The organism is Curvibacter sp. GW821-FHT09D12, from assembly GCF_059416245.1.
Map to the genome: position 1 here is coordinate 115,344 of NZ_JBWKOU010000002.1, position 57,192 is coordinate 172,535.

50 protein-coding genes (1 of these 50 cut by a window edge) are annotated in these 57,192 nt (G+C 64.9%); 24 read left to right on the forward strand and 26 right to left on the reverse strand.

Going from position 1 to position 57,192, the window contains the following annotated elements; genetic code table 11:
• Positions 1-21 precede the first annotated feature (21 nt).
• Both AC07PT_RS03085 and mltA read right to left on the reverse strand, forming a co-directional pair.
• The gene (locus AC07PT_RS03085; protein WP_494655738.1) at positions 22-1,929 is read right to left on the reverse strand and encodes a PhoX family protein; all 1,908 of its coding nucleotides are present in this window, start codon (positions 1,927-1,929) and stop codon (positions 22-24) included.
• Positions 1,930-2,055: 126 nt separating this feature from the next.
• Positions 2,056-3,297, reverse strand: a complete 1,242-nt coding sequence (gene mltA / locus AC07PT_RS03090; protein WP_494655739.1) for a murein transglycosylase A — start codon at positions 3,295-3,297, stop codon at positions 2,056-2,058.
• Here mltA and AC07PT_RS03095 point away from each other — a divergent pair.
• Both AC07PT_RS03095 and AC07PT_RS03100 read left to right on the forward strand, forming a co-directional pair.
• A complete protein-coding gene (locus AC07PT_RS03095; protein WP_492349906.1) occupies positions 3,230-3,370 on the forward strand; it encodes a hypothetical protein in 141 nt (46 codons plus the stop codon). The genes mltA and AC07PT_RS03095 overlap by 68 nt on opposite strands.
• A gap of 93 nt (positions 3,371-3,463) precedes the next feature.
• A complete protein-coding gene (locus AC07PT_RS03100) occupies positions 3,464-4,117 on the forward strand; it encodes a YiaD family glycine zipper/OmpA-like lipoprotein (protein WP_492349905.1) in 654 nt (217 codons plus the stop codon).
• 851 nt (positions 4,118-4,968) lie between these two features.
• On the opposite strand, the gene AC07PT_RS03105 is transcribed toward AC07PT_RS03100, so the two are convergent.
• The 4 genes from AC07PT_RS03105 to AC07PT_RS03120 are packed head-to-tail and all read right to left on the reverse strand — an operon-like array spanning position 4,969 to position 12,638.
• A complete protein-coding gene (locus AC07PT_RS03105; protein ID WP_027474691.1) occupies positions 4,969-5,598 on the reverse strand; it encodes a response regulator transcription factor in 630 nt (209 codons plus the stop codon).
• 52 nt (positions 5,599-5,650) lie between these two features.
• Positions 5,651-7,714, reverse strand: a complete 2,064-nt coding sequence (locus tag AC07PT_RS03110; protein ID WP_494655740.1) for a two-component system sensor histidine kinase NtrB — start codon at positions 7,712-7,714, stop codon at positions 5,651-5,653.
• Between the two features lie 32 nt (positions 7,715-7,746).
• Positions 7,747-8,562 carry a carbon-nitrogen hydrolase family protein gene (locus AC07PT_RS03115; RefSeq protein ID WP_494655741.1) on the reverse strand — a complete coding sequence of 272 codons (816 nt, stop codon included), beginning with the start codon at positions 8,560-8,562 and terminating at the stop codon, positions 7,747-7,749.
• On the reverse strand, positions 8,559-12,638 hold the full coding sequence (locus AC07PT_RS03120) for a YhdP family protein (RefSeq protein ID WP_494655742.1): 4,080 nt from the start codon (positions 12,636-12,638) through the stop codon (positions 8,559-8,561). Before AC07PT_RS03120 ends, AC07PT_RS03115 begins: the two co-directional genes overlap by 4 nt.
• A gap of 124 nt (positions 12,639-12,762) precedes the next feature.
• Here AC07PT_RS03120 and glnE point away from each other — a divergent pair, with 124 nt between their 5' ends.
• On the forward strand, positions 12,763-15,480 hold the full coding sequence (glnE, locus tag AC07PT_RS03125; RefSeq protein ID WP_494655743.1) for a bifunctional [glutamate--ammonia ligase]-adenylyl-L-tyrosine phosphorylase/[glutamate--ammonia-ligase] adenylyltransferase: 2,718 nt from the start codon (positions 12,763-12,765) through the stop codon (positions 15,478-15,480).
• A 36-nt stretch (positions 15,481-15,516) separates the two neighbouring features.
• On the opposite strand, the gene AC07PT_RS03130 is transcribed toward glnE, so the two are convergent.
• Positions 15,517-16,182, reverse strand: a complete 666-nt coding sequence (locus tag AC07PT_RS03130) for a DsbA family oxidoreductase (protein WP_494655744.1) — start codon at positions 16,180-16,182, stop codon at positions 15,517-15,519.
• A 78-nt stretch (positions 16,183-16,260) separates the two neighbouring features.
• Between AC07PT_RS03130 and AC07PT_RS03135 the strand changes: the two genes are divergently transcribed.
• The 5 genes from AC07PT_RS03135 (at position 16,261) to AC07PT_RS03155 (ending at position 23,890) form a co-directional block, all read left to right on the forward strand.
• Positions 16,261-16,848 carry an IMPACT family protein gene (locus AC07PT_RS03135; RefSeq protein WP_492348447.1) on the forward strand — a complete coding sequence of 196 codons (588 nt, stop codon included), beginning with the start codon at positions 16,261-16,263 and terminating at the stop codon, positions 16,846-16,848.
• 64 nt (positions 16,849-16,912) lie between these two features.
• A complete protein-coding gene (locus AC07PT_RS03140) occupies positions 16,913-18,400 on the forward strand; it encodes an efflux transporter outer membrane subunit (RefSeq protein ID WP_494655745.1) in 1,488 nt (495 codons plus the stop codon).
• Positions 18,401-18,408: 8 nt separating this feature from the next.
• Entirely contained in the window at positions 18,409-19,518 is a 1,110-nt protein-coding gene (locus AC07PT_RS03145) for an efflux RND transporter periplasmic adaptor subunit (RefSeq protein ID WP_494655746.1), read from the forward strand.
• Between the two features lie 10 nt (positions 19,519-19,528).
• A complete protein-coding gene (locus AC07PT_RS03150; RefSeq protein WP_494655747.1) occupies positions 19,529-22,615 on the forward strand; it encodes an efflux RND transporter permease subunit in 3,087 nt (1,028 codons plus the stop codon).
• A gap of 57 nt (positions 22,616-22,672) precedes the next feature.
• Positions 22,673-23,890: an HD-GYP domain-containing protein gene (locus AC07PT_RS03155; protein ID WP_494655748.1), complete on the forward strand. Its 1,218-nt coding sequence runs from the start codon at positions 22,673-22,675 to the stop codon at positions 23,888-23,890.
• Between the two features lie 52 nt (positions 23,891-23,942).
• Here AC07PT_RS03155 and AC07PT_RS03160 read toward each other — a convergent pair whose 3' ends face one another.
• Both AC07PT_RS03160 and AC07PT_RS03165 read right to left on the reverse strand, forming a co-directional pair.
• Positions 23,943-24,803: a ferritin family protein gene (locus tag AC07PT_RS03160; RefSeq protein ID WP_492348452.1), complete on the reverse strand. Its 861-nt coding sequence runs from the start codon at positions 24,801-24,803 to the stop codon at positions 23,943-23,945.
• A 50-nt stretch (positions 24,804-24,853) separates the two neighbouring features.
• Entirely contained in the window at positions 24,854-26,425 is a 1,572-nt protein-coding gene (locus AC07PT_RS03165; protein ID WP_494655749.1) for a cryptochrome/photolyase family protein, read from the reverse strand.
• A gap of 179 nt (positions 26,426-26,604) precedes the next feature.
• Here AC07PT_RS03165 and AC07PT_RS03170 point away from each other — a divergent pair, with 179 nt between their 5' ends.
• The 9 genes from AC07PT_RS03170 to AC07PT_RS03210 all read left to right on the forward strand — a co-directional run bounded on the left by AC07PT_RS03170 (position 26,605) and on the right by AC07PT_RS03210 (position 34,517).
• A complete protein-coding gene (locus AC07PT_RS03170; protein WP_494655750.1) occupies positions 26,605-27,210 on the forward strand; it encodes a glutathione peroxidase in 606 nt (201 codons plus the stop codon).
• 269 nt (positions 27,211-27,479) lie between these two features.
• Positions 27,480-28,784, forward strand: coding sequence for an NAD(P)/FAD-dependent oxidoreductase (locus tag AC07PT_RS03175; protein WP_494655751.1), 1,305 nt, complete (start codon positions 27,480-27,482; stop codon positions 28,782-28,784).
• A gap of 11 nt (positions 28,785-28,795) precedes the next feature.
• The gene (locus AC07PT_RS03180; protein WP_494655752.1) at positions 28,796-29,599 is read left to right on the forward strand and encodes a DUF1365 domain-containing protein; all 804 of its coding nucleotides are present in this window, start codon (positions 28,796-28,798) and stop codon (positions 29,597-29,599) included.
• Between the two features lie 19 nt (positions 29,600-29,618).
• Entirely contained in the window at positions 29,619-30,842 is a 1,224-nt protein-coding gene (locus AC07PT_RS03185) for a class I SAM-dependent methyltransferase (RefSeq protein ID WP_494655753.1), read from the forward strand.
• On the forward strand, positions 30,839-31,378 hold the full coding sequence (locus AC07PT_RS03190) for a chalcone isomerase family protein (protein WP_494655754.1): 540 nt from the start codon (positions 30,839-30,841) through the stop codon (positions 31,376-31,378). The genes AC07PT_RS03185 and AC07PT_RS03190 overlap by 4 nt, the downstream gene beginning before the upstream one ends.
• A 13-nt stretch (positions 31,379-31,391) precedes the next feature.
• A complete protein-coding gene (locus AC07PT_RS03195) occupies positions 31,392-32,735 on the forward strand; it encodes an MFS transporter (protein WP_494655755.1) in 1,344 nt (447 codons plus the stop codon).
• Positions 32,732-33,274 (forward strand): DUF3833 domain-containing protein, encoded by a 543-nt coding sequence (locus tag AC07PT_RS03200; protein WP_494655756.1) that lies wholly within the window; start codon positions 32,732-32,734, stop codon positions 33,272-33,274. The genes AC07PT_RS03195 and AC07PT_RS03200 overlap by 4 nt, the downstream gene beginning before the upstream one ends.
• A complete protein-coding gene (locus AC07PT_RS03205) occupies positions 33,271-34,053 on the forward strand; it encodes an SDR family NAD(P)-dependent oxidoreductase (RefSeq protein WP_492348461.1) in 783 nt (260 codons plus the stop codon). Before AC07PT_RS03200 ends, AC07PT_RS03205 begins: the two co-directional genes overlap by 4 nt.
• 2 nt (positions 34,054-34,055) lie before the next feature.
• Positions 34,056-34,517, forward strand: a complete 462-nt coding sequence (locus AC07PT_RS03210; protein WP_492348462.1) for a nuclear transport factor 2 family protein — start codon at positions 34,056-34,058, stop codon at positions 34,515-34,517.
• A gap of 83 nt (positions 34,518-34,600) precedes the next feature.
• On the opposite strand, the gene AC07PT_RS03215 is transcribed toward AC07PT_RS03210, so the two are convergent.
• Positions 34,601-35,215 (reverse strand): glutathione S-transferase N-terminal domain-containing protein, encoded by a 615-nt coding sequence (locus AC07PT_RS03215; RefSeq protein ID WP_019573903.1) that lies wholly within the window; start codon positions 35,213-35,215, stop codon positions 34,601-34,603.
• A gap of 91 nt (positions 35,216-35,306) precedes the next feature.
• Between AC07PT_RS03215 and purB the strand changes: the two genes are divergently transcribed.
• Positions 35,307-36,686: an adenylosuccinate lyase gene (gene purB / locus AC07PT_RS03220; RefSeq protein ID WP_492348464.1), complete on the forward strand. Its 1,380-nt coding sequence runs from the start codon at positions 35,307-35,309 to the stop codon at positions 36,684-36,686.
• 21 nt (positions 36,687-36,707) lie between these two features.
• On the opposite strand, the gene AC07PT_RS03225 is transcribed toward purB, so the two are convergent.
• The gene (locus AC07PT_RS03225) at positions 36,708-37,262 is read right to left on the reverse strand and encodes a hypothetical protein (protein WP_494655757.1); all 555 of its coding nucleotides are present in this window, start codon (positions 37,260-37,262) and stop codon (positions 36,708-36,710) included.
• A 140-nt stretch (positions 37,263-37,402) separates the two neighbouring features.
• On the opposite strand from AC07PT_RS03225, the gene AC07PT_RS03230 reads away from it, so the two are divergent.
• Positions 37,403-37,963: a YaeQ family protein gene (locus tag AC07PT_RS03230; RefSeq protein ID WP_494655758.1), complete on the forward strand. Its 561-nt coding sequence runs from the start codon at positions 37,403-37,405 to the stop codon at positions 37,961-37,963.
• A 1-nt stretch (position 37,964) separates the two neighbouring features.
• Here the strand turns inward: AC07PT_RS03230 and AC07PT_RS03235 are convergent, their stop codons facing one another.
• Entirely contained in the window at positions 37,965-38,468 is a 504-nt protein-coding gene (locus AC07PT_RS03235; RefSeq protein ID WP_494655759.1) for a DUF3717 domain-containing protein, read from the reverse strand.
• 409 nt (positions 38,469-38,877) lie between these two features.
• Here AC07PT_RS03235 and AC07PT_RS03240 point away from each other — a divergent pair, with 409 nt between their 5' ends.
• The 3 genes from AC07PT_RS03240 (at position 38,878) to AC07PT_RS03250 (ending at position 40,562) form a co-directional block, all read left to right on the forward strand.
• Positions 38,878-39,609, forward strand: coding sequence for a TerC family protein (locus tag AC07PT_RS03240; RefSeq protein ID WP_494655760.1), 732 nt, complete (start codon positions 38,878-38,880; stop codon positions 39,607-39,609).
• A 92-nt stretch (positions 39,610-39,701) separates the two neighbouring features.
• Positions 39,702-40,166 (forward strand): hypothetical protein, encoded by a 465-nt coding sequence (locus AC07PT_RS03245; RefSeq protein WP_492348469.1) that lies wholly within the window; start codon positions 39,702-39,704, stop codon positions 40,164-40,166.
• Between the two features lie 42 nt (positions 40,167-40,208).
• On the forward strand, positions 40,209-40,562 hold the full coding sequence (locus tag AC07PT_RS03250) for a phage holin family protein (RefSeq protein ID WP_492348470.1): 354 nt from the start codon (positions 40,209-40,211) through the stop codon (positions 40,560-40,562).
• Here AC07PT_RS03250 and AC07PT_RS03255 read toward each other — a convergent pair.
• Positions 40,530-42,065 carry a M48 family metalloprotease gene (locus AC07PT_RS03255; protein WP_494655761.1) on the reverse strand — a complete coding sequence of 512 codons (1,536 nt, stop codon included), beginning with the start codon at positions 42,063-42,065 and terminating at the stop codon, positions 40,530-40,532. The genes AC07PT_RS03250 and AC07PT_RS03255 overlap by 33 nt on opposite strands.
• Positions 42,066-42,095: 30 nt before the next feature.
• Positions 42,096-42,857: a TfpX/TfpZ family type IV pilin accessory protein gene (gene tfpZ, locus AC07PT_RS03260; RefSeq protein WP_494655762.1), complete on the reverse strand. Its 762-nt coding sequence runs from the start codon at positions 42,855-42,857 to the stop codon at positions 42,096-42,098.
• 65 nt (positions 42,858-42,922) lie between these two features.
• Here tfpZ and moaC point away from each other — a divergent pair, with 65 nt between their 5' ends.
• Complete coding sequence (moaC, locus tag AC07PT_RS03265; protein ID WP_494655763.1) at positions 42,923-43,429, forward strand: cyclic pyranopterin monophosphate synthase MoaC; 507 nt, start codon at positions 42,923-42,925, stop codon at positions 43,427-43,429.
• 29 nt (positions 43,430-43,458) lie between these two features.
• Positions 43,459-44,406: a glycosyltransferase family 2 protein gene (locus AC07PT_RS03270; RefSeq protein WP_494655764.1), complete on the forward strand. Its 948-nt coding sequence runs from the start codon at positions 43,459-43,461 to the stop codon at positions 44,404-44,406.
• A gap of 143 nt (positions 44,407-44,549) precedes the next feature.
• Here AC07PT_RS03270 and AC07PT_RS03275 read toward each other — a convergent pair whose 3' ends face one another.
• From AC07PT_RS03275 to AC07PT_RS03330, 12 genes are all read right to left on the reverse strand, one after another.
• Positions 44,550-45,542, reverse strand: a complete 993-nt coding sequence (locus AC07PT_RS03275; protein ID WP_494655765.1) for a glycosyltransferase family 2 protein — start codon at positions 45,540-45,542, stop codon at positions 44,550-44,552.
• Positions 45,539-46,387, reverse strand: a complete 849-nt coding sequence (locus AC07PT_RS03280) for a class I SAM-dependent methyltransferase (RefSeq protein WP_494655766.1) — start codon at positions 46,385-46,387, stop codon at positions 45,539-45,541. The genes AC07PT_RS03275 and AC07PT_RS03280 overlap by 4 nt, the downstream gene beginning before the upstream one ends.
• Complete coding sequence (locus AC07PT_RS03285; protein WP_494655767.1) at positions 46,336-47,859, reverse strand: lipopolysaccharide biosynthesis protein; 1,524 nt, start codon at positions 47,857-47,859, stop codon at positions 46,336-46,338. The genes AC07PT_RS03280 and AC07PT_RS03285 overlap by 52 nt, the downstream gene beginning before the upstream one ends.
• An 88-nt stretch (positions 47,860-47,947) precedes the next feature.
• Positions 47,948-49,135, reverse strand: a complete 1,188-nt coding sequence (locus AC07PT_RS03290) for a hypothetical protein (RefSeq protein ID WP_494655768.1) — start codon at positions 49,133-49,135, stop codon at positions 47,948-47,950.
• Positions 49,132-49,869: a hypothetical protein gene (locus AC07PT_RS03295; protein WP_494655769.1), complete on the reverse strand. Its 738-nt coding sequence runs from the start codon at positions 49,867-49,869 to the stop codon at positions 49,132-49,134. The genes AC07PT_RS03290 and AC07PT_RS03295 overlap by 4 nt, the downstream gene beginning before the upstream one ends.
• 70 nt (positions 49,870-49,939) lie before the next feature.
• Positions 49,940-51,115, reverse strand: a complete 1,176-nt coding sequence (locus tag AC07PT_RS03300; RefSeq protein WP_494655770.1) for a glycosyltransferase family 2 protein — start codon at positions 51,113-51,115, stop codon at positions 49,940-49,942.
• Between the two features lie 70 nt (positions 51,116-51,185).
• The gene (locus AC07PT_RS03305; RefSeq protein WP_494655771.1) at positions 51,186-51,689 is read right to left on the reverse strand and encodes a pilin; all 504 of its coding nucleotides are present in this window, start codon (positions 51,687-51,689) and stop codon (positions 51,186-51,188) included.
• 184 nt (positions 51,690-51,873) lie between these two features.
• Positions 51,874-52,665 carry an MBL fold metallo-hydrolase gene (locus AC07PT_RS03310; protein ID WP_492348481.1) on the reverse strand — a complete coding sequence of 264 codons (792 nt, stop codon included), beginning with the start codon at positions 52,663-52,665 and terminating at the stop codon, positions 51,874-51,876.
• Positions 52,666-52,677: 12 nt separating this feature from the next.
• Positions 52,678-54,966, reverse strand: a complete 2,289-nt coding sequence (locus tag AC07PT_RS03315; RefSeq protein ID WP_494655772.1) for a CHASE2 domain-containing protein — start codon at positions 54,964-54,966, stop codon at positions 52,678-52,680.
• Positions 54,967-54,986: 20 nt separating this feature from the next.
• Entirely contained in the window at positions 54,987-55,658 is a 672-nt protein-coding gene (locus tag AC07PT_RS03320) for an FHA domain-containing protein (protein WP_492348483.1), read from the reverse strand.
• 68 nt (positions 55,659-55,726) lie between these two features.
• Positions 55,727-56,512, reverse strand: coding sequence for a Stp1/IreP family PP2C-type Ser/Thr phosphatase (locus AC07PT_RS03325; RefSeq protein ID WP_494655773.1), 786 nt, complete (start codon positions 56,510-56,512; stop codon positions 55,727-55,729).
• Positions 56,513-56,955: 443 nt separating this feature from the next.
• On the reverse strand, positions 56,956-57,192 hold the end of the coding sequence (locus AC07PT_RS03330) for a TerC family protein (RefSeq protein ID WP_492348485.1). The gene runs 453 nt beyond the window's last position; the window shows 237 of its 690 coding nt (coding positions 454-690); its start codon lies beyond the right edge, outside the window; its stop codon occupies positions 56,956-56,958.

The window sequence follows — 57,192 nt, forward strand, 5'->3', positions numbered from 1 at the left end:
AATGCCGGCCGATTAAACCGATCAGGCCTGAGGCGTGAGCCCCGTCAAGTAGCCGACCGAGGCGCCGAAGCGGTCCTTGAAGTTGGCGCGCACCAACGGGTCCAGCGTATCCCTGACCTTGTCATGCAAGGGCTTCTCCCAGTCGCCCGGGTGCTGGAAGTTGCTCATGACGTAGGTCCAGCCGTTGATCTCGTCCACCGCGTGCAGGCCGGTCGATTCGGCGCCCGAGGGGCAGGACAGGAGGCGCGTGAGCTGTTTCGTGTCCACGTGGTAGGCCCACAGGAAGTTGTTCACGTGCATGCCGCTGTCCTCACCGATGAACAGGGTGCGCAGCTTCTCGGAGAACTTGATGTTGTCGGGGTTGGCAATGTGGTCGGCATGGGCCAGGTTGCCCAGCGCGTCGGGGGTCTTCAGATCCACCCCGACCAGGGCGGCCGGGGGTTCCATGTGGGTGGACACCCAGTCGCTGTTGATCGCCTGGCCGCTGCTGTCCTTCTGACCTCCCTGCAGGATGTGCTCGTAGACGGCGCCGGCCTTGGGGCCTTGCACGCGGATGCCACCCGAGCCATCCAGCATGCTGGCCTGGACGTAGGACATGGCTGAATAGGCGCGCTTGTCCTTCGCATTGACCGTGGTGCCCTCCATCTTGGTGAAGCCCAGGCTGCCGCCGACCAGGGCGGCATAGCGGTGGGTTTCGAGGAAGGCGGCGGCCTTTTCCATGCCAGGCTTGAGCTTGACCCAGTTGAACTTGCCGTTGAAGGGGATGCGGGTGTAGCTGGCGTCAGCCGGGTCGCTGGTCTTGACATCCATGATGTCGCCGGGGCGGATGCCGCCGTCCACCAGGGCACGGATCTCGGCGCTGCTCGCATGGCCCAGACGGATCCAGCCGATGTCACCCGCCCCCGGGCCCACGCCCGAGGTCTGCTTCCAGGTGGCCACATACAGCGTGCCCGAGGAGAGGTCACGCGGACGATCGGCCACGAACATGAACAGGCCACCGTTGGTGGCGTCGTCCCCCATCAGCGCCGTGCGCTCGTCGGGCATCACCTGCACCAGCTCGTGCGAGAGGCGGCCCATGCAGTAATGCTTGGCGATGCGCCCCGTGCCATCGGGCAGCACCGTCACCTCGGGCAGGTGGCCATAGTGGTAAGGGTTGGCCTTGGCTGGGTCGCCATACAGGTTCTGGCTGAAGGCCTTGAACTGGGCGTTGCTGGCCACGGCGAAGGCATCGGGTTCGTACTCTTCGCTGGACAGGTGCGTGTTCCAGGGCGACAGGCTGGCGCCGCAGGTGATCCACAGGCCCTGCACGCCCGAGGTGTCCACATTGTGGTACTTGACCACGCTGAGGGCGCCGGTGGCGGGGTTCTGATCCAGTGTGATCACGGCGATCGGCGAGGGCAATTGCCCGTAGGTGGCGGCACCGGCCTGGTTGCGCGTGGCGTATTCGAACTGAACCACGGCAAACACCGTGTTGCCCTTGACCCCCGCCACCTGGGCCTTGGGCAGGGTCAGCAGCGAGGAACCATCGGGGCAATCGGAATAGAAATGACGTTCGCGCCCAGGCACCGAGCGGTCCAGGATGGGCTGGTTGCGGATGTCGTAGTACCCCCCCGCCAGCACCTGGCCGCCTTGCCCGTCGGGCAGCATTTCGCCGGTCATGAAGAAGGGCTGGTAAGCCAGGGCCTGGGTACGCTGACTGCCGTCGGCCAGGGTCACGCTCAGGGCCGACTGCACGGTCGTCGTGGCCATGGCCTGCGGGTGGGCCAGCGTGGGCGCGGCCATGCCTTCAAAACGCACCGAACGGAAGGCGGCCGGGCGGGCCGCCGGGGTGCTGGCACAGCCTACCAGACCGCCCAGGGGAAACAGGGGCGCGGCGGCCAGGGCGCGCAGCAATTGGCGGCGTGAGGCGGTGTTTGAATCTGCGGACATGGGACGATCTTTCCAGTTGAGGTGGGCGAGACTGCAGGCCAGGACAGGACAAGCCCGGCCAAGCCGGGCAGACTAGGCCGCCGTCATGACAGCTTCATGACCCCTCCGGAAAGACCGGGCCGGCGCTCAGCGCGGCCACAGCGCCCACAGGCGCAGCGGCTGCTTGAGGCGGCCGGCCAGTTCGCCGGCATCGGCCCCCCAACCGGCAAAGTAGTCGGCCCGCACCGCACCGATGATGGCGCTGCCCGTGTCCTGCGCCAGCACCAGGCGCTGCAGCTGGGCGGTGGGCCCGCTGGAGGCCAGCCACAGTGGCGTGCCGTAGGGGATGTTCTGCCGATCCACCGCAATCGAGCGGCCCGGCGTCAGCTCCACGCCCTGGGCGCCGCGCGGGCCCTGGCTGGCGTCGCTGCTCGACAAGGCCTCCTCACGGAAGAACACGTAGCGCGGATTGCTCCAGAGCAGCTCGTTGGTGCGCTGCGGGTTCTGCGCCAACCACTGGCGGATGCCGGGCCAGGTGGCGTCGCGGGTCTGGCCCTGGTCGAGCAGCCAGCGCCCCACGCTCTTGTAGGGCTGGTCGTTGGTGCCGGCAAAGGCCAGGCGCACCAGGCGCTGCGAGCCATCGGGCTCGGTGATGCGCAAACGGCCTGAGCCCTGGATGTGCAGCACCAGGGCCTCCACCGGGTCGGCGATCCAGGCAATCTCGCGTCCGCGCAAGGCCGCCTGGGCCTCGGGCAAGGTGTCGATCTCCTGACGGGTGTACCAGGGGCGGCGCTGGTTGAGGGTGGCAGGGGCGCGGTACAGCGCCACGTTGTAGCCATTGCCAGGCAGGCGACTGGCCGGGATCACAGGCTCGTAATAGCTGGTCAGCAGGCCCTCGGCCTGGCCCTCCAGGCTCTCCACCCGGTAGGGTTGCAGGCGGCGCACCAGCCAGCCCAGTTGCTCCTCGGGCGTCGCGATGCTGAGCTGGCGCACTTCGCCGCACAGCGGGGCAAACACGGGGCCGGGGCGCTCGCAGCTCTTGATCCAGGCGTTCCAGGCCTCGAACAACGGGTCTTGCCCCAGGCCGGGCAGCTCGGCCCAGCGCACCGGCACCCAGCGGCTGTTGCCCTGCACACGCGGCGGGGGCAAGGGGCGGCTTTCGTCCTCGCTCAGCGTCCAGCCGGGCAGGGGCGCTGCGGGCTCACCAGCCGGGGCCGGGGAGGTGGCCGGGGCCGTCGGGCTGCTGGGGGGCGGGCTCGCGCACGAGGCCAGCATTCCTACAATGACGGCCGTCACCGCCTTCCACAGGAGTCTTTTCATCATGGGTCTGATTTTGCTTGAAGCCCTGCTGGCCTTGCTGGTGCTGGTGGCGATTGTCTGGTGGACCATGTTTTCGGGTCGCCGCGGAGGTGAACCGTCGCGCACCGAGGACGCAGAAGCCGAAAAACCACACAAAAAATAGCACTTTGGGCCGGGCACTACGCGGCAATTGCGCTTACAACGCGGGTTCACCGTCTGTTCAATGACGGTCTGTTGATCAAGGAGAGAACCCATCATGCGCAAGCACACCCCATCCTCATTCATTCTGATCCCCGTGCTGGCCGCTGCTCTGCTGAGCGGCTGCGCCGACATGAGCGAAAACCAGCGCCGCACCGGCACAGGCGCCGGCATCGGCGCCCTGGCCGGCGCGGTCCTGAGCTCGGCCACCGGGGGCAACGCCGGCACCGGGGCCGTGGTGGGCGCCGGCATCGGCGCCCTGGGCACCTACATCTGGTCGCGCCACATGGACGAGCAAAAGCGCGCCATGGAGCAGGCCACGCAAGGCACGGGCGTGACGGTGGTGCAGACCGCCGACAACCAGCTCAAGCTCGACATCCCGAGCGACATCTCGTTCGACACCGGCAGCGCGGTGGTCAAGCCCAACCTGCGCCCCATCCTCGACCGCTTTGCTGAAGGCCTGCGCAACAACCCGCGCGCCGAAGTGCGCATCGTGGGCCACACCGACAGCACCGGCAGCGATGCCGTCAACAACCCCTTGTCGCAGGACCGTGCCGCCAGCACGCGCGACTACCTGGTGGCCCGCGGCGTGCCTTTCGACCGCTTCATGGTCGAGGGCCGGGGTTCGCACCAGCCGGTGGCCAGCAATGACACCGCGGATGGGCGGGCGCGGAATCGGAGGGTGGAGATTTTTGTGGGTGAGAAGGGGTAAATTTTCATCCTTCGGATTGAGGCGGGCTGCATCTGGATGATGTGCCTTGTCCACTGGGTTGTGGTCTTGTTGCGCCGCTGCGCTCTGTTCCATCTGCTGCTTGTTTCAGGGCGGAGGCCGGGATTGCGCCCCGGCGGGCGCCTCACTTTCTTTGTCTCGCCAAAGAAAGTAAGCAAAGAAAGGCGACCCGACGTGCACGCCCTGCTGCGCAGGGTCCGCTGCGCTGCTCAACTTGGGCGGGGTCTCGCTAAACTCGCTGCGCTCAAACAGACGCGAGCCCTTTTTCCGCCCAAGTCTGCGCTGCTCGCCGTGCCCGACGGGAGGTGGGGGTCGGGAACCAACGGCTGCTGCTGCGCAGCGGCGCCATGTTGTTTCACTCGGAGGGCGCGGCTGCTTCGCAGCGCGGTGAGGCGTCAGAGCTCTGCCCAACAGATCAAACAGATAAACACCAGCGCCGCTGGATGCACAGAAACCAATGAGTTCGGCGTGACGTTCGCAAGCCCGCCCGTACCCGCCCCCGCTTGCCCCGTGGGGCAGGGCCGAGCAGCGCAGTGCCAGGGGGATCAGGCCCCGCGTCTGTTTGAGCGCAGCGAGTTTAGCGGGGACCCCCCTGGCGCGAGCAGCGCAGGGAACCACGAAGTGGCCCTGACTTCGGGTCGCCTTTCTTTTGGGTACTTTGCTTTGGCGAAGCAAAGAAAAGTGCCTCGGCCGCCGGGACGAAACCCCGGCCTCCGCCCTCAAACAAAGAGCAGAAGCCACAGAGCGCAGCGGCAAGACAAAGCCTTCAATCAATGAACAAGGCAAACCATCCATTGCCACCCAAGGCAGACAAGCTCAGTGGCGAAGCCACATCACCCCAAACTCCTCAACAAATTAGCCAACTCAACAGCCGACTTGACATTCATCTTGTCAAACACCCGCGACCGGTGCACCTCCACCGTCCGCACACTGATGTCGAGCTGATCCGCAATCAACTTGTTAGGCAAGCCCTCCACCACCAGCCGCATCACATCGCGCTCCCGCTCGGTCAGCTCCGTCAGCCGCACCTGCAAGCCCCGGTGCTGCCGGTGTTGCGCCAGCACCTCGGCCGAGCGCTGCAGGGCCTGCTCGATGCGGTCGACCAGGGCATTGTCAGAAAACGGCTTTTCGCAGAAGTCGAAAGCCCCGCGCTTGACCGCATCGACCGCTGTCGGCACATCAGCATGGCCGGTCAGGAAGATCACCGGCATGGCCGCCTGCAGGCCGCGCTCGATCAGTTGGTCGAACAGCGCCAGCCCGCTCATGCCGGGCATGCGCACATCGAGCAGCAGACAGCAAGGGTGGCTGGGGGCCGGGCGCGAGCGCAGGGCGGCGTCAAACTGCTCGGCGCTTTCGAACACCTCGCTGAGCAGATGGCGCGAGCGCAGCAGCCAGGCCAGCGCGTCGCGCACTCCGGCGTCGTCATCCACAATGAAAACGGTGGCGTCGGGCGAGGGTTCCATGAGGATCGGTTCCGTCGGATCAGAAAAAGAAAACAGGGTGGCCGGCCGGCGCTCAGGCCGTGCTCACGGTCGCATTCAAAGCCGCGGCCGTGGGGCCTTTTTTCACCGGCAGGGTGAAGCTGAAGATGGTACCCCTTGGCGCCTGGGCGTCGAAGCCCAGGTAACCCCCATGCTGCTCGACCACAGTGCGGCACAGGCTCAGGCCCAGGCCCATGCCCTCGGCCTTGGTGGTGAAGAAAGGGGTGAAGAGTTGCTCGCCCACCTCTTTCGGGATGCCCGGCCCATGGTCGATGACACGCCACTCCAGCCAGCCGCTGGATTCGTTGGAGGCGGCCTTGCGGGCCTCGATGCGCAGCACCCGCTGGGCCAGCTCGCAAGGCTCCATGGCCTGCATGCCGTTGCGCGCCAGGTTCAGCAGCACCTGCTCGACCATGGTGCGGTCGCACAGCACGTCGGGCAGGCCCGGCTCAATGTCGGTGATCACGCGCACCCCGAGTTTGCGCGCCTGCAGCGTGACCAGGGGCATGATGGCTTCGAGCAGGGCCCGGGCGGCCACCGGCTCGCGGGCCTGGTCACGGCGGCGCACAAAATCGTGCACGCTCTTGATCACCCGGCCGGCACGTTCGGCCTGCTCGGCAATGCGGCGCAGGGCCATGTCCAGGTCAGGCGGGGCACTGGCCCCCTGGTGGCGCAGCAGGTTCATCGAGCCGGTGGCATAACTGGAGATGGCGGCCAGGGGCTGGTTGAGCTCGTGGCTGAGCAGCGAGGCCATCTCGCCCACCGTGGCCAGGCGGGCGGTGGCCTGCAGGCGTTCTTGCGAGGCACGCGACAGCTCTTCGATGCGGCGCTGTTCGCTGATGTCGAGAAAGGCACTCATCCAGCCGGTCTGCAAGCCCTGGGCGTTGATCAGGGGCGCCTCGATCACCAGCACCGGAAAGCGCGTGCCGTCCTTGCGCATGAAGACCGACTCGAAGCCCTCGCGCGGCGGCACATTGCCGGCCAGCCGGATGGCCTGACGCTGTTCGTACTCGGTGACCCGGTCGGGGGGCCAATAAGGTGCCGGCACACCGTGGCCCAACAGTTCCTCAGCGCTGAAACCGACCATCTGGCAGAAGGCCGGATTCACATAGGTGATGTGGCCTTGCAGATCACGCGCACGCAAGCCCGTGACCAGGGAGTCTTCCATGGCCTTGCGGAAGGCCAGGGCATCGGCCAGGTCGCGCTCGGCGGCCAGGCGCCGGCGCGTGTCCTTGGCCAGCAGCACCAGCACCGACACCAGGGCAATCGCCATGGCCGTGACCAGGGCCGTCATCACGTTGGGAAACAGGCTGGGCGCGCTGTGCCAGCTGTCCAGGCGCAGCACCAGGGTGTTGCCCGGCAGGTCCAGCAGTTGCTGGGCGGTGAACATGCGCACCCCGCGCCGTGCCGACCCGTGCAGGGCCAGGCGCGTGCCGTCGGCCTCGGTGAAGGAGATCTCCTGGCTGCGCGCCAGTTGGCGCCCCACCAGGTTGGCCAGCACTTCCTGCAGGGCGTAGGTGGTCACCGCGTAGCCCGCGACCCGCCCCGAGGTGATCAGGGGCAGGCACATCTCGATCACTTCCAGGCCCAGACCGTCGTTGCTGGGCACGAAATACGAGCTGGAATAGGCCGGCCCATTGAAGCGCCGCGCATTGGCACAGGCCAGCGACACGTCGGTCTGCGCCCGCTCGCGTCCACCCTGGCCGTCCACGGCACCGCGGCCGAACAAGTTGCCGCGGTAGGGCGTGTCCACGTGGGCCAAGGGGCGCAGACCCGCGTCGCGCCACTCGATGCGCATGACTTCGCGGTGCTGGCGCAGCATCTCGGCGGCATCGATGGCCCAGGAGTTGGGGGTGGGGTTGCTGGACTGCAGCGCCTGCAGGCTTTGCACATTGCGCGTCAGCCCCCCGCGGATGTCGCTCAAGGCGTCCGAGGTGTCGCGCTCCAGGCGGCTTTGCACCTGGCTGGCCTCATAGCGCCCGGCCAGGTACACCATGATGCCCAGCATCACCAGCACCAGGGCAGCCAGCAACAGCCACAACGTCCAGCGTCGCCAGCCCAGGGGCAGCAGGCGCGCCTGCCAACCGCGGGACCGCAAGGGCCCGGGGGGCGGAGCGAATTCGTCCGCGCTCACAGCACGCGGTGGCCCAGCGCGGGCAATTGCTGTCGCCAGGTGGTCAGTTGCTCGCGATCCAGCTCGCCCAACACCACGCCCTCGCCCTGGGCCTGACAGGCCATCACCTGGCCCCAGGGGTTGACCAGCATCGAATGACCCCAGGTGCAGCGACCGTTTTCGTGTTCGCCCCCCTGGGCCGGCGCCAGCACATAGGCCAGGTTCTCGACGGCCCGGGCGCGCAGCAGCAGCTCCCAGTGCGCCTCGCCGGTGGTCGCGGTGAACGCACTGGGCACCAGCAGCAGATCGGCGCCCTGCGCCGCGTAAGTGCGGTACAGCTCGGGAAAGCGCAGGTCATAGCAGACCGACAGGCCGATGCGCCAGCGCTGGCCATCGCGCGAGGGCAGGTCGAAGCACACGGGCTCGGTGCCGGCCTCGAGTACGCGCGATTCGTCGTAGCGTTCACGCCCGTTGTCGAAGCAGAACAGGTGGATCTTGTCGTAGCGGGCCACGGGCTCGCCCGCGGGCGACCAGACCAGGCTGCTGTTGCGCACGCGCTCGGGCTGGCCGGTGGACAGCGGCAGGGTGCCACCCACGATCCACAGGCCCAGGGTGCGTGCCTGCCGGGCCAGAAAGTCCTGGATCGGGCCATGGCCGGGGGCCTCCTGCACGGCCAGCTTGTCGGTGTCGCGCCGGCCGAGCAGGCAAAAATACTCGGGCAACACGGCCAACTCGGCCCCGGCCTCGGCGGCCTGGGCCAGCAACAGGCCGGCCCGCTCCAGATTGGCCTGGACCGTGGTGGCGGACACCATCTGAAGGGCGGCGACTTTCATGGTTTGACTCCTGCGGGTGCCGGAACATTGACGGGGAGATTGTCGCGCGGGCCGCGGCTCTGGCGCACGATGCGCGGGTCGGTCCAGGTGCCATCGATGTGGAACTCTTGGGTGGCCGCTTCCATCAAGGGCTTGCGCAGGAACAACTGGGCCAGAAACGTGCCCAGGCCAATCGCCGGGTTGATGGCGGTGGCCACCAGCGAGGCCGTGCCGGCATTCACCTCGGGCACCACCACCACCTTGAGGTCTTGCGTCTCGCGGGCCAGGTCGGCCTTGCCCTCCATCAGCACCGCGGCATTCACGCCCTTCATCTGCAGGTTGTTGGTACTGGCAATGCCTTGCTCGATGTGGGCGTCGCCGCGCACCAGGTCAAAGGCAAAGCCCTGGCTGAACACATCCCGGAAATCCAGCGTCAGACGCCTCGGCAGGGCCTGCAGGCTGAGCACGCCCAGCAGCTTGGCCAGGCCCGGGTCGGCCTTCAGAAACTGGCCACCTTCAACCTGGATGCTGAGTTGCCCCGCCATGCTGGGGTAGTCGAGCGTGAGGGGTGAGCCCATCCAGGCCACCTGCCCCTCCAGCGGGCCATGACCCTGGCGCACCACACCGGGCATGCCCAGGCGGGTGAGCAACTGACCGGCATCGCGAATGTCAAAACGGAAGTTCATCACCGTGCGGCGGCGCTCGGACAGCAGGCGCGGCCCGACGGTGGGCAGGGGCAGGCTGGCCCAGTTGCCGGTGGCCGTGAGCGTGGCCTCAGGGGTGAGGATGTTGAACTTGTTCAGGCGCCACTCGCGCTGGGCGCCCTCACCGCCTCGGTTCACGGCTTCGATCTCGACGCGGCCCAGGCGCTTGCCGCGCAATTCGAAGTCGTCCACCACGATGTCAAGGGCCGGGATGCTGGTGGGTTGCTCGTCCAGCAGGGCCTCGACCTCGCTCTGATTGCTTTGCGCCAGCTTGAGTCGCGACAGGCGAGCGAACAGCCGCCCCGCACCGGCGCTGCCCGGTGGCCGGTACTCCAGATAGCCATTGAGCTCGGTGGCGTCGAGGTTGGCACGCCACACCGAGCCCTCGCGCGAGCCCCCGACCACCACCTGGTGCAGGTTGCGGCCGTCAAACACCAGGGTGTCGGCGCGCACGGCCAGCGCATTCGGCAGGTAACTTTGGGCGCTGGCCTCGCTGCCCGAAGACGCCACCCCGGTGGACCGGGCCGGGCCACCGGCGCGGGTGAGCGCATGCTCCCAGGCATCCAGATCCACCAGGGGCAGGTGCACGCTGGCCATCACGCCGCTGTCGGGCAGGGGGGCCGATTCGCCCGGCCCCAGCCCGACCGCGATGCTACCCTGCAGCACACGGGCCTGGGGGCCGGCGATGTCGCGCACGTAATGGATCTGCACCTGGCGCCCCAGTTCAACCATCAACTGGTCGCGCAGCGGGCCCTGGAGTTGTGCCTCGCGCAGCAGGCTGTTGTCGAAGCGCAGCGGCATCACGGCATCGGCCGCCTTGCCCAGGGGCGCAGGCAGGTTCAAGGTCAGGCCCTGCAGGCTGCTTTGCACCTGGATCTCGGGCTGGCCACGGCGCATGCCCAGCACCAGGGAATACGGGGCACTGCCCGTGGCCTGGGCTGCCAGTCCGGCCACAAAGCCCAGCTCACCGGCCTGGCGCAGGCCTTCGGCGCTGAACGTGCCGTTGGCCCGCAACTGCAGCACGGGGTCGGGCGGCTGGGTGCCGACCGGCGGCGGGCGCATACCGCCCTCCAGCCGCACATCGCCGCCCAAGGCCCGGGCCTGCACCCCATTGAGCTGGAAGCCGGTGTCGGAGAACGCCACGCTGCCCCGCACCCGCGACAACTGGGGGGCCTGCGGCACCACCCGCAAATCGTTGCCGCCCGTGAACGTGACGCTGCCCTGCACCTTGCTGCGCTCGATCTGGGCAATTGGCAGCGCGAGCTTGAGTTTGACCTCGGCTGGCCCGGTGGCCACGGCCTGGGCCAGGGCCTGGTTGGTGATGCGGCTCAGCGGCGAGCTGTTGACGATGCCCAGGGCATCGGCCAACGGCCCGCGCACGGTGGCGTCCACACCGACCACGGTGTGCATCAGGTCGGGGATGTCGGCCTCCACACGCACCACCTGCAGATCGGGCAGGCCGGCGAACTGGGCGGTGGCGCCCTTCACGTGCATGCTCTGGCGATCGAAGATCAGCTCGCCATTGAGGTGGGCCAGGGCCGGCCAGGGCGCGGCGCCCGCCGGCATCAGGCTTTTGGGCACATAGGCCAGGCCGGCCTCGCGCACCTGGGCGCTGATGCGAAACTCGCCCAGGCGCGGGTTGGCAAAGGGCAGATCGCGCAGATCGCCCTTGACGCGGAACTGCGCCCGTCCGATGCGGCCGGCCGTCACGGCCTCGCGCACGTAGTCGCGCACATCCTTGGGCAGGGCGCGCGGCAGGTAGCGGTAAACCCGTGTGGCATCAGCCTCGCTGAGGCTGGCCGTGAGGTCCAGCACGCCCGGGGAGCGGCCTCGACCCGGCACCTTGCCCGGCTCGGCGCTGCGCCACTGAAACCGCCCTTCACCCCGCAGATCGGCATTGGCAAAGCGCAGATCGGCCACCTGGAGCGCCAGTTGCTCACCCTGCTGCTGCCACTGCAACTGGGCCTGCAACTGGTCCACCGACAGCAGGGGCTCGTCAAACACCGTGGGCAGCTCGACCTGGCCATTGGCCATCCTGACCGAGGCCTTGCCGCCGCCCTGGTTGAGGTCGAAGTCCAGGTCCAGGCCGGACACCCCAGGCAGCGAATCGTGCGCGGCCAGCGCCAGGCTGCTGGCCCGACCCTTCAGGCTGTAGCGCTCGGGGGCATCGACCGGCCCCTGCCATTGGGCCTGCACCGACTCGACCAGCCCCCGCGGCGCCTGACCCTTGAGCAGGCGGTGCGCGGCCTCCCCCAGGGGCAGGCGGTTGGCGATCTGGCTCAGGGCGGCCAGGTCCAGCCGGTCGGCCCGAAGTTCGCCCTTGGCGCCGTGGCGCGGATCGGGCTGGGTGTAGCTGACAAACGCATTGCCGCCCGGCCAGCGCAAACCGTCGGCGGTCAGAAACTGCAGCCCAGTCGTCGAGGCATCAAAACCGCCCGCCAGTCGGTGCCCCCCCAGCCGCCCTTGCACCGACTTGAGGGCCAGGGGCTCCAGGTCGGGGGCAAACTGCACGTTCACATCAGACAAGGCCACATCGGCCACCGCGCCGGTGAACTGCCCCTTGGCCACATCCGCCCACAGACGCAGGGCGCCCTGACCGCTGGCCACTTCAAAACCCAGGTCGATCTGGCGGCGCAAGCGGGCGACATCGACCCGATCGAAGCTGCCGTACAACTGGCCGTTCCAGTCGCGCCAGTGCCCGCGATGCACGCTCAACAAGGGCTGGCGAAACTGCCCCATCAGGGTGAAACGCCCGCCCCAATCGGGCGGGGGCGTGCCGTCCAGCCGCATCAGGTGGCGGCGCGGGCTGTTGCGCAGCACCACGTTGACGTCGGACAGGCTCAAGGTTTCGGCTCCGCGCAGCTCGTCGCTCCAGTGCACGATGCCCGAGGCCACCACCAGCTCGGCCTGGGAAAAGACCCAGTCGCTGATGCGGTCATCGCCCGGGCTGGCCGGGTCGATCTCCAGGCCGGCGACGCGCAGCCGACCCTCACGGGTGCGGCGGATTTCCAGTTCGGGGCGTTCGATGTAGAGCTGCTGAAAACCCAGGTTCCACAGCGAGCGCGGCGAGAGTGCCGCCACCACCCGCGGCAGGATCAGCGCCTCGCGCCCTTCGCGGTCGGACAGCACCACGTCCTCCAGCTCGAAGGTGGGGATCAGGCCTTCACTGCGGGCGCTGATGTGACCGATGCGCACGGGAAGCCCCATGGCCCGGCTGGCCTGCCGCTCCAGTGCGGGGCGGAACTCTGCGATTCGGGGCACAATCCAGCCGTGCAGCGCCCCCCAGGACGCTGCCAGGATGAGCCAGAAGGCCAGCAACGCCCACAGGGCCCAGCGCGTCAAGGCTGAAAACAGCTTCAGCCCTCGCGAAGGAATGGGGATCGGGTCGTTCATGGCGCTTGTTGAATGTGGCAGGAATTATGACCCGCAGCGGAAACACGGTTTTTTGCGTACCCCGTGAAGTTTTGTTAATGAATGGGATGCCCGTCGGGCATTCCCCCGTCTGATCCGAGGGCCCATGAGCACACAGCCACTCTCCACCCAGTCCCGCCTGGTGCAGCGCCTGCACCGGCGCTACGCCGATCTGCTGCCCCTGCTGCCCCCGGGGCCCCCCACCCATGCCACCCTGCGCGAAGCGCTGCAGGCTCTGCGCCAGCGCTCGCTGGACACCGGCGCCGCCTTGCGGGTGTTGCGCCAGCTGGTGATGGAACGCCTGGTGGTGCTCGATTGCGACCGGCAGGCCAATCTGGCCACCATCACCCGTGGCATCACCGAGCTGGCCGAACTGGCCCTGGATGTGGCCTGCACCGAGGTGCAGGCCGAACTTGACAGCCGGCACGGCGCCCCCCTGGGCCCGGACGGCCAACGCGCCGAACTGTGGGTGATCGGCATGGGCAAGCTGGGTGCGCGTGAGCTCAATGTGTCCAGCGACATCGACCTGATCTATATCTACGACCACGACGGTGAGACCGCAGGCCTGCCCGATGGGCGCGGCCGACTGTCCAACCACGAGTATTTCGGCCGGGCGGTGAAGATGATCTTCGCCCTGGTCGGCGACACCACCGAGCACGGTTTCGTGTTCCGCGTCGACCTGGCGCTGCGCCCCAACGGCAACTCAGGCCCGGCGGCGGTGTCGCTGTCGGCGCTTGAGGAATACTTTCAGGTGCAGGGCCGCGAGTGGGAGCGCTTTGCCTGGCTCAAGAGCCGGGTCATCGCCCCGCGCAGCGCCCTGAGCGGCAGCGGCGTGCAAGCCCTGCGCGGCGTGGTGCTGCCCTTTGTGTTCCGGCGTTACCTGGACTACAGCGTGTTCGAGGCGCTGCGCACCCTGCACCGCCAGATCCGCGAGCATGCAGCGCGGCGCAGCGCCGGCCACCCGGCGCGCGCCAACGACGTCAAGCTGTCGCGCGGTGGCATCCGCGAGATCGAGTTCACCGTGCAATTGCTGCAGGTGGTGCGCGGCGGCCAGTACCCCGAGCTGCGCTGCCGCCCCACCCTGGAAGCCTTGCAGCGCCTGGCCCATGCGGGCCTGATGCCCGCCGAAACCGCCAACGCCCTGGCCCGCGCCTATACCTTCCTGCGCCGGGTCGAGCACCGCATCCAGTTCCTCGACGACCAGCAGACCCACCTGCTGCCCACCCAGGACGAAGACCTGAACTGGATCGCGCACAGCCTGGGCTTTGCCGACTGCTGCCCCTTCCTGCACGAACTGGACGCCCACCGCGAGCTGGTGGCGCAAGAGTTCGACACCCTGCTGGGCCAGAGCGAAGAACGCAAGAGCTGCCGCGGCGGCAGTTGCGGCGCCAAGACCGGCGCCGTGCCGGCCGACATTGAAGGCCTGCTCGACAAACTGCCACCCGCCCTGCGCGAACGGGTGCAGGAGTGGCAAAACCACCCGCGCGTGCAGGCATTGCGCGAGGACGCCCGGGCGCGCCTGATCCGCCTGGTCCAGCGCAGCGCGGTGTGGGTGCGCGAAGACCGCGTGACCGAAGCCGCAGCGGTTCAGCTGATCAACTGGCTGGAGCCCCTGCTGCGGCGCGAAAGCTACCTGGCCATGCTGCTGGAGCGCCCGGCCGTGCACGAACGCCTGATGCACCTGCTGGGGGCGGCCCGCTGGCCGGCGCGCTACCTGCTGCAACACCCTGGCGTGATCGACGAACTGGCCAGCGACGCGATGCTGTCCGAACGCTTCTCGGCGGCCGACCTCAAGGACGAACTGGCGCGCCGCGTGGGCTCGCTGCGTTCGACCGGCGAAGACGACGACGAAACCCTGCTCAACCTGCTGCGCCGCGCCCACCACGCCGAGGTGTTCCGCACCCTGGCGCGCGATGTGGAGGGCCGGCTCAGCGTCGAACAGGTGGCCGACGACCTGAGCTCGCTGGCCGACACCTTGCTGCAGATCACCGTGCGCTGGTGCTGGGAGCGGCTGAAAAACCGCCACCGCACCGACGCCGACCTGCCGCAGTTCGCCATCATTGGCTACGGCAAGCTGGGCGGCAAAGAGCTGGGCTATGGCAGCGACCTGGACATCGTGTTCGTCTACGAAGACGAGGACGAGCGCGCCTCCGAGGTGTACTCGGCCTTTGTGCGCAAGCTGATCAACTGGCTGACCGTCAAGACCGCCGAAGGCGATCTGTTCGAGATCGACACCGCCTTGCGCCCCAACGGCAACTCGGGCCTGCTGGTGACCAGCTTCCAGGCCTACGCCAACTACCAGCAGCAGCGCGGCAGCAACACCGCCTGGACCTGGGAACACCAGGCCATGACGCGGGCCCGCTTCGTGCTGGGCAGCCCGGGCCTGCAGGCCCGCTTCGACGCGGTGCGCGAGGCCGTGATCACCGCGCCACGCGATGCGGCCGCCCTGCGCGACGAGATCGTGAGCATGCGCGACCGCGTGCGCGGCGCCCACAAGGTGCGCAGCGGCCGCTTTGACGTCAAATACAGCCAGGGCGGCATGGTCGATGCCGAGTTCGCGGTGCAGTACCTGGTGCTGGCCCAATCGGCCAGCCACCCCGGGCTGCGCGACAACGTGGGCAACATCGCCCTGCTGCAGCGTGCCGAGGCCTGCGGCCTGCTGCCCGCCGGGGTGGGCGAGCGGGCGGCTGCGGCCTACCGCGAACTGCGCCGCATCCAGCACAAGGCCCGGCTCAACGAAGAACCCACCCAGGTCGAACCGGAGCAGGTGGCGGCCGAGCGCGACGCCATCATGGCGCTGAGTGCGGCGGTGCTGGGCGGCTGAAGCCGCCCGGGCGCCCATGTGGGCGCTGGCGCGGGCTCAGGCCTCGGCAGCGATCTGGCGCAGCGCCTGCACAAACACCGCCGGCGGCTGGCCGCCTTGAATCAGGTGGCGGTCGTTCACGATCACCGCCGGCACCGAATGGATGCCAGCACCTTGGTAAAGCTGCTCCTGCGCCCGCACCTCGGCGGCAAACTCATCGCTGTCCAGAATGGCCCGGGCCCGGGCCGCGTCCAGGCCCACGCCGGCGGCCAGCTGGATCAGCAGTTCGGCATCGGACGGGTTCTGCCCGTGACTGAAATAGGCTTCGAACAAGGCTTTCTTGAGCGCCAGCTGACGCCCCGGGCCCTCGCCCTCAGCCCAGTGCAGCAGGCGGTGCGCATCGAAGGTGTTGTAGATGCGGGCCCGTGCGGCCATGTCAAAACGAAAGCCCACCGATTCGCCGCGCTGCCGGATCGCTTCGCGGTTGGCGGCGCTCTGCTCGGCGGTGGCGCCGTACTTCTGGGCCAGGTGCTCGGTGATGTCCTGCCCATCAGGCCCCATCTGGGGGTTGAGCTCGAAAGGCTGGAAATGCAGTTCGGCTTGCACGCTGCCCTGCAGTTCGTCCAGGGCCTGCTGCAGACCGTTGAGGCCAATGGCGCACCAGGGGCAGGACACGTCGGAGACGAAATCGATCTTCAAGGTGGCAGGGGCGGTGGTGTTCATGGCGCAGCTCGGGTTCAGGATGATGGGCGCATCGTAGGGGATTCGCCCGGCCTTTGCCTGGGTTAAGCTTTTGCCCCCATGCCTCAGACCCTCAGTGCCCCCGCCCACAGCGAACTGCTGATCAAGAAAAGCCGCTTCATCGGCTGCGTCCAGCCGATGAGCGACCGGGCCGCCGCCCAGGCCGTGGTGCAGCAATTGCGCCAGCAACACCCAGGCGCAGCCCATGTGTGCTGGGCCTTGCTGGCGGGCGGCCAGTCGGCGGCGGTGGACGATGGCGAGCCCGGCGGCACCGCGGGCCGACCGATGCTGGACGTGCTGCGCCACCAGGACCTGGAGGGCGTGCTGGCCACCGTGGTGCGTTACTACGGCGGCGTCAAGCTCGGGGCTGGTGGCCTGGTGCGCGCCTACACGGATGCGGTAGCCCAGGCCCTGCTGCAGGCGCCGAAAGTGACGCTGCAGAAGATGCGGGCACTGGCCTGCAGCGTGCCCTATGCGCTCGAAGGCACGGTGCGGCGTGAGCTGGAGCAGGCGGGCGCCACACTGGGCGAGGTGCAGCACGGCAGCGTGGTGACCCTGCATTTCAGCCTGCCCGAGACGGCCAGTGCCGCCCTGGTGGCGCGCCTCAACGAGCTGGGCCAGGGCCGTCTGGCCTGGGTCTCGGACTGAATCCACAGCCGGGTCGCAACGGCCCACCCGCCAGAGCGCGCGCACTGTGCTCAAATCCGCCGCCATGACACCCGCTTTCGTTCTGATCGGGCGCGCCCTGCTGGTCGTGTTGCCCCTGGCCCTGGCGGCCTGTGCCGCGCCCCTGGCCATGCCCCCGCTACCGACCAGCGCCCCCGAGCGTTGGACCGCCCCCTTGCCACACGGCGGCCAGCCCCAGGCGGTGGCCGACTGGTGGCGGCAATGGAACGACCCCGTGCTGCCAGGCCTGATCGAACAGGCCCAGGCCCTGAGCCCGGGCCTGGCCAGCGCCCAGGCACGGCTGGTCGAGGCGCGCACTCAGCGCGTCGAGGCGGCTGCCAAGCTGCAACCGCTGCTCAGCGGCAATGCCAGCGTGAGCCGCGGCTACGCCACCGCGCTGGGCAGCGTGGCCACCATCGCCTCCGCCGGCCCGCAACTGAGCTGGGAGGCCGATCTGTTCGGCATGAACCGGGCGGCCCTGGCCGCCAGCGAGGCCCGGCTGCAAGGCGCCCGGGCCCAATGGCACGAGGCGCGCGTGAGCGTGGCAGCCGAGGTGGCCAGCCAGTACGCCCAATGGCGCCAATGCGGGGCCCAGGCCCGGCTGGCTGCCGCCGATGCCCGCTCACGCGAGGCGAGTGCCCGATGGATGGAACAGGCCCAACGGGCAGGCCTGCAGGCGCCCGCGGCCCTGGCCCTGGCCGAGGCCAGCGCCGCCGAAGGCCGGCAACGCTGGCGCCAGCAGCAGACCCTGTGCGAGGTGCAGGTGCGCGCCCTGGTGGCGCTGACCGGCCAGACGCCCGGCTTTTTCGACACCCTGCAAGACAGCGAGCCCCCCGCCCCGCCCGACACGCTGTTCAGCCTGGGCAGCCTGCCGGCCCGCGTACTGGAGCAACGCCCCGACGTGGTCCAGGCCACCCGCCAGTTGGCCGCCAACTGGGCCGAGGTGCAACAGGCCGATGCCGCGGGCTACCCGCAGCTGAGCCTGCAAGGATCGGTGAGCGCGCTGCGCCTGGACGCCCGGGGCAGCACCCAGCACCTGTCGACCTGGTCGCTGGGGCCGCTGAGCCTGAGCTTTCCGATCACCGACGGCGGGCGCCTGAAGGCCGAGCGGCAAGCCGCCCAGGCCCGCTACACCGAAGCCGTGGCCCTGTACCAGGCCCGGGTGCGCCAGGCCGTGCGCGAGGTGGAGGAAGCCCTGCTGAACCTGGCCTCGGCCCAGCAGCGTCGACACGACGCACAACTGGCCAGCCAAGGCTACGACAGCGTGTTGCAACACACCCAGACGCGCCAGCGCGCCGGCCTGGCCAGCCTGGCCGAAGTGGAAGAAGCCCGGCGCAGCGCCCTGGCCGCCCAGACCAGCCTGAGCACCCTGGCCTTGGAACGACAGCTGGCCTGGATCAACCTGTACCGTGCCGCCGGCGGCGGCTGGGACGGCAACACAAGCCTGCCCGCCCCCTCACCCGACACCCCACCCGACATCACCGAAGAAGCCGCCGCCCCCGCGGGCCCGGCCCGCCCCGGCCCCGCCCTGTGAGACCCGACATGAACCGCCAACGACTCGCCGCCCACGCGCTGGCCTGCCTGCCCTGCCTGCTGGGGCTGATCGCCCCTGGAGCCCAGGGCGCCGAGCCCGCCACGGCCCGCCCCGCCTTGACCGTGAGCACCACCCGCCCCAGCCAGGTGACCCTGCCGCTGCAGTTGCAAGCCAACGGCAACGTGGCCGCCTGGCAGGAAGCCCTCGTCAGCCTGGAGACACAGGGGCTGCGCCTGACCCAGGTGCTGGTCAATGTGGGCGATACGGTACGCGCCGGCCAGGTGCTGGCGCGGCTGGCCGACGAGACGGTGCAGGCCGATCTGGCCCAGGCCCGCGCCGCACTGCTGGAGGCCGAAGCCAACGCCGACGAAGCCGTGGCCAATGCCAACCGCACACGACAGGTGCAGCCCGGCGGGGCCCTGAGTGAACAGCAGATCAGCCAGGCCCTGAGCACCGAGCGGGCCGCCCAGGCCCGCGTGCTGGCCGCCCGGGCCAGCGTGCAGGCCCAGGAACTGCGGCTGCGCCAGACCCAGGTGCTGGCCCCTGACAGCGGCGTGATCTCGGCCCGCAGTGCCACTGTGGGGGCGGTGCCCGCCAGCGGCACCGAGCTGTTCCGCCTGATCCGGCAGAACCGGCTGGAGTGGCGCGCCGAGGTGACCGCCGCCGAGCTGCCACGCCTGCGCCGTGGCACCCGAGTGCGCTTGGGCCTGCCCAGCGGGGCCCAGGTGCTGGGCGAGCTGCGCCAATTGGCCCCCACCATCGACCCGCAGACGCGCAACGCCCTGGTCTATGTGGACCTGAAGCCCCACCCCGAACTGCGTCCGGGGCTGTTTGCCCGCGGTGAGTTCGAGCTGGGCCAGAGCCCGGCCCTGACTCTGCCGCAGCAGGCGCTGGTGGTGCGCGACGGCTTCAGCTATGTGTTCGAGCTGGATGCCCAGCAGACCGTGCAGCAGCGCAAGGTCGAGACCGGGCGGCGCCAGGGTGAACAGGTGGAGCTGCTGCGTGGCCTGGCCCCCGGGGCCACGGTGGTGCTGCAGGGCGCCGGCTTTCTGAACCAGGGTGACCGGGTGCGGGTGAGCAACCCGCCGGCCCCCGGCACCACCGCCCCTCAGCGCTGAGGAAGCCGGTATGAATGTCTCCGCCTGGTCCATCCGTAACCCGATCCCGGCCCTGATGCTGTTCGTGCTGCTCACCTTCGGTGGGCTGGTGGCGTTCCAAAGCATGAAGGTGCAGAACTTTCCCGACATCGACCTGCCCACGGTGTCGGTGTCGGTGTCGCTGCCTGGGGCCGCGCCCGCCCAACTGGAAAACGACGTAGCGCGCAAGATCGAAAACAGCTTGGCCACGCTGCAGGGGCTCAAGCACCTCTACACCAAGGTGCAGGACGGCGGGGTCACCCTGACGGCCGAATTCCGCCTGGAAAAGCCAGTGCAGGAGGCGGTGGACGATGTGCGCTCGGCCGTCTCGCGCGTGCGGGCCGACCTGCCCGCCGATGTGCGCGACCCCATCGTCACCAAGATGGACCTGGCGGCCCAGCCCATCCTGGCCTACAGCGTGCGCAGCGCGGCGCTGGACGACGAGGCCCTGTCCTGGTTCGTGGACAACACCGTGGCGCGGCGCCTGCTGACGGTGCGCGGTGTGGGCGCGGTGAACCGGGTCGGGGGGGCCGAGCGGCAGATCCAGGTGACGTTGGACCCCCTGAAGCTGCAGGCCCTGGGGGTGACGGCGGCCGAGGTGTCGCGTCAGCTGCGCCAGGTGCAGGTGGAGAGCGCCGGTGGGCGCACCGACCTGGGCGGCGGCGAGCAGCCCGTGCGCACCCTGGCCACCGTGCAGGATGCCGCCGGGGTGGCCGCGCTGGCCCTGCCGCTGGGCGACGGCCGCCCGCTGCGCCTGAGCCAGTTGGCCCGGGTCAGCGACACCGTGGCCGAGCCCCGGGCCGCGGCCCTGCTGAATGGCCAGCCGGTGGTGGGCTTCGAGGTGGCACGCAGCCGCGGGGCCAGCGAGGTCGAGGTGGGGGCCGCGGTGCGCCAGGCCCTGGCCGCGCTGCGCGCCGAGCGGCCCGATGTCGAGATCACCGAGGCCTTCGACTTTGTGGCGCCGGTGCAGGACGAGTACGACGGCTCGATGCACCTGCTGTACGAGGGCGCCCTGCTGGCGGTGGTGGTGGTGTGGCTGTTCCTGCGCGATGCCCGCGCCACCCTGGTGTCGGCGGTGGCACTGCCGCTGTCGGTGATTCCGGCCTTCATCGGCATGGCCTGGCTGGGCTTTTCGATCAACGTGATCACCCTGCTGGCGCTGTCGCTGGTGGTGGGCATCCTGGTGGACGACGCCATCGTCGAGGTGGAGAACATCGTGCGCCACCTGCGCATGGGCAAGAGCCCCTACCAGGCGGCCATGGAGGCGGCCGACGAGATCGGCCTGGCCGTGGTGGCCACCACCTTCACCCTGGTGGCGGTGTTCCTGCCCACGGCGTTCATGAGCGGCATCGCCGGGCGCTTCTTCAAGCAGTTCGGCTGGACCGCCGCGCTGGCGGTGCTGGCCTCGCTGCTGGTGGCACGGGTGCTCACGCCCATGATGGCAGCCTACCTGCTGCGGCCCCAGCCCGAGGCCGAGCCCGACCCGCGCTGGATGCGCCTGTACCTGCGCTGGGCCGCCTGGTGCCTGCGCCACCGCTGGGCCACGCTGGGTTTCACGCTGGCCTTTTTTGTGGGTTCGCTGGCGCTGATCCCGCTGCTGCCCACCGGCTTCATCCCGCCCGACGACAACTCGCAGACCCAGGTGTACCTGGAGCTGCCCCCGGGCAGCACGCTGGCCCAGACCCGGGCCGCGGCCGAAGAGGCCCGCCAGCGGGTGAGCGCCGTCTCCGAGGTGAAAAGCATCTACACCACGATCGGCGGTGGCAGCGCCGGTGGCGACCCCTTTGCGCCCCAGGGCGCCTCGGAGGTGCGCCGCGCCACCCTGACCCTGCAACTGGCCGAACGGGGTCAGCGCCCGCCCAAGCCGGTGCTGGAAAACCGCTTGCGCGCCGCGCTGGAGCCGCTGGCCGGCGTGCGCAGCAAGGTGGGCCTGGGCGGTTCGGGCGAGAAGTACATCCTGGTGCTGACGGGCGATGACCCGGCCGCCCTGCAGCAAGCCGCCCTGGCGGTGGAGAAAGACCTGCGCACCATTCCCGGCCTGGGCAGCGTGGCCTCCAGTGCCAGCCTGGTGCGGCCCGAGATCGCGGTGCGGCCCGACTTTGCCCGCGCCGCCGACCTGGGCGTGACCAGCACGGCCATCGCCGACACCCTGCGCATCGCCACCGTGGGCGACTACGAGTTGGGCCTGGCCAAACTCAACCTGGCCCAGCGCCAGGTGCCGATCGTGGTGCAACTGGAGCCCGCCGCCCGCCAGGACCTGGCGCTGCTGGGACGGCTGAGCGTGCCCGGCACCCGGGGCCCGGTGCTGCTGGACCAGGTGGCCACGCTGAGCGCCTCGGGCGGGCCCGCGGTGATCGACCGCTACGACCGCTCGCGCAATGTGAACTTCGAGATCGAACTCTCTGGCCTGCCCCTGGGCGACGTGGCCAAAGCCGTGCAGGCCCTGCCCGCCATGCGCCAACTGCCGCCCGGGGTGCACGTGGTGGAGGTCGGCGACGCCGAGGTGATGGGCGAGTTGTTTGCCAGTTTCGGCCTGGCCATGCTGACCGGGGTGTTGTGCATCTACATCGTGCTGGTGCTGCTGTTCAAGCACCTGCTGCACCCGGTGACGATCCTGGCGGCCCTGCCGCTGTCGCTGGGCGGCGCTTTTGTCGGGCTGCTGATGGCTCAAAAGAGCTTTTCGATGCCTTCGCTGATCGGTCTGATCATGCTGATGGGCATTGCCACCAAAAACTCGATCCTGCTGGTCGAATACGCCATCCTGGCGCGCCGCGAACACGGCATGAGCCGCCGCGAGGCCTTGCTGGACGCCTGCCACAAACGGGCCCGGCCCATCATCATGACCACCCTGGCCATGGGCGCGGGCATGCTGCCGATCGCCCTGGGCATGGGCGCGGCCGATGCCTCGTTCCGCTCGCCCATGGCGGTGGCCGTGATCGGCGGCTTGATCACCTCCACCCTGCTGAGCCTGTTGGTGATTCCGGCGGTCTTCACCGCCCTGGATGACCTGGCACAGGGGCGCCCCTGGCGACGCCGATTGCAGCCCCCCAACCCCGCGATCAATCAAAAAGAAGCGTAAACACCCGGTCACGAGGCCGCTCATTTGTTACGAATACATACATAATTGATGACGCCTATGAAGCTCGTCAAGCTCGACCTCGAAACCATTCCGCTGGGTCATCCACTGCCTTTCATCCTGCGCAGTGCCACCGGCGTTCTGCTCGCCCAGAAGGGCTATGTGGTGCAGTCCAAGGATGAATTGCAGCAGATGGCCTTGCGCGGCATGAGCCTGTGCGTGGACACCGACGAGTCGGGCGAGAGCCACCGGGCCTACGTGGGCAAGCTGCACTCGATGGTGCGAGAGGGCAAGACCCTGGGCACCATCGCATCGACCCAGTTCGTGACCGACGGCAAGGGGCCGGACACCACCGCCCCGACCATCACGGACCCGACGGCGCGCCCGAACTGGCACGACATCCAGACCCGGGCCAGCAATGTGCTGCGTCAGCCCGAGAGCACCAGCTTCATGACGCGGCTGTTCCAGCTGCACGCCGACCTGACCCTGTTGACCCAGCGCCAGACCGATGCCACCTTGTTTGCGCTGATGCACCTGTCGGCCGGGGAAACCCGGCTCTACAGTGCCACCCACGCCATGCTGGTGTCGGTGGTGTGCATGCTGGCCGCCCGCACGGTCTTGCAGTGGTCCGAGGATCGGGTGAACAGCCTGGGCCTGTCCGCGCTGACCATGAACATCAGCATGACCGAACTGCAGGACCAATTGGCCCAGCAAAGCCTGCCTTTGAGTTCAGCCCAGGTCGAGGCCATCGACGGCCATTCGCAAAAGTCGGTGGACATGCTCATGAAGCTGGGCATTCAAGACCCGGACTGGCTGGAGGCGGTGCGGCACCACCACGATCGCAGCCCCGGCCCCCTGACGGGCCGCCCACCCGCCCAGCAGATGGCGCGGCTGATCCAGCGGGCCGACATCTTCGGCGCCCGCATGGCCCCGCGCGCCACCCGCTTTCCGCTGCCCAGCACGGCTGCCATGCAGGGCAGCTATTTCGACGAAGACAAGAAAGTGGACGAGGCCGGTGCCGCGCTGGTCAAGGCGGTGGGCATGTATGCCCCGGGCTCGTACGTGAAGCTGGCCTCGGGTGAAGTGGCCGTGGTGACACGGCGCGGTGCCACGCCCAGCACACCGCGGGTCAGCGTGGTGATCAGTCGGCAGGGCATGGCGATGGCCGAACCCCCACCGCGTGACACGGCCCGGCCCGACTTCAAGATCACGGCCGGGCTGCCCGCGCGCGAGGTGAAGGTCAAGCTGCCGCTGGAACGCCTGCTGACCCTGGTCTGAAAGCTGAAAAACAAAACGGCCCCGAGGGGCCGTTTTTCGCAGGGGACAGGGCTCAGGCCGGCTGGGCGCCAGCCGCGGGGCTGACCAGGGTGGCCGAGACCTCCTTGCGGTAGCGGTTGAGTTCCTGCACGGTCTTGAAGCTGCGGTCCAGCAGCAGGCTCATGTTGTGCAGGATGCGATCGACCACCTTGGTTTCCCACACGGCATCGAAGTTGATCTGACTGTCGAGCCAGGTTTCCAGCCACTCGGGGTTGGGCAGGCGGCTCTGGATGGTGTCACGTGGGAACAGCTGCTTGTTGACGTGCAGGTTGGTGGGGTGCAGCGCCTGGGCGGTGCGGCGGGCGCTGGCCATCAGCACCCCCACCTTGGCGAAGGCGGCCTTGGCTTCGTTGCCGAAGTTGTTGATGGCGCGCTTCATGTAGCGCAGGTAAGCGCCACCGTGGCGGGCTTCGTCCTGGCTGAGGGTGGTGTAGATCTGCTTGATCACCGGCTCGGTGTGCCATTCGGCCGCGCGGCGGTACCAGTGGTTGAGGCGGATCTCGCCGCAGAAGTGCAGCATCAGGGTTTCCAGGGCGGGGGCCGGATCGAACTCGAAGCGGATCTCGTGCAGCTCTTGCTCGGTGGGCACCAGGTCGGGCCGGAAGCGACGCAGGTATTCCATCAGGACCAGCGAGTGCTTTTGCTCTTCAAAGAACCAGATCGACATGAAGGCCGAAAAGTCGCTGTCACCCCGGTTGTCGCGCAGGAACATCTCGGTGGCCGGCAGCGCAGCCCACTCGGTGATGGCGTTCATCTTGATGGTCTGGGCCTGCTCATCCGACAGCTGCGAAGCGTCGAATTGGTCCCAGGGGATGTCCTTGTCCATGTCCCAGCGGACGGATTCGAGTTGTTTGAAAAGTTCGGGGTAAAGCATGCTGTCTTTCGTGAATCGCTCGGATTTTAAGGGAGGGGCCTCAAAAACCTTCACAAATCATCGAGGTGATCAAGGACATGATTGGCCTTTTCAGTTATGGCAATGCGCTCGGCAGGCGGTAGCCGGGCCAGGCTGCGCGCCATCAGCGCCATGCGGGGATGGGCCTTGAAATCCGCTTCATGGCGCAGCAAAAACCGCCAATAGAGCACGGTGACCGGACAGGCGGTATCGCCCGTGCGCAGTGCCGGGTCATACGGGCAGTTGCCACAGTAGTTGCTCATGCGCTGGATGTATTGCCCGCTGGCGATGTAGGGTTTGCTGGTGAAGCGCCCGCCGCAGGCGTTCAGCGCCATGCCCAAGGTGTTGGGCAGTTCCACCCACTCGACCGCATCGACGTACATGGCCAGGTACCAGTCGCCGACCTGGCGCGGCTCGATCTCGGCCAGCAGCGCGAACTGGCCGGTGACCATCAGGCGCTGGATGTGGTGCGCATAACCGTGGGCCAAGGTCTGCTGCACCACCTCGCGCATGCAGGCCATGCGGGTGTCACCGCTCCAGTACCAGGCCGGCAGGCCACGCTGGTGGCCCCAGTGGTTGGACTGGGCGAGTTGCGGCATGTCGAGCCAGTAAACCCCGCGGATGAACTCGCGCCAGCCCAGCACCTGACGCACAAAGCCTTCGACACTGGCCAAGGGCAGGTGATGCTCCCGCCAGGCGGCCTCGGCCGCCGCCAGCACCTCGCGCGGGTCCAGCAGGTGCAGATTCAAAGCCACCGACAGCAGCGAGTGCCAGCCCCACGGCGTGGCGGTCCACAAGGCGTCCTGATGAGGCCCGAAATGAGCCAGCCGCACCGAGACAAAACGCTCCAGCGCCTCCAGCGCCTGTTCGCGCGTGACCGGCCAGCCAAAGTGGGCCAGCGAGCCGGGGTGATCGGGAAAGTGCTTTTCGACCAGCGCGATCACCTGCACGGTGATGCGATCGGGCTCAAAAAACTCGGGCTCGGGAATGGCGCCCGGGCCGCTGGCCGGGTAGCCACGGCGGTTCTCGACATCGAAGTTCCATTGCCCGCCCACCGGGTCGCGCCCGTTCATGAGCACCCGGTGACGCCGGCGCATGTCGCGGTAGAAGAGCTCCTGGCGCAGCTCTTTCTTGCCCAGCGCCCAGCGGGCGAACTCGGCGCGCGAGCACATGAAATGAGGGTCAGGCAGCACCTCGAGCGCCAGCTGGGCGGCATGGGCCACCCTGCGCACGTCTTCCAGGGTGCGCCATTCTCCGGGCTCGCACAGGCGCAGTGTCTCGGGCCGCAGGGCCTGCAAAACCCGCAGGGCGCGACCGTCGAGGTCAGGCGTTTCGGGCTGCTCGTCCAGGCGCACATAGGTGTAGGCCCAACCGCGGCGATGCACCTCGTTGCAGAAGTGACGCATGGCCGACAGGAACAGCGCAATGCGTGCCTTGTGGCTCCAGACCACCGAGGCCTCCCCCGGCGCCTCGACCATCAGAACATGGTCGCAGGCAGGGTCGAAATCACGCAGGGCCGGGTGGCCGAACCAGAGCTGATCGCCCAACACCCAGACCACCCGTCGCGGGTGGGTCCAGGCGGGGCCGGAGCGGTCATGGGTCATGGTCATCTGGAACAAAAACAGGGGACAGCACGGATCCGGGAAAAACCCGACTGGCAAAATGGTGTCAAGAATACTGTTTAGTATCGGTCAAATACACTTCAGTACAAATTCAAAACCCTTCGGAATCGGTCACAGACGATTGTGTCCTGATCGCCACCGATTCCGGCCCAGGAGGCCCCATGAAAAAACTGTTTTCCAAGCTGCTGCCAGGGCTGGCCCTGGGCCTGATCTCGGTGCTCGCGATGCCGGCAGCCCGGGCGGCGACGGCGGCACCAGCCGCCCCGAACCCCGGTGCCGCGTCCAGTTGCCCGGCCACCTTGCAACACACCTTTGCCCGCCTGCAAGACGAAAAGCCCCAGTCGCTGTGCCAGTACGCCGGCAAGGTGGTGCTGGTGGTGAACACCGCCAGTTACTGCAGCTTCACCGGGCAGTACAAGGGCCTGGAGGCGCTGTACGCACGTTACAAGGACCAGGGGCTGGTGGTGCTGGGCTTTCCGTCGAATGACTTTGCCCAGGAAACCGGCGACAACAAGCAGATCGCCGACTTCTGCGAAAACACCTTCGGGGTGAAATTCCCCATGTTTGCCAAAAGCAGCGTGACCGGGGCCGACGCATCGCCCTTCTTCAAGCAACTGGCCGAGTTGTCAGGCCAGAAGCCACGCTGGAACTTCTACAAATACCTGCTGGGGCGCGATGGCCGCGTGGTGGCCAGCTACTCCAGCATGAGCGGCCCCGATGACAAGGCTTTGATCAAGGCCTTGCAGCACGAGTTGCAGGCGCACTGAGACCCGGAGGAAAACATGTCTTGTCTTTACGGGAATTTACGTTTTCAGCCCTGGAACTTTTCTGGGAAGTCCCCACTCTATCGGGCACTGAGAACTTCTGGTTCAAAGTTGCTTTTGTTGTTGCGAAGCCTTCCGGCGCTGTATAGGCCGGTCGAAATCCTGGAACGCTTCTCCTCCTCCCTCCCTCCCTCCTTCGTTCCGGGGCGCTTCGCAACACTTTTCTTCCCTCTGGCCCTTCTGGGCTCAGCCCGCCGCCACGGAGGCCAGCCATGAAGGTCGCCGTGATCGGATCCGGCATCTCCGGCCTGGCGGCGGCTCATGCCTTGCGCGACCAGGCCACTGTCACCCTGTTCGAGGCAGGCGCCTACTTTGGCGGCCACACCCACACGGTCGACATCACCCTGCCCACGGCACGCGGCCCGGTCACCCATGGGGTGGACACCGGCTTTCTGGTCTTCAACGAACGCACCTACCCCCAACTGATCCGGCTGCTGGCCGAGTTGGGCGTGGCCACGTCGCCCTCGGACATGTCGTTCTCGGTGAAAGCACCGGGGGCCCTGGACGGCCACGACCTGGAGTGGAGCGGCTCCAGCCTGGCCACGGTGTTTGCCCAGCGCAGCAATCTGCTGCGCCCGCGCTTTCTGGGCATGCTGGCCGATCTGCTGCGCTTCAATGCGCTGTGCACGCGCATCGCCCGCGCCAACGAAGAAAGCGCCCTGATGCAGCCGCTGGCCGACTTTCTGCGCCAGCACCGTTTCGGCGACGCCTTCCGTGACTGGTACTTCCTGCCCATGCTGGGCTGCATCTGGAGCTGTCCGACCGACCAGATGCTGAAGTTTCCGGTGGCCACCATGATCCGTTTCTGCCACAACCATGGCCTGATCCAGGTCAGCCAGCGGCCCCAGTGGCACACCGTGACCGGCGGCGCCCGCCACTATGTGGACAAAATCCTCGCCGGCCTGGACGACAAACGGCTCAACACGCCGGTGCATCGCATCGAACGCGACGCCGCCGGCGTGCGAGTGACCAGCGACCAGGGAGCCGAACGCTTCGATCGACTGGTGCTTGCCACCCATCCCAACCAGGCCCTGGGCTTGCTTGCCGATGCCAGCACGCTGGAGCGCGAGGTGCTGGGCGCCATCCGCTACCAGGCCAACCGGGCCGTGCTGCACACCGATGCCAGCGTGCTGCCCCAACGGCGCCAGGCCTGGGCCGCCTGGAATTACGAACGCGCGGCCGACAGCGCCCAGGAATCCACCCGCGTCTGCCTGCACTACCTGATCAACCGACTGCAGCCGCTGCCCTTTGAACAACCGGTGCTGGTGTCGCTCAATCCGGTGAAAGCGATTGCCCCGGCCCAGGTGCTGGGCGAGTACGACTACGAACACCCGGTGTTCGACCTGGCCGCCATTGCGGCCCAGCAGCAGGTGCCCCACCTGCAAGGCCGCCAGCACACCTGGTTCTGCGGCGCCTGGACAGGCTACGGCTTCCATGAAGATGGCCTGAAATCCGGCCTGCAGGCGGCGGCCATGCTGCAGCCCACCCTGGCGGCATCGCAGGCCCGGGCCGCATGAGGCCGCAACGCATGGCGCCCCCCAGCCCCGCGGCGGAACAGACCCAGCCCCTGCTGGGCTTTGGCCAGGTGCGTCACACCCGCCTGCGGCCCCATCGCCACGCCTTTGCCTACCCCACCTTCTTTGTGCTGCTGCCGATGCGTGAACTGGCGGGCTGCGACGGCCCCTTGGGCATCAACCGGCGCGCCGCCCTGAGCTTTCACGATGTCGACCACGGCGATGGCCGCCCGGCCAGCCAGGGGGGTGCCCTGGCCTGGCTGGAGCAGGTGCTGCAAGCCGAGGGCATCCTCGACGCCACCGGCCCCGTGTGGCTGCACTGCTACCCGCGCGTGCTGGGCTACACCTTCAAGCCCGTGAGCTTCTGGTACTGCCACCGCGCCGATGGCACGCTGCGCGCCATCGTGGTCGAGGTGAACAACACCTTCGGCGAGCGCCATTGCTACCTGCTGGATCCTCCTGCCAGCGGGCCCTTCTGGGGCGCCGAGCTGAGCGCTCGCAAGGTGTTCCATGTGTCGCCCTTCTGCGCCGTGCAGGGCAGCTACCGCTTTCGCTTCATGCGCACACAGCGCGACGGCCTGGATCGCACCGTGGTGCGCATCGACCACGATGACGCCCAGGGCCCGCTGCTGCAGACCAGTGTCAGCGGAACGCTGGAACCGATCACGCCCGCCAGTGTGCGCCGCGCGCTGTGGGGCCACCCTTTGATGACGCTGGCCCTGATGGCCCGCATCCACCTGCAGGCGCTCAGGCTGTGGCTCAAGCGCGTGCCCTTTCACCGCAAGCCCGAAGCGCCCACCGCCTTCGTCAGCCGTTGACCTGCCCACCCCGAACGCCATGAACAGCAGCACCGCCCCCACCTCGTTCACCCTGCCGCAGGGCACGCCCGCCGCCGCGCGCACCGCGCTCAGGCTGCTGCAGCGACTGCAGCACGGCTCGCTGACCGTGCAATTGCCCGATGGGGCTTTGCACCATTTCGGCGACGGCCACGGCCCCGCGGCGGCCATGACGCTGCGCAACTGGCAAGTGTGCCGGGCGGCCCTGAAATCGGGTGACATCGGCTTTGCCGAGAGCTACATCGCCGGTGACTGGACCACGCCCAACCTGACCGAATTGCTGAAGGTGTTCCTGGCCAACCGCCAGCACGTGGAAGACGTGATCTATGGCAGTTGGGCTGGGCGCCTGCTGTACCGCATCAAGCACCTGCTCAACCGCAACACGCGGCACAACAGCCAGAAAAACATCCACGCCCACTACGACCTGGGCAACGCCTTTTACGAGCTCTGGCTGGACGACACGATGAACTACTCGTCGGCCTGGTTCGAGGCCGGGCCAGACCAGGACATGCGCAGCGCCCAGCACGCCAAGGTGCGCCGGGCGCTGCGCATGGCCCGGGTGCAGCCGGGCGACCGGGTGCTGGAGATCGGCTGCGGCTGGGGCGCCCTGGCCGAGATGAGCACCACCGAGTTCCAGGCCCGGCTGACCGGCGTGACCCTGTCCACCGAGCAACTGGACTTTGCCCGGCAGCGCATGCAGGCGCTGGGCGTGCCAGACCGGGCCGACCTGCGCCTGCAGGACTACCGCGACATCGACGACGGCCCCTACGATGCGGTGTGCTCGATCGAGATGGTCGAGGCCGTGGGGCGCGAGTACTGGCCCACCTATTTCTCGGCCATCCAGCGCCTGCTCAAGCCGGGTGGGCGGGCCTGCATCCAGAGCATCGTGATCGATGACGCCTTGTTCGAGCGCTACATCGGCTCGACCGACTTCATCCAGCAATACATCTTTCCGGGCGGCTGCCTGCCCTGCCCACGCGAGTTTCGCCAGGCCGCCGAAGCCGCCGGCCTGCAGGTCGAGGACAGCTTCGCCTTCGGCCAGGATTACGCCGAAACCCTGCGCCGCTGGCGCGAACGCTTTCTGGCCCAGCGCAGCCAGATCCAGCAACTGGGTTTTGACGAACGCTTCATGCACATCTGGGAGTTCTACCTGGCCTATTGCGAGGCCGGCTTCTCGATGGGCAGCATCGACCTGGTGCAGTACACCCTGGTGAAGCCCGCATGAAACGCCGCCAGAACCTGCTCTGGTGGGCCGCGCTGGCGGCCAGCGCAGGCCATGCCGCCGCGAGCCCCCAGCACCCACCCTTGCCCGGCGCCGTGCCCGCCGGCGAGGCCACGATGCGCTTTCTGGGCTGGTCGGTCTACCAGGCCCGTCTGTGGGTGAGCCCGGGCTTTAGCGCCGAGCAGTACGCCAGCCTGCCGCTGGCGCTTGAGCTGCTCTACCTGCGCGACTTCAGCGCCGAGGCCATCGCCAGGCGCTCGCTCAGCGAGATGCGCCGCATCGAGCCCATCAGCGATGAGCAGGGCGCCCGCTGGCAGGCCCAGTTGCAGGCCCTGCTGCCCGATGTGAAGAACGGCGACCGGCTGTTGGGCCTGCACCAGCCCGACGCCGGAGCCCGCTTCTTGTACAACAACCGCCCCCTGGGCGCGCTGGAAGACGCCCGCTTCTCGCGGCTGTTCTTCGGCATCTGGCTCTCCGCATCGACCTCGGAGCCCTCGCTGCGGCAAGCCTTGCTGGCACCCGTGACCGGCGCCCGCTGAAGGGATTTGCCTCATGGCCGACCTTGCCCCACCCTCGCCTGTGACCGGCGTGCAGCCCGCCCTGACGCCGCCCCAAGGCCTGGCCTATGGCCTGATGGGCCTGCCCCTGGCCTTTGTGGCCCTGCCCCTGTACGTGGTGCTGCCGCACCATTACGCCAGCACGCTGGGCACCCCGCTGGCGGCCCTGGGGGGCGTGCTGCTGGGCGCCCGCCTGCTGGACGCGCTGGTCGACCCGGCCCTGGGCCGGCTCGCCGATCGCCTGCTGCACCAGGGGCCACAGGCCGTGTGGCGTGCCTGTGCCGCGGCCGGTGCCTTGCTCGCGCTGGCCCTGTGGGCCGTGTTCATGCCCCCGGTGCACAGCCCGGGCGCCTTGCTGGTTTGGGCTGCGGGAGGCTTGGCCCTGGCCTACCCGGCTTACAGCCTGTTGAGCATCGCCCACCAGGCCTGGGGCGCCCGCCTGGGCGGTGACGAAGCACAGCGCGGCCGGGTGGTGGCCTGGCGCGAGGGCGCAGGTCTGCTGGGGGTGGTGCTGGCCTCGGTGCTGCCTACGCTGCTGGGGGTGCCGGCCATGCTCGCCGCCTTCAGTGGCTTGCTGATGCTGGGCTGGCTGGCCTGGCACCGCGCCCCGGTGCCTTCCCCCCGGCCTCCGGCCAACGAATCCGCCGACCCGGCCGGGCTGTGGCAGCCGTGGCGGCAGGTGGCCTTCCGCCGCCTGATGGGGGTCTTTGTGCTGAATGGCATCGCCAGCGCGGTGCCGGCCACCTTGCTGCTGTTTTTTGTGCAGGACCGGCTGCACGCCGCGCCCGGACAAGAGCCGGTGTTGCTGGGTCTGTACTTTCTGAGTGCCGCCGCCGCCATGCCGCTGTGGCTGCGTGCCGTGGCGCGCTGGGGGCTGACGCGCTGCTGGCTGGCCGGCATGCTGCTGGCGGTGGCGGTGTTTGCCTGGGCCGCCACGTTGGGGACGGGGCAGGTGGGCGCGTTCCGCTGGATCTGCGCCCTGTCCGGACTGACGCTGGGGGCCGATCTGGTGGTGCCCGGTGCCCTGCTGGCCGGCGTGGTGGCCCAGCCCGGCGCCGCCTCGGCAGGGGCCAGCTTTGGCTGGTGGAACTTTGCCAACAAGCTGAACCTGGCCCTGGCCGCCGGCCTGGCACTGCCCCTGCTGGCCGCGCTGGGCTACACGCCCGGCAGCACCGACGCAGCCGGCCTGCAGGCCCTGAGCATGGGCTATGCCGCGCTGCCTTGCGCGCTCAAGCTGGGGGCGGCCGCGGCGCTGTACCAGTTGATCCTGCGGCCAGCAGCCCGGGCCAAGGCCCAACCCGGGCCCCTTCTTCAACCCTCACCCCTCGACACACCATGAACCGACAACACTTTCTGCGCTGCGCCCTGGGCGCCGCCACCTTGGCGCTGGCAGGCTGTGCCGGCCCCCAGGTGAGCGACTACGCGGCCGAAAAACCCACCCTGGATCTGCGCGAGTTCTTCAAGGGCCGCGTGGATGCCCAGGGCCTGTTCCAGGACCGCAGCGGTCGCATCGTGAAGCGCTTCACCGTGGTGATGGATTGCCGCTGGGACGGCGACGAAGGCGTGCTGGACGAACATTTCAGCTACTCCGACGGCAGCACCCAGCGCCGCGTCTGGCACTTGACCCGCCTGCCCGACGGGCACTACCGGGGCCGGGCCGATGATGTGGTCGGCGAGGCCCAGGGCCAGGTGGCCGGCAACGCGCTGCGCTGGAACTACACCCTGGCGCTGCCGGTGGACGGCAGCACCTACCACGTGCAATTTGACGACTGGATGATCCTGATGAGCGCGCAGACCATGCTGAACCGGGCCACCATGAGCAAATTCGGTGTGCGCCTGGGCGAGGTACTGCTGTCGTTCCAGAAGGCGCAGCCATGAGCCGCAACCCGCGCATCACCGACTGGCAGGGACGCCGGGTGTGGCTGGTGGGAGCCTCCAGCGGCATCGGGCTGGCCACGGCCAGCGCACTGCACCAGCGGGGCGCCCAGGTGATCGTGTCGGCGCGCAATGCCGAGGCGCTGCAGGTTTTTGCCCACCAGCACCCCGGCAGCCAGGGCCTGGCACTGGACGTGACGCAGCGCGATCAGGTGCAGGCCGTGGCCGCCCAGGTGCTGGGCGCGGGCCCGCTGGACCTGATGCTGTACTGCGCCGGCTACTACCAGCCCATGCGGGCCACGCAGCTGCGGCTCGACAGCCTGCTGCAGCACCTGCAGATCAACTACATGGGGGCCCTGCATGTGCTGGACGCCGTGCTGCCCGGCATGATCGAGGCAGCCCGCGCCGGGCGGCCCGGCCACCTGAGCCTGGTCAGCAGCGTGGCGGGCTACCGGGGCCTGCCCAACAGCCTGGCCTATGGCCCGACCAAGGCGGCACTGATCCACCTGGCCGAAACCCTGTACCTGGACCTGCAGGACCTGGGCCTGGGCGTGAGCGTGATCAACCCCGGCTTTGTGGCCACCCCGCTGACGGCCCAGAACGACTTTGCCATGCCGGCCCTGATCAGCCCCGAGCAGGCGGCACTGGCCATGCTGCAAGGCTGGCGCCAGGGAGATTTCGACATCCATTTTCCGAAACGATTCAGCCGCGTGATGAAGCTCTTGCAGTGCCTGCCTTACCCTGTCTACTTTCCGCTGGTGCGCCGCTTCACAGGACTGTGACCATGACCGAACCCCTGTCACCCGCCCCCGGCGGGATCGATGCCGCCGTGCAGCGCACGGTGCAGTTCTTTGAACACCTGCGCCCGACCGATCTGGCCCGACTGGGGCAGCACTACGCGGCTGATGCGGTCTTCAAGGACCCGTTCAACGAGGTGCGTGGCCTGGCCGCGATCGAGGGGGTGTTCCAGCACATGTTCGTGTCGCTGCATGAGCCGCACTTTGTCGTGACCCAGCGCGTGGTGCAGGGCCCGCACTGCTTTCTGACCTGGGATTTCTTGTTCCGATTCCAGCGCTTCTCGCCCACCCAGTGGCAGACGGTGCGTGGCGCCAGCCATCTGGTGTACGACGAGCAGGGCCTGATCACGCTGCACCGCGACTACTGGGACGCGGCCGAAGAGCTGTACGAGAAACTGCCCGTGGTGGGCCGCATGATGCGCTGGCTGAAGCAACGCGCCCGCGAGTGAGCCGTGAGCCCCGGGGCCCAGACATGAAAAAGCCGGCCAAGGCCGGCTTTTGATTGGAGGGCCATGCCCCGCACCGAGGCGCTTCAGGCCGGGCGGGTATCGGCAAAGCTGGGGCGCTGCATGAGCTTGTCCATGAGGCGCGCCAGGTTGGGGTGCTCGGTGCGCCAGGGCACCTCAGGAAAGCGGAACTCGAGCCAGCCCAGGGCACAACCCACGGCGATGTCGGACAGGCTGAGGTGGATGCCACTGCAGAAAGGCTTGTCGCCCAGGCCCTGGCTCATGGCCTTGAGGCTTTCGGTGATCTTGCCCATCTGGCGGTCGATCCAGGCCTGGCATTGCTGCTCGGGCGGGCGGTGTGCCCACACGGTTTCCATGCGTGCCAGCAGGCCGGCGTCCATCAGGCCATCGGCCAGCGCCTCCCAGGTCTTGACCTCGGCGCGCTCGCGGCCCTGGGCCGGGATCAGCTTGCCGACGGGCGACAGGGTGTCGAGGTACTCGACGATGACGCGCGAATCGAAGACGGCCTCGCCGCCCTCCATCACCAGACACGGCACCTTGCCCAGGGGGTTGGAGGTGCTGATCGTCGTGTCATCGGCCCAGACGTTCTCAATGACGAACTGGTAGTCGAGCTTTTTTTCGGCCATCACGATGCGCACTTTTCGCACATACGGGCTGGTGGTAGAACCGATCAATTTCATGTGTCTATGTCTCAGGGAATGGGACCAGGGATCCGTGCAGCGCATTCTATCGAGTCGCCCCTGTCCCGGCCCGGCAACCTACAATTCAGGGATGAGCTTCTCACCCATCTCCGCCCTTTCGCCGCTGGACGGTCGTTACGCCAGCAAACTCAGCCCCCTGCGCCCGCTCATGAGCGAGCTGGGATACATGCACCGCCGTGTGCAGGTGGAGGTGGCGTGGTTCATCGCGCTGTCCGACGCCGGTTTTGACGAATTCAAACCCCTCACCCCCGGCGCCCGCACCTACCTGCTGGGCCTGGTGAAGAACTTCTCCGAAGCCGATGGCCTGGCCATCAAGGAGATCGAAAAGACCACCAACCACGACGTGAAGGCCGTGGAGTACTGGATCAAGTCGAAGTTCGAGGCCCGCCCCGAGCTGCAGGCCGCCAGCGAATTCGTGCACTTTGCCTGCACCAGCGAAGACATCAACAACACCAGCCACGCGCTGCAGATCAAGGCCGCGCGTGACGTGGTGATCCTGCCGGCCCTGGACGGCCTCATCACCAAGCTGCGCGACATGGCGCACGCCTATGCCGACGTGCCCCTGCTGAGCCGCACCCATGGCCAGACCGCCAGCCCGACCACGGTGGGCAAGGAAGTGGCCAACGTGCTGGTGCGCCTGGCCGCCGCCCGCGAGAAGATCGCCGCGGTGAAGCTGATGGGCAAGATGAACGGCGCCGTCGGCAACTACAACGCCCACCTGTCGGCCTGGCCCGACTTCGACTGGGAGGCCTTCAGCAAGAAGGTGATCGAGTCGCCCGAACCCCTGGGCCTGGGCCTGACCTTCCAGCCCTACAGCATCCAGATCGAGCCGCACGATTACATGGCCGAGTTCTTCGATGCCGTGGCCCGCGCCAACACCATCCTGGTCGACTGGTCGCGTGACGTGTGGGGCTATGTGAGCCTGGGCTACTTCAAGCAACGCCTGAAGGCCGGCGAGATCGGCTCGTCGACCATGCCGCACAAGGTCAACCCGATCGACTTCGAGAACGCCGAAGGCAACCTGGGCCTGGCCAATGCCGTGTTGCGCCACCTGAGCGAAAAGCTGCCGGTGAGCCGCTGGCAGCGTGACCTGACCGACAGCACGGTGCTGCGCAACATCGGCGTGGCCCTGGGCTACGCCGCCCTGGCCTACAACTCGCTGATGGTGGGCCTGAACAAGCTCGAACTCAACGAAGAAGCCCTGGCAGCTGACCTGGACGCCTCGTGGGAAGTGCTGGCCGAGCCCATCCAGACCGTGATGCGCCGCTTTGGCGTGCAGGGTGCCTACGAAAAGCTCAAGGAAGTGACCCGTGGCAAGACCGTGACGGCCGAAGCCCTGCACGGCCTGATCCGTTCGCTGGAAATCCCGCAGGCCGAAAAAGACCGCCTGCTGGCCATGACGCCGGGCAGCTACGTGGGCAAGGCCGCCGAACTGGCACGCCGGGCCTGAGGCCCACAGGCCTCAAGCTGCTCAGGGCAGCGAGGCCTGGTAGGCCTGGGCGCGCTGCAGCGCCAGGGCCGCATTGTCGATGGCCTGGCGCTCGCGCAGGCGCCGCTGGGCATAACGCTCGCTGAGGCGCGAGCCCGTGCGCACCCGATTCGATTCGTCCTCACGCGGGGCCTCGCCGGCCAGATAGAGGGCCTGGGCCTGCTCCAGGTGCTGGCGGGCCAGTTCGACGGCGCGCGCCGCCTCGCTGCGGCGCTGCAGCTTCTGGTTGAGTTGCTGGTTGTAGCGGTCGATTTCGACCTGCTCATGCTGTCGCTTGGCCTGCGCCTGGGCAGCCATCTCAGGCGTCACCTTCTCGACCTTCACCGGCTGCGCCCGACCCGAGGCAATGTCGTCTTCGCTGACCCGATCGGTGAACACCGTGCGGCCTTGCGCATCCTGCAGGCGCCACACCGCGGCGGGCCCGGCCCCCGCAACCTGGGCGAGGGTGAGCGCCAAACCGGCCAGCCCGGCCCCCCGCCACAGCGTGCGGCGCCAGGGCAAAACAGCGCCTGTGGTGAAATGCAAGGTTGGACCCATGGCAGTCGATGCTCCATTCGAATGGACCGACCCACCCGCAGGCGGGCCCATCCGGCTGCCAGCATAGCCGCTTGTGGCTCGCACAGCACAGGCCCCTGCACGGGTTTTGCGACCTTCTCCTTTCAGAACAAGAACGCCTCATGGCTCTCAAATCCACCATCTTCAAAGCCGCCCTGTCGATCGCCGACATCGACCACAACTACTACGCGGACCACGCCCTCACCCTGGCACGCCATCCCAGCGAAACCGATGAACGCATGATGATCCGCCTGGCGGCCCTGGCGCTGCAGGCGCACCAGTTGCAGGACGTGTGCAACGGCGACGGCACCCTGGCCTTTGGCGCCGGCCTGTCAGACCCGGACGACCCCGACGTGTCGCTGACCGACTTCACCGGGTACAAGCGGGTGTGGGTGGAGGTGGGCCAGCCCGAAGAAAAGCCCATGCTCAAGGCCTGCCAGAAGTCGGACCAGGTGCTGGTGTACTGCTTTCACCACGCCGCCGAGGTGTGGTGGAAGACCATGGAGAACAAGGTCAGCCGCATGGACAAGCTGCAGGTGTGGCGCGTGCCCACCGAGGCCTCGCAGGCCCTGGCCAGGCTGGCGCAACGCAGCATGCAGCTGCAGGCGACGGTGCAGGAAGGGGCGCTGATGATGAGCGACTCGAAAGACACCGTAGAGATCGAGTGCATCCGCTGGAAGTGATTCAGTCGGCGGCTTCGCCGCCTTTTCGGGTTTTGCGCCGCGTGCGCTGCCGATGAACCTCCTGGGCTGCGGTCTGCATGGCTTGGGCTGCGGCGGTGGGGCCTTCGGCGGCGCGCTCCAGGTAGCGGTTGAAGCGCCAGGCCTGCCCCTCCTGGGTGATTCGGCGCCAGGTGTGGCGTTTTTCGGTGGCACTCATGCCGGGCCAGTGCTGCACCTCGTCAAAGGTGCGGCCGCAGCCCTTGCAATGGCTGTCGCCCTGGCTGGTGGAGCAGATCGCAATGCAGGGGGTGTCGGGCGTGGTGTCGTACCAGGCCTGCCAGGCCTGCCAGGCCGCCTCGGGCAGGCTGAACTCGTCGGCCTCGTCTTCATGGAAATACACCATCAGCGCATACACCTCGGCCAGCGCGCGCAGCTCGGGCGACAGAACGACCCCATCGGGCGAGGGCTTCTTGGCGCGCCAGTGGTTGATGGCGGCTTCGATGTCGGTGATGTGGATTCCGGCCATGGCAAATTCAAAACAAGGGGCGCGATCATAATCCGCCGCCACAAGCCCTGCCTGGTGACCGGGCCGCCGTGAAGCCACCTCGTTGGAATTTAAAAAACCTACAACTTGCAAGGCCTCTGCGACCAATGGTTAAATCAGGGCACGAAGGGGAGTAGCTCCCTCGGTGTGAACGGGTCTGCACCCTCGTGCAACCGCCACACCAGATCAGCAAGTCGTCAATACGAAGCCTAGGCTTCCGGCTTGTTGGGCATTTTCTGCATGACTCCATGCCGAGCAAGACCTTCGATTCGAACCTGGGACAGGTTTGGTCGAAGCGTGTCTGCCACCGCATCCGCCTGGGTGCGCGCCCAGCCCCACCATGACCGCCACCTGCCCCAGGGTTTGTTCTTGCACATCCTGGAGTGTCTTCATGGAATTTCTTTCCGCACCGTGGTGGTCCGCCCTGCTGGCCATCGTTCTGATCGACCTGGTTCTGGCCGGGGACAACGCCATCGTGATCGCCCTGGCCGCGCGGCAATTGCCTGCGCACCTGCAGAAGAAGGCGATCCTGTGGGGCACGGTGGGCGCCATCGGCGTGCGCTCGCTGATGACCGTGGGCGTGGTCTGGCTGCTGAAGGTGCCCGGCCTGATGCTGATCGGTGGGCTGGGCCTGCTGTGGATCGCCTACAAACTGCTGGCCGACGACGGCGATGGCCATGCCGACGGCCCGGCCGCCAGCACGTTCTGGGGTGCCATGAAGACGATTGTGGTGGCCGACGCCCTGATGGGCATCGACAACGTGCTGGGCGTCGCCGGGGCCGCGCACGGCGCATTTGACCTGGTGATCCTGGGCCTGCTGATCAGCGTGCCCATCGTGGTGTTTGGCAGCTCGGTGGTGCTGAAGCTGGTGGAACGCTTCCCGCTGATCATCCATGCCGGTGCCGCGGTGTTGGCATTCACGGCCGCTCGCATGATCGTGGGCGAGCCCTTGCTGGACGCGGTGTTTGATCCGCCTGAACTGATGAACACGCTGGCCCGCTGGAGCACCTACGGGGTGGCCATTGCTGGCGTGCTGGGCGCCGGCTGGCTGCACCAGCGCCGCCAGCCCCACCACCAGGGCGGCCGCACCACGCCGCAAATCAGCTCCGACCCCTCGGCATGAACCAGGCCCCTGCCATGTTCCATCCCGGATCCAAGACAGCTTCCGTTCCCGCCAGCGGCCCCACACGGCCACCTTCGTCTCAAGGAGAAACCATGGACACCCTGATTGCCTACTTCGACGATGCCGAACACGCCTGCCATCAGCTGCTGCCCCTGCTCGCGCCGGCCACCGCCCCCGCGCAGCAGGCCGCCACCCACTGGATCCTGGTGGCCTGCCCGCCGCGCATGACGCGCCGCGTGAGCAAATGGGTGAGCTACGCCAACCGCGAGAACTGGCGCGCCCGCTGGGCCGACAAGGTGACCGAGCCGGTGGTGCAGGCCGTGGTGGGCCCCGGCGATCAACTGACCCGCCTGGTGGCCCATGGCTCGCTGGCCGATCTGTCGGACAGCCTGCGCCGGCAGTTCCCCGGTGCCCGGGTGCTGGATGCGCGCCGCCCCAAGCTGGGCCAGGACCTGCCCGCCGTGACGCACAACCAGCCCGAGCCCCACGGCGCACGCTGGGCGGTACCGGGCGCCGTGGCAGGTCTGGGCGCCGCCCTGGTGCTGGCCACCGAGTAAAGCAGCAGGGTGCCGCGTGCCACCTGCTGCTATGCTGCGCCCATGAAACTGCTGCTGAAATGGCTGCTGAGCGCAGCCGCACTGATGTTCGTGGCCTACCTGTACCCGGGCGTGCAGGTCACCAGCCTGAGCGCGGCCTTGGTGGCCGCGCTGGTGATCGGCCTGTTCAACGCCGTGTTGCGCCCCATCCTGGTGGTGCTGACACTGCCCGTGACAGTGGTGACGCTGGGGCTGTTCCTGTTCGTGATCAATGCCTTCATGTTCTGGGCCGCCGCCGAGGTGCTCAAAGGCTTTCAGGTGGCCGGGTTTGGCGCGGCCCTGATCGGCTCGCTGATCTACTCGGCCCTGGGCATGGTGATCGACTCAGCGCTGCGCAGCCTGTTCCCGCAGCAGTGAGGCCACCTCGCGGGTGCGGGCATCGATGATCGAGGCCTCGACATGGTCGGTGGCGGCGCTGCCGCCGCGGCGAACCATGTCTTGCGCGGCCTTGAAACGGTCCATGGCACCGCTGTAATCAAAGTGCGCCACCTGCACCTCGGCTTCGGCCCGCAGCGCCCGCAAGGGCTTGCCAGCGCCCGCCCAGGCACGTGACAACCACTGCCATGCCGTGCCATCGTGGGGGTGAACGGTCACCCAGGTCTGCAGGGCTTCGGCCGTCGGTTCGGCCTGATCCACGCCACCCAGCGCCAGGCGCCCCTGGGTGCCCAGCAACAGCTCCGGACGCCTCACGCCCGCACCCATCGGCAGAGCAGCCGCCGTGGCAGGCTTGCCCGTGGCCAGATCGAGCTCGGCCACCAGCAGGCGCTGCAGGCGCAGGGCCTCGGGGCTCGACTGCACCAGAGGCTGCAGGCGATTGACCGCATCGCGAGCGCGAGCCCAGTCACGCAGTTGCATGGAGGCCAGCGCGGCCCCGTACAAGGCCTGCGCCTGACGCACGGGCGGTTGCTGCCGGAAAGCAGCCCCATCGGGTTCGGTCTGGCGCTGGCGCTGCAATTCGATGTTGTCGGCACTGATGGCCCGGGCCCGGGCCATGATGAGGGCGTGCTCCAGCGAGGTCGGCACCCCCCCCTTGCTGCCGGGGCGCAGCTCCTGGCGGGCCTGCATGTCGGCGATGCGTTCGGTGGTCAGCGGGTGGCTGCGCAGGTAGGGGTAGGCGCCGTTGTCGTTCAGGCGCGAAGCCTGCTGCAGTTTGTCGAACATGGTGACAAAGCCCTGGCCATCAAAGCCCGCCTGGGTCATGACGCCATAGCCCACCCGATCGGCCTCGCGCTCCATGTCGCGCGAGAACTTGAGCTGATTCTGCACCGTGAGTGCCTGCCCCCCCACCACCAGCGCGCTGGCGGCATCGGGGCTTTTGCTGGCCGCCAGGGCGGCCAGGATCAGCGCGGCCACCAGCAAAGGGGTCTGCTGGCTGTCCTTGCTCATCATGCGCGAGATGTGGCGCTGGGTGATGTGGCTGAGTTCATGCCCCAGCACCGACGCCAGCTCGTCGCGGTTGGCCACGATGGCGATCAGCCCCAGGTACACGCCCATGTAGCCGCCCGGCAGCGCAAAGGCGTTGACCTGGCGGTCCTTGCCCAGCAGCACCTGCCAGGCAAAACGCTCGTCCTGATCGGGCGTGAGTTCGCCGCGCTGGCGGGCCGCCTGCATCAGCTGCTGCCAGATGCCCTCCACGTATTCCTGCAGCACCGGGTCATCTAAGTAGTCCGGGTCACGGTAGAGCTCACGCGCAATCTGGTCCCCCAGGCGGCGCTCGGCGCCCAGGGTCATTCCATCGCCATCGCCCAGGGCGGGGAGCTGGGCAGGGGCAAGGCTGGACAATCCAAAGACGAGCAGCAGCGCCAGCCCTGCAGTGGCCCGCCGATACAGGCGACTGGATGATCGGGACAGAATCGACAAAATGACTCCACTGGGCCTCGACGGCCCGGCTTAGAAAGGATCAACGGGCAGAAACCCGATGATTTCGGCAGATTGGTTGTCGACCACGACCGTCCAGACCACCTTCCTACCCACCAGCGGCAGATAAGCAGCACGATCCCAGGATCGGCCAGCCCGCTTGAGCACGTCGTCGGCCTGGTCGACGATGTCTGGGAAATGCTGTTTCAACTCCAGCAAGGGCTTGCTTGCACTCAAGACCGCTGCTCGGGCATCAGCATAAGGCTGCCACAAATCCACTCGCCCAGCCAGGGCCATGCCCTGCAGGGCCGCCATCGTGGCGTCCAGTCGCTCCTGCTCATTGTGGAATGAGCGCAAACTCAGGAGCGTGGGGCCCGTCCAGGGAAGCGCCACGATGCCTGGCGGAACCCGGCCCAGCAAGGGATCCTCCACTTGATTTGCATGGGCGACGCTAAAGCGGTTGTATTCAAAAACAAGGTGGACGGGGCGTGCCACAGACACCGACCACAGCCCATAGCACAAGGCAGCAACTTGCAGCAGGCCGATCAGGGTGCAATCCAGCAACAATTCCCGGCGCTTTTTCTTGAGGGGGTTAAATAGCAAAAAAGTGATCGTGGGTCCTATCACCACGTCCACCCCCATCAACAACAGAAAGAGCTCTCGACCACCAGAAACCTCTCTGTAGGGGTAGGGGTACCACAGGCCAAACACCAGGCAAGCTGCCAAAATCGCAACCGCAAGACTCAGGCTCAGGTGCAAGCCGAAGGCACGTAAGCGGATTTTCAAAGAATTCATGACCGTATGATGGAGCGATGACGTCAACGGGACGTGAATATAACGCCCCCCTCACTGAAGCTCCGATGAACTCGCTCACCCATTTTGATGCCCAAGGCCAAGCCCACATGGTCGACGTGGGAGACAAACCGATCACCCGACGCATCGCTGTTGCACAAGGCCGCATCGAGATGAAGGCGGCAACTCTGGCACTGATCCAATCCGGCACCGCCAAAAAAGGCGATGTCCTGGGCATCGCCCGCATCGCAGGCATTCAAGCGGCCAAGAAGACAAGTGACCTGATCCCCTTGTGCCACCCGCTGGCGTTGACAAGGGTGGTGATCGACTTTGAACCAGTGACAGAAAGCCCCCAGACGCCTGCCTCCGTGGGTTGCACGGCTCGGGTCGAGACGACCGGCCAGACTGGTGTGGAGATGGAGGCGCTGATGGCCGTCCAGGTGGCTTTGCTCACGATTTACGATATGTGCAAGGCGGTGGACAGGGGAATGGTGATCGCCCACACCCATTTGCATGAAAAATCTGGTGGTAACTCAGGGCGGTACGTGTCCGAGCAATCTGCCGTTCCAAAATAATCCTCAGCAGTGTCGCTAAATTCTCAGCCATGATGTCCACACCGAAGGTCCAAGTACTGATATCGACTTTCAACGGTGAAAAATTCATCCGCGCTCAGATTGAGTCCATCCTCAGTCAATTGCCGGTAGATGGTCAAATCACCATCCGTGACGATGGGTCCAGCGATGGGACCATGGCGGCCATCGAGGCGATCGCCGATGCGCGAATTCATTTAGTACAAGGTAACAATCTGGGTTTCGGTGGCAGTTTCATGCGTTTGATTCAGGAGGCAAGCATCGAAGCAGACATGGTCATGCTTTCAGATCAGGACGACATATGGTTTCAGGACAAAATTCAGCGCTCATGGCTGGCACTGGCTCATTTGTCAGAAACTCCTGCACTGTACTGCAGCGCCCAACGATTGACCGATTCAAATTTAAATCCTTTGAATGATACAAAACCATGGGCGCGCCCTCCTGCATTTGAAAATGCCATCGTTGAGAATATCGTCACAGGATGCACTGCCGCATTCAACCGCAAGGCTTTGCTACTGCTGCAAAAAAACACCGATCTGACCAAGATCTACTTCCATGACTGGTGGCTCTATTTAGTCATGAGTGCACTCGGTCAGGTCATCTATGATCCTCAACCCAGCCTTTATTACCGCCAACATGGCAATAATGTAATTGGTCATGGTGCAGGCCTGATCATGCGTCAATTACAAATGCTTAAATTTCTTCTGAAGCACGACTGGGCCAACATCCTGGTTGAGCACGTCCATGCATTCAACAGAAGCTATCGCCACCTGCTAAACGAAAATCAGCGAAAAATAATAGACGCACACTTTTCGATCACAGAAAACAGCATTTCCTTGCGTCCCAAATTATTTTTCAACAATGATTTATGGCGCCAAAATCAGGCTCACGAAATTCCACTGAGGATTCTATTACTAAAATGGCACCTCAAATCATTCCGCAGATTGTCTTTCACCGACTGATTACATGACCAGATAAAAACCAACAGCCAGTGGATGGCATCCTCAAAAAAATAAGAAGAAAACGAGACGTTCAACACGTCTCATACTATTCATGCACCCTGGGTCTTGAAGCGCAGGTGATGTGAGCATCCTTGATACGGAGATCAAAGTCTCGGAAACATCACAGGCATACCGCCAGACCCAGCCAATTTCATCAACAGCCAGAAGCGAGACCGCGAGCATAAACCGGCCACGGCCAGAACGCATAAAGGCCATAGCAGGGCACTCCATCGTACCCGTAGAGATTTTTTGAGAACATCAATTCTCAGCCAAAAAGAATAATCAAATATCCATCTAGGCTGTTTCATCAGTGTCGTCAAAATATAATGAGCAATGGCTCGATGTTTGATTTTAAAATTGGCTTGTGGGAGCACTCGGATCAGGGCCGACAGATATGCCGCAGTGAAGTCGAAGAATTGATGACGCAACATGGAAGTGCTACTCATCCATCGATAGCAGGCAAGGGGTTCATTGACAAAACCGAGCCGACCGACCTGCGCCAAGGTTAAATGAATTTCATAATCAATCATGGGAAGCGTCAAGCCCAGCATCAAAGGTTTGACTTGGGAACGATAAAGCATGGAGCTAAAGTTCAAGAAATTTCCATGCATCGCCAAATAATCAAAATCAATTTTTTCTGGCTGCGGATTGGTAAACAGGCCAACAAGCGAATTTTTCGAATTGATCACAAATGCATTTGTATAGCAAGCAACAAAATCATGTGAAGCCTCAAGAAAATTCACTTGACGGATTAATTTTTCTGGCAACCAAAAATCATCCCCATCAAGATGCGCCACATAATTTCCTGATGATTGGCGCACCAGGAATTTAAAGTTTTCATTGGCACCAAGATTTACCTCATGCCGTATGACTCGTAATTTTTTTGGATGATCAGCTTCGATTCCAAAAAGAATTTCGGCACTTCCATCAGTAGAACAATCGTCGCCAACCAAGATCTCTAGATCAAATATGTGCCCCTGCCCACATTGGGATAGCACACTCATCACTGTGGCTTCCACATAATCTTTTTGATTGTAGGTGGTAATACAAACAGAAACCAACGGTTTCTGCCGCACAACTTCAGGGATAGGCGTCATGAGTAAGGCTTTTTAAATAACAGCAAAGACTCTCGTCGGTTGACTCCGGACACATTTGCATCGATGTCAGGAAGCAAATCTTCGTGTTGTCTGACACAGGAAACAAGTCCGGTAGAGCAAAGACGGTCTACGACATCGCGCCCGAAAAGACGCAGGTGATCTTCTTGCCCATATGCATTGAGACGTGCCAATGGCGTTTCCACCCCAGGATCTTCAAATGTGGTGTGAAGGCTCTCTGAATAGGGGACCTGCAGCAGGGCCAGACCACCAGCTTTCAGACATCGATAAATCTCATGCAAGGCAAGCACGTAGTTATCGACGTGTTCAAGTACATGATTAGCAATGATGAAGTCAAAGGTGTTCCCGTCATGTGGAATGGCCTCAATACTCATGCGTACCACCGAAGGTTCTTGCGGCGCAATGTCTGCACAGATATAGAGTGACGGTTGATGGTTCTGAATAAAATGGCGAAGATGACGCTCAGGTGCAAAATGCAATATTGTCTGCCCACGCCAGGCCTCTACCAGCCCCAATTTCGAGAGATACATGAACGCATGGCGCTCTCGATCATGACATCCGCAGGAAGGGCACTCAAAATGATCTGGGTCACTACCTACCGTGCGGAGTTCACGCAAGAGTGGGGGCACAGATCGACTTCCACCCTGATAGGGAAGAAAGAATTGAACCTTTTTATCGCAAAGAACGCAGTGGCAAGATGCCCCTAAGGGAACACGCCCAAGCATTCGAAGCATCTGATGCATGACGACTGAAGTGAATGATCGTTGAAACAAGATCAGGCCTTTGAAATAATCTTCATGATTTTTTGGAAAGAATCCAAAATCCACTGCCGGCTGTCCTCAATGGCAAAGCCAGTGATCAACAGGCACACGCTATAAATAGCTCCCAATTGAATTACCGCAAAAAATCGATGTTCAGAAATCGAGAGTGGCGACAACACCAACATCACGACGATCGGGCAAAACAGTGTCGGCAAGACATCCTTGCGCAGCCAGCGCCCATAGGGTAGGGGCAGAACTTTTCGATGAACAAAGGGTACCCAAGTCAGGAAGAATAGCAAATTCGCACCTGCCCAAACGGCACCGGCCCCCTTCAAGGAGAAAACTCCAGCAGCCAAGGCAAGCGACGGCAACAAGAATATCAAAAATAAAAGCGCACCTAATAAATGCCATCGGAGCTGTCCAATTGCAAATTGCAGATAGAAAGTAACTCCTCCTAGAGCCACCAATCCATTACCGAATGCATAACCCATCAAAACCGGTGTGGCGTGCTGCACGATCACTGAATTGCCGGTCCACGCCTGCAAGACCTCCTCTGCTCGAAATATCAAAATGGCGCAAAGAGGCCAGATCATAAGGCCTATCCACCGAGTGGCTTGGCGATAAGCCGAGGTCAAGTTATCTGAATCTCCGTTCGCATGATGCATCGCCAGGCGCGTAGACACAATACTCTGCAAAGGGAGAGTAACAATTAAAATACCACTGGCCAACATGGTTGCAGCACTGAACTCAGCAAACTGCTCAATACTCCATATGCGCGACAGATATAACTTATCAGACTGAGAAAAGAGTATCCATAAAAATGCAGCAAAGGCCATTGACAAAGCAAATCGCCAGGGCACAGCGACTGGCCCAGTCGGTAAATCACACCCATTCTTCAAATCATCAATAATATAAAAGCACCTGTATCGAGATAGCAATATCTCGAAGAAGTTTGAAAAAATATTAAGAACAAAATAACAAGGCAGTGTCAGAACACCCGATTGAACCAAGCCAATGATCAAGAAAAGTCTTGCAATCGCCACAACGAGCACTTCTATCGCCAACCAATTCAATTGTCTGGCACCGACCAAAACACCTCGATAAACTTCCAGCTGATTTTTGGTCGCAATGGTGATCATGATCAACCACAGACTGTCTTGCAGGGACACAGGGTCTGTGGCCTGCACATGGGACCAGTTTTGGTATATCAGCAGTATCGGCCAAACCAAAACCAGACCAGTGAAGGAGCTGGAAATGGCAACCCACCGTTCCGCTTTGCGCAGCAACATCGCCAGGCGCGCCCATTGAATCTCGGTGACGCACATGGCACTGCCACGCGTCAATGTCGACGCAAGCCCCAAATCACAGAGTTGCAGGCAGGCCTGCAAGACGCTGGCAAATGCGACGACGCCAAAGAAACTCACGCCCGCGTAGTACAGCAGCAGGACCGGAACCATCAAGGCAAGTACAGATGTGGCCATCTGCGAGAGGTAATAGAGCCAGGGCCCGGCTGAACCCTGTTGGTTTTTGGCATTCATGAGCGAATCGACACGTGAGGAATCCTCAAGCAGGTGCGTGAGATACGCTGAGCCGGCCCGCCAGGGGCCGAGGCAACAGCGGAAAACCTCAATAGCGTCTTTCCCAGGGCAGGCCGGAGCGCCCCCTGATGTTGTCGCAATCGAAGGTGAAATCAGATCGCAAGACCTCGTCCACCCGGCCCAACGGTTGCGCCATCAGACTGCGCCAGTAGCGGTATTCAACGCGGTGATCATCAAAAACAAAGAGCTTCATGTCTGCATCAGCGTAGTGAACCATGGTGCCGTGAGGCACTCTGTATTTGCCCCCGACACGGCTGTCGAAAAAACGGTGGCATTGACGATCCATGACGGCCATCACCTGGTCAACCTCTGGCGGAAAAGATGCCTGCTCGGCGGGTGGCAGCACCTGATCGACGTAAGTCAGGTTGCACAACATGAAGCCTGGTACGACCACCCCCTCGGCTTGCTTGGAATGAGGCCCCAGCACATTCAATCGGGATGCATCTGTGAATGTGATGTAGGAGCATGCACTCGAATCAAATGCCAAATGAATTGGAGACAAGCGCTCGTTCATCGTGTCGATGAACTCCTGCGAAAGCCGCCCCTCAGGGGACAACATTCCCTTCACGCCGGCCAGCAATGCACGAATCCTCTTGGAGCCTGCCAAAATCTCTTTGATGCGACGCCCATCCGCATCACTGTCCAGGTCCGCCTGGCGATTGGCCAGGTTCAGCCAACGCGAGTCCGGGTGAGCCCGTGGTGCGATCAAAGAGTAGGTGTTGGTCGAGAGCGTGACGTAAGTGGCAGGCTCGTCCGTCATGGAAGGAGGCAATACCAAAGGGAACACAGGAGCCTCTCGCCACGGAGCAAAGGCGGCCCCTTCAAATGGCCCCGCGAGGTACACCACATAGGCCTGCAGCCCACATAGCGCGAAGGCCAGGGTTAATTTGAGGCTTTTCGTACAGGGCCAACGATGGATCACCGATAGGCAAGCCAAGCCCACCAGCATCAGGCCAGCAATGAAATAGCGCCCATTTCCACTGGTGTAAAGCCATACAGCAAATAAAAGGCCCAACAAGGCCAGCAAGCGCCACATGGCCATGGCAGGCTGCCAGGCGCGACGAAAAATCGCCAAACCCAGCACCAGCATCACCAGAAGCAGGCCAAACCGCAGATCCGGTGCAATGACCTCCACGTAAGTGCCCGCATCGGGTGCAGCCATGGCAACCGGCCGCCAAAGCGCGTCGCGCCAAGTATCGGGCTGAAAGCGGATCATGGACTCCACCCCACCAGCAAGCGCAAGGGAGCCATCCATTCATCCATGAAGGGGTAAAAGGGGTTGCCAAAATGATGCCAAAGCTGCCAGCCCCAAGGCAGGTAGGTCAGAACGCAGGCTGCGACTGTGATGCATCCCGCCACGAAGCTTCTACCCAAGCGCAGCGCTGGATGCCCCGGCGCCCACAGCCAGAGCAGTGGGAGACACACCGCCAGGGGCCCATTGCTCCATTTGAGCGCTACCGAAATGCCAGCCAACAGGCCAGACAGGTAGATCCAACGCGATTTGCCGCCCGGTGCGACAGGCTCGCAGGCCAGAAGCGCCAGCGCAATAGCCCACAGCAAGGGCACGCTGGCCAGAACATCATTGGAGGTAACAGCTGTGTAGGCCACCAACACGGCACTGAAAAATGACAGTAGCAAGGCAGCGAAGCGCATGCCTGCGTCGTACCAGCTTGAACCGGGGATGCACACCTTGACCGCAGCATACACAGGCGGAATAGCCAGCGTGTGCAAGCCCACCCAGATGACGCCGACCCAGCGGCCATCCAGCGAACTCATGTAAAGCTGGTAGACCGGCCAATAGAGGTAGGGGTATTGATAGGACTGGCTCCCCGCAGCCCAGAAATCACGATCAAACCGGACATGATTTGCAACCCAACCTAGATAAATATGGTGGTTGAGGCCGTCCCAGTTCAGAATCATTTCGCCACGCACCAACGGAAGCATCAGCATGGCCATCGCCAATACCCCGCAGCAGACAAGCGCTTCGGTTCGTGTTGACCAGAATGGCCAAGGTGTGAACTTACGGGGCAGCATGGCTCGCTGGCTTGGCACCCGAATGCCAACAGAACTGCAACGCCGTGGCAAACATACTGCCAAATCCAATCTGGATGCCAACGATCATGAGTGTGACCGAGGGTATGGCTGAGCGCATCACCTCAGTCGGGTCGAGCGCACCAAATCCCTGTCGCTTCCAATCCAGGAAAAGTCCCAGCGACCATAAGAAGCCCGCCAAAAAGACCAAGAGGCCACCTAATAGCCCTCTCTCGGTGCTGATCCAGGGTTTTAGCCATGCCATCCAGCCTACCTGCGGTGCGACACCGAACAAGCCAGCCATCCATTGAATCAGCAGGGCCATCTGAACAAACTGAACACCCAGCACAATCAACGCACTCATGTACAAAAACGAGTGGATGCCCAAACCGACATGGTGCAGATGAACCGGACCGCTAGCCAGCAGTCCCAAGCCAGCCAGGCCCAAACACATTGCCATCAGTCCGGGGTAAAGAAACAACCACCGCGGGCAAAAGAGCAACAGAAATTTGAGATGCCGCCAACCATCGCGCCAGGATCGTAAATGGGGTGGGCGTCCACGACCGTCCGGATAAAGAACAGTCGGCACCTCAGAAATCCGCAGACCGCCGAGACTGGCCTTGGCCACCATTTCGCTGGCGAACTCCATGCCCGGAGTCACTAAGCCCAGACCAAGAATGGCCTCACGAGAAAAGCCGCGCAGGCCACAGTGAAAATCACCGATCGGCGTTTGAAAGAACATACGGCCGACAAAGCTCAGCACCGGGTTGCCGAGATAACGATGCAACCGAGGCATGGCCCCATCGCGGATGCCGCCTTGAAAGCGGTTGCCCATGACCAGCTCGGCACCCTGGCGCAACTCAATCAGAAAAGCGTCCAGCGCAGCAAAGTCATAACTGTCGTCTGCATCGCCCATGATCACGTAACGCCCCCTAGCGTGGTAAATACCAGCCATCAAGGCCGCGCCATAGCCACGCTGGGAACAATGCACCACCCGGGCCCCCAGACTCTCGGCAAGCGCCGGAGACCCATCCGTCGATCCGTTGTCACTGACCACGATCTCACCCTGCAGATTCATCCTCTTCAGAAAGGCCTGTCCTTTGGAGATACAAGCTTTCAGTGTGGCGGCCTCGTTCAGGCAAGGCATCAGGATGGTCAGTTCCATAATCAATCAAGGCGCAATAACAAAAAGGCGGCCAGCAGGCCGCCTTTTCAACATCAACTGCCGAAGTCGCTTACCCGCGGCAAGTAGAAGGCAGATATTTGGCAGGAATGGTGGTACCAACACCGCCGCAGATCCAAACATTCACAGCCAGACCAGGTGCAGAATTAGCAGCCGCCGCTGTACACGTGCCAGTTTGATACCCATTAGCAGTGGGCGCACTTGTACACGGCTGCAGTGTCAAAGAGTTAGTCGTCGTCGTCAATTGAGTGAGATTTGTGGTGTTTGCCTTAACAGTCACGATACCGGAAGCATCAGTGGCAACGCTCGTCACATACTTCGAACCCGTGGTATTTTCGCAGCCCCAAGAGTTTGCACCAGGGATCGTAGAACCTGACTGGAAAGCCTCACTGATGGAGGTACGGCAAGACGAAGCTGCCAAGATAATTTCCGACACCTTGGCACGCACGGTGTAGTCCTGGTAAGCCGGCAGAGCCACGGCAGCCAAGATGCCGATGATCGCGACCACGATCATCAATTCGATCAGGGTGAAACCCTGTTGGACGGTACGCTTCATGTGAAAACTCCTGAAATGAAGGGGAAGAGCGGTCGAGTTCAGCAGATTCCGTGCCATGCGAATCCAGCGGTTTTGTGCGTAGCTTGACGCCCTGAAGGCCTTTTGATTTCCAAAGGTGTCATATGTGTATTTTTGCTGCTGCCGAGAGGACAAATTTGTCAGAACAAAATTGTCACCCCATCCCTCAGATCTCGAACACATCGCCCGAAGCGAGCCACGCCAGGGTCAAGGGCCATCCCACGGGGTGCTCGGCCTGTTGTTCCAGGGCCTGAAGTTGGGCCGCGATGTCGGCCGTCTCGGAGGGCTTGGTGTGGGTGATGTGGATCGGGAACCCCGGCTGCTCACCCAGCAGACGCAGTTGTTCGATCAGGCTGGTGGGTGACAGGTGGCGGCTGCGCACGGCAAGTTCATGCTCCGCCTCGCCAAAGGCTGTCTCGATCACCAGGGCCTTGACGGGCAATTGCCGGATGCGGGCCCAGAAAGCAGGGTGGCCACAGGTGTCGCCCGTGAAGACCCAGGCCCCACGGCCGGCATCGACAGAGAACCCCACGGCAGGCACCGCATGGTCGGCCGGCAACACCTCGATCTGACAGGGACCGCAGGACAGAACATCTCCGCATTCGAACGGATGAAGAGTGACAAAGGGCCGGGCAGGGTTGGGGAGGCGGGTGAAATCGGGCCAGATGACGTCGTTGAACACATGCTGCCGCAAGGCATGCAGGGTTTGCGGCAAGGCGCGCACGCGCAACGGGCTTTGGCGCCATTTGCTCACGGCATCCAGCATCAGGGGCAAGGCGGCGATGTGGTCCAGGTGGGAATGGGTCAGGAACACATCATCGACGCGCACCATTTCCTCCAGGGTGAGCTCGCCCACACCGGTTCCGGCGTCGATGAGAACCGAGTCACCGACGAGAAACGAGGTGGTGTGGCAACCTCTGGCAATGGCGCCCGAGCAGCCAAGAACCCTGATTTTCATGCGCAAACATCCCTACTTGATGTCAAAGACCGTCACGCCATCCCAATCGTCGGGAGGGGGTGTCTGCTGGTATTGCAACAAACGCTCGCCATACATCTGACAAACCGTTACCAACGACTCCATTTTCCGCAACTCTTTCAGCCTCTGGCTACAGGCATCCCAATTTTTTGCGCGGTAGTTCGCCAAAAATTCCGCCCATTGGGCCAACTCTTCCTGGATGCGGCGCCCCGACTCTTCACTTTCGGGCACTGGGTGAGGCGTGTGGATCAGAACGGGCTCTCCCTTGCCTTTGACGCGCACGCAATCCAGCGTTTGCCACAGCGCCTCAGGATCAGCTTGGCGACGGGTGGTGTCTCCGGCGATCACAGAGACCCCGTAAAGCCTGGACAGCCCCTCGAGGCGCGACGCCAGATTGACCGCATCACCGATCACGGTGTAACTGCGGCGCAAGTCAGATCCCATGTCGCCGACCCGCATCACGCCGGTGTTGAGGCCGATGCCAACGCTCACGCGGGGCAGGCCCTGGGCGAGGCGCTCCTGGTTGAAGCGCGCTACCTCGTTCACCATGTCCAGGGCAGCCCGCACGGCCAGCGCGGCATGGTTGGGCAGGGCCACCGGGGCGCCCCAGAACGCCATGACGCAGTCGCCAATGTACTTGTCGATGGTGCCTTGATGACGGCGAATGCAGACAGTGAGTCGGCTGAACAGTTGGTTGAGCAAGGCCTGCACCGCCTCGGGCTCCAACCCTTCGGAGAGGTGGGTAAAACCGCGCATGTCGCAGAACATGACGGTGAGCTCGCGGCTGGCCGCACGCATGGTGTATTGATCAGGGGCCTGCAGCATCTGATCGACCAGTTCTGGTGGCACGTAGGTGCCAAAGACGTTGGCCAGTCGGCGCTTGGCACGGCTCTCCACCAGGTAGCCGTAGCTCATGTTCACGCCGAAAGTCAGCACGATCAGCAACAGGGCGCTGGCCAGGGGCAGCACCAGGCCGTGTGCACGGTACAGGGCAAAGTTGAGGCCACTGACCAGCAGCAAGCTGGCCAGGCTGGTCCACATCGCGGCGGCCGCGCTGAGCCCAGGCAGCAGCAAGGCCAAGGTCAGGCCCACGGAGGCGAGGACCAGCACTTCGTAGCCGGCAGCATAGTCAGGCCGCACCAGCAGATGCTGGTCCAGCAAACCGCTGATCAGGTTGGCGTGGGATTCCACCCCAGGGTAAATCTGCCCCACAGGCGTGGCCCGCAAGTCAAGCAGGCCCGGCGAGGTGGAGCCCACCAGCACGATGCGGCCCTGCAGGTCCTCACGCGGGGCCTTGGCCTGCAGGACGTCGATCGCCGAGACATAACGGTAGGAGCCCCCCCCGGGTCCGCCTCGCCCCCGAAAGGGCACCAGGGCCGTGCCGGAAGGGTCCAGGGGTACCCGCTCCGTGCCCGATTGGCCCTGCAGTTGCAAGGCCTCCAGCACGGGCGGTGATCCCCCTTCGCTTGGGGACTGCGCCCAGACGGGGCCGCTCACCCGCAGGTCATGTGCAACGCGGTACAGGGCCAGGGCCAGGGATTCGTAATACTGCCCGTCGTGGCGAGACAGCAGAGGCAGCGAACGGACCACCCCATCCTCGTCGGTGACTGAGTTGAAAAAGCCGGCGCGGGGCGCCGCACGCGCCAATTCGGGCAGGCTAGCGCCGTAGCCGTCCCAATCCAGCACTTGCAAGCCCTCTGCGGGCACTTGCGCGGCACTCAGAACGGGGGCCGGCAACTCTCCTTTGCGGCGCCCATCGCGATCGCTGGAGAAGTAATAGCCCAACACCACCGGGCGCCCCTGCAGCGCCTGAGCAAAGCGCCGGTCGTAATTCAAGCGGGGGGTGAGGTGGTCCAGTTGCTGCTTGAAGCCCGCATTGTCCTGCAGCGGGCCGTTGGCCAAGGCCTGCAGAGAGGCCAGCCCGGAACTGGTGTCCGACTCGGAGAACAGCACGTCAAAACCCAGCGCCGCAATCCCGTAGTGCTGAAACAGGCGATCCGCCAGCAAGGCCAGTTGATCGCGCCCCCAAGGCCAATGGCCGAGTTGGGCCAGGCTTTTTTCGTCGATGTCGACGATGGCCACCCGTTCGTCCAAGGTGGCCGGCATGGTCAGACGCAGGCGAACGTCGTAGATCTGGTCGTCCAGCCGGTTCACCAGTGTGAGGGGGAGGAGGCCCAGGACATGGGCCAGCAACAGGACGGCAGGCACCAACATGACGCCACGGCGCCAGAAGTGCCGAACGCTCAAGCGGCTCGCGGTTGCCGCTACGGCAGGCCAGACCATGCGGGCCGCCTTGAAAACACTCAAACCTGGAAGAACTGCATCTGGGTGCCCGCCAGTTCCAGCACGTCGCCACTTTTCAGGGTGACGGGCTCGGCGCTGACAGGGTTCCCGTTGAGGGTTGGGAAGGTACCGCCTTCCACGTGGGCCAGCACGAAGCCATGCGGGCGACGGGTGATGGCGGCCACCGCCACACCAGGCTTGCCAATGGTGGTGACCACCTTGGTCAGACTGACCTCACGGCCAGCCGCAGAGCCTGAAAGCACCTTGATCGAACCGGCCAGGGATTCTCCGGCCTGCGTAGGGGCCGACTGGTAGCTGCCCATGGCAGCAGGCACCGTGGAAAGAGAGTCGGACAATGAAACCGGCGGCTTCACCACCATGGTCTTGTCGTATTCGCTGGATTCCAGCTCGGCAATGAAGCGGATCTTGTACTTGCCGACTTCGATCGTGTCACCGCTCTGCAGTTGCTGCTTTTTGACGGCCTTGCCGTTCACATAGGTCCCGTTGGTGCTGTTGAGGTCTTCCAGCGTGACCGCCTGCCCCACCATCTGCAGCACGGCATGCTCACCGCTCACGGCCAGATTGTCGATGACGATATCGTTGTAAGGCCTCCGGCCCAGGGTGGTGCGCTCCTTGGTGAGCTGCACTTCCTTGATGACGACCCCATCGATCGATACGATCATCTTGGGCATGTTCGGTACTCCTGAAAACCTGGCTTGTTATGGATTGGTGGTGTTCGCAAAATGGCGAATCGGCAGAGCTAGCCGCCCCAAAGGCGTGACAGAAGCCTTTTCTTGGACGAGGCATCCCCCGCTCTGACCAGCAATACGCTGATATTATCGCGCCCCCCATGGTGATTGGCGATCTTGATCATTCGCGTTGCTTTCTGGGTCAATGCTTCGGGAATATTCAGCAGTTCGGCGATCTCGGCCGCCCCCATCATGTCTGACAAGCCATCCGAGCACAGCAGATAAAGATCCCCGTTCTCGACCCGGCATTCGCTGACCTCCAGGATGGCTGCGTCCTCCACCCCCATGGCACGGGTGACCAGATTGCGGTTGATGGACACTGCGGCCTGCTCAGGTGTGATCAGCCCGGCATCGACCTGCTCCTGCAACAAGGAATGGTCCTTGGTGAGCTGGGCCAATTCGCCATCACGCAGGCGATAGCAGCGCGAGTCGCCAATGTGGCCCAGCATCAGGCGGGCGTCCTGAAACACGCCCATGACGAGTGTGGTGCCCATGCCCGAATACTGGGGGTTGCTGTGCGCTGCGTTGAAAATGGCCCGGTTGGCGTTGTCGACGCAGATTTCCATCGCCCGCTGGATTTCCTTGGCGTTGGCATGTCGCCCCGCCTGCGCCAACCAACGCGACAATTCGGTGCGGATGAAGGTCGTGGCCATGCCGCTGGCCACCTCGCCAGCGTTGTACCCCCCCATGCCATCAGCCAGCACGGCCAGGCAGGTCGACTCGTCAAAAGTGACGGAATCCTCATTGTTGGCACGGGCCAGACCAGGGTCCGTGAAGGCACAAAACTCGTATTTCATGGCTCAAAAACCGGGTCCGACTCAGGAACCCAGGACAACCGCGGCAGCTCCGCCAGCCTCTTGCAGCCCATGCCAAGGCATGGGCAACCCCCTCGACAGCGGAAGCACAAGGCACACAGCGCCCTGCACAGGGCCAGCTGGCGTCAACCTTGAACCACTTCGTCGATCACCCTTGACGCATCACATGACAGCGTGCTCGGCACACCTCGTCACGGCACAGCCGGGTCAGCCTGACGAAGCCTCCATGACCTCGCCAAGACAGCCCCCACAGCAGGGTGATTTGTTGACTTATTTACACAAATAAACTGATCGACACACTATCAGAGGCCCCAGGGTGGAGCAAGTCAACTGCAGCAAAAATGACCACGGGGCCAGCGCCTGGGCGCTGGCCCCGTGGTTTGATCGCAGCCTGGCAGGAAAGCCAGGTCAGGCGGCAAGTGTCTTCAGTCTGCCTTGTGGGCCGCGGCGGAGCGGGCCTGCAGCACCTTGCCCACCAGCACCACCAATACCGCACCGGTCGTCGCGGCAACGTAGTGCAGCCAGGGGTTGGCATGTGCAAAGTCGGCCAGGAAGACATCGCTGGCGATCGTCTCACCGCCCACCCAGCCGATCAGTGCGGCACCCAGCACCACGATGATGGGGAAGCGCTCCATCAGCTTGATCATCAGCGTGCTGCCGAA

Bases quoted from the DNA above. Each gene is read 5' to 3' on its own strand.
- AC07PT_RS03315 (WP_494655772.1), bottom strand. From the start codon at position 54,966: ATGGTCTGGCCTGCCGTAGCGGCAACCGCGAGCCGCTTGAGCGTTCGG.
- AC07PT_RS03300 (WP_494655770.1), bottom strand. From the start codon at position 51,115: ATGGAACTGACCATCCTGATGCCTTGCCTGAACGAGGCCGCCACACTG.
- AC07PT_RS03320 (WP_492348483.1), bottom strand. From the start codon at position 55,658: ATGCCCAAGATGATCGTATCGATCGATGGGGTCGTCATCAAGGAAGTG.
- AC07PT_RS03145 (WP_494655746.1), top strand. From the start codon at position 18,409: ATGAACCGCCAACGACTCGCCGCCCACGCGCTGGCCTGCCTGCCCTGC.
- AC07PT_RS03195 (WP_494655755.1), top strand. From the start codon at position 31,392: ATGGCCGACCTTGCCCCACCCTCGCCTGTGACCGGCGTGCAGCCCGCC.
- AC07PT_RS03120 (WP_494655742.1), bottom strand. From the start codon at position 12,638: ATGAACGACCCGATCCCCATTCCTTCGCGAGGGCTGAAGCTGTTTTCA.
- AC07PT_RS03305 (WP_494655771.1), bottom strand. From the start codon at position 51,689: ATGAAGCGTACCGTCCAACAGGGTTTCACCCTGATCGAATTGATGATC.
- AC07PT_RS03115 (WP_494655741.1), bottom strand. From the start codon at position 8,562: ATGAAAGTCGCCGCCCTTCAGATGGTGTCCGCCACCACGGTCCAGGCC.
- AC07PT_RS03325 (WP_494655773.1), bottom strand. From the start codon at position 56,512: ATGAAATACGAGTTTTGTGCCTTCACGGACCCTGGTCTGGCCCGTGCC.
- tfpZ (WP_494655762.1), bottom strand. From the start codon at position 42,857: ATGAATTCTTTGAAAATCCGCTTACGTGCCTTCGGCTTGCACCTGAGC.
- purB (WP_492348464.1), top strand. From the start codon at position 35,307: ATGAGCTTCTCACCCATCTCCGCCCTTTCGCCGCTGGACGGTCGTTAC.
- glnE (WP_494655743.1), top strand. From the start codon at position 12,763: ATGAGCACACAGCCACTCTCCACCCAGTCCCGCCTGGTGCAGCGCCTG.
- AC07PT_RS03180 (WP_494655752.1), top strand. From the start codon at position 28,796: ATGGCGCCCCCCAGCCCCGCGGCGGAACAGACCCAGCCCCTGCTGGGC.
- AC07PT_RS03085 (WP_494655738.1), bottom strand. From the start codon at position 1,929: ATGTCCGCAGATTCAAACACCGCCTCACGCCGCCAATTGCTGCGCGCC.
- AC07PT_RS03130 (WP_494655744.1), bottom strand. From the start codon at position 16,182: ATGAACACCACCGCCCCTGCCACCTTGAAGATCGATTTCGTCTCCGAC.
- AC07PT_RS03235 (WP_494655759.1), bottom strand. From the start codon at position 38,468: ATGGCCGGAATCCACATCACCGACATCGAAGCCGCCATCAACCACTGG.
- AC07PT_RS03270 (WP_494655764.1), top strand. From the start codon at position 43,459: ATGATGTCCACACCGAAGGTCCAAGTACTGATATCGACTTTCAACGGT.
- AC07PT_RS03170 (WP_494655750.1), top strand. From the start codon at position 26,605: ATGAAAAAACTGTTTTCCAAGCTGCTGCCAGGGCTGGCCCTGGGCCTG.
- AC07PT_RS03250 (WP_492348470.1), top strand. From the start codon at position 40,209: ATGAAACTGCTGCTGAAATGGCTGCTGAGCGCAGCCGCACTGATGTTC.
- AC07PT_RS03105 (WP_027474691.1), bottom strand. From the start codon at position 5,598: ATGGAACCCTCGCCCGACGCCACCGTTTTCATTGTGGATGACGACGCC.
- AC07PT_RS03150 (WP_494655747.1), top strand. From the start codon at position 19,529: ATGAATGTCTCCGCCTGGTCCATCCGTAACCCGATCCCGGCCCTGATG.
- AC07PT_RS03290 (WP_494655768.1), bottom strand. From the start codon at position 49,135: ATGATCCGCTTTCAGCCCGATACTTGGCGCGACGCGCTTTGGCGGCCG.
- AC07PT_RS03230 (WP_494655758.1), top strand. From the start codon at position 37,403: ATGGCTCTCAAATCCACCATCTTCAAAGCCGCCCTGTCGATCGCCGAC.
- AC07PT_RS03155 (WP_494655748.1), top strand. From the start codon at position 22,673: ATGAAGCTCGTCAAGCTCGACCTCGAAACCATTCCGCTGGGTCATCCA.
- AC07PT_RS03245 (WP_492348469.1), top strand. From the start codon at position 39,702: ATGGACACCCTGATTGCCTACTTCGACGATGCCGAACACGCCTGCCAT.
- AC07PT_RS03100 (WP_492349905.1), top strand. From the start codon at position 3,464: ATGCGCAAGCACACCCCATCCTCATTCATTCTGATCCCCGTGCTGGCC.
- AC07PT_RS03200 (WP_494655756.1), top strand. From the start codon at position 32,732: ATGAACCGACAACACTTTCTGCGCTGCGCCCTGGGCGCCGCCACCTTG.
- AC07PT_RS03205 (WP_492348461.1), top strand. From the start codon at position 33,271: ATGAGCCGCAACCCGCGCATCACCGACTGGCAGGGACGCCGGGTGTGG.
- AC07PT_RS03165 (WP_494655749.1), bottom strand. From the start codon at position 26,425: ATGACCCATGACCGCTCCGGCCCCGCCTGGACCCACCCGCGACGGGTG.
- AC07PT_RS03210 (WP_492348462.1), top strand. From the start codon at position 34,056: ATGACCGAACCCCTGTCACCCGCCCCCGGCGGGATCGATGCCGCCGTG.
- AC07PT_RS03190 (WP_494655754.1), top strand. From the start codon at position 30,839: ATGAAACGCCGCCAGAACCTGCTCTGGTGGGCCGCGCTGGCGGCCAGC.
- AC07PT_RS03185 (WP_494655753.1), top strand. From the start codon at position 29,619: ATGAACAGCAGCACCGCCCCCACCTCGTTCACCCTGCCGCAGGGCACG.
- AC07PT_RS03240 (WP_494655760.1), top strand. From the start codon at position 38,878: ATGGAATTTCTTTCCGCACCGTGGTGGTCCGCCCTGCTGGCCATCGTT.
- AC07PT_RS03140 (WP_494655745.1), top strand. From the start codon at position 16,913: ATGACACCCGCTTTCGTTCTGATCGGGCGCGCCCTGCTGGTCGTGTTG.
- AC07PT_RS03310 (WP_492348481.1), bottom strand. From the start codon at position 52,665: ATGAAAATCAGGGTTCTTGGCTGCTCGGGCGCCATTGCCAGAGGTTGC.
- AC07PT_RS03160 (WP_492348452.1), bottom strand. From the start codon at position 24,803: ATGCTTTACCCCGAACTTTTCAAACAACTCGAATCCGTCCGCTGGGAC.
- AC07PT_RS03295 (WP_494655769.1), bottom strand. From the start codon at position 49,869: ATGCTGATGCTTCCGTTGGTGCGTGGCGAAATGATTCTGAACTGGGAC.
- AC07PT_RS03275 (WP_494655765.1), bottom strand. From the start codon at position 45,542: ATGACGCCTATCCCTGAAGTTGTGCGGCAGAAACCGTTGGTTTCTGTT.
- AC07PT_RS03175 (WP_494655751.1), top strand. From the start codon at position 27,480: ATGAAGGTCGCCGTGATCGGATCCGGCATCTCCGGCCTGGCGGCGGCT.
- AC07PT_RS03135 (WP_492348447.1), top strand. From the start codon at position 16,261: ATGCCTCAGACCCTCAGTGCCCCCGCCCACAGCGAACTGCTGATCAAG.
- AC07PT_RS03215 (WP_019573903.1), bottom strand. From the start codon at position 35,215: ATGAAATTGATCGGTTCTACCACCAGCCCGTATGTGCGAAAAGTGCGC.
- AC07PT_RS03225 (WP_494655757.1), bottom strand. From the start codon at position 37,262: ATGGGTCCAACCTTGCATTTCACCACAGGCGCTGTTTTGCCCTGGCGC.
- moaC (WP_494655763.1), top strand. From the start codon at position 42,923: ATGAACTCGCTCACCCATTTTGATGCCCAAGGCCAAGCCCACATGGTC.
- AC07PT_RS03095 (WP_492349906.1), top strand. From the start codon at position 3,230: ATGGGTCTGATTTTGCTTGAAGCCCTGCTGGCCTTGCTGGTGCTGGTG.
- mltA (WP_494655739.1), bottom strand. From the start codon at position 3,297: ATGGTCCACCAGACAATCGCCACCAGCACCAGCAAGGCCAGCAGGGCT.
- AC07PT_RS03285 (WP_494655767.1), bottom strand. From the start codon at position 47,859: ATGAATGCCAAAAACCAACAGGGTTCAGCCGGGCCCTGGCTCTATTAC.